The following is a 40,783-nucleotide window of genomic DNA, read 5'->3' on the forward strand; positions in this document are numbered from 1 at the left end:
ACGTCGAACTCTTCCCAGGCCCCGGTCACGGTCCGGTTGGCGATCAGCGACTTGGTGCCGCCGCCGTCGGCGGTCACGACGAGGTTGTTGGCCTTGGCCCGCAGGCGCAGCACCGTGCCGGGGTTGGCGGCGGCGGTACCCACCTGGAGCAGCTTGTTCGGCGAGTGCAGGCCGGCGTTGCTCACCGCGCCGCTGACCGCGCCACCGACGATCTTGTCGCGTACCTGCTGCGGGGTCAGCGCCGGATTGGCGGCCAGCAGCTGGGCGGCGGCGCCGGCGACGTGCGGGGACGCCATCGACGTACCACTCAGAGCGCCCGTGGCCGAGTCGGAACCGCCCAACGCAGAGGCGATCTGCGCGCCCGGCGCGAAGACGTCCACGCACCGGCCGAAGTTGGACCACCAGGGGCGGCTGTCGGTCTGGTCGGTGGCGCCGACGGTGATCGCCGCCGGGGTGCTCCCCGGCGAGTTGGCGCAGGCGTCCCAGCCATCGTTGCCGGCGGCGAGCGCGTACGTCACGCCGGAGTTGATGGAGTTGGTCACCGCGTCGTTGAGTGCGCTGCTCACGCCGGCGCCGCCCAGGCTCATGTTGGCCACCGCCGGCACACCGGCCGGGTGGTTCGCGGTCACCCAGTTGATGCCGTCGATCACGGTGGCGTCGTCGGCGCTGCCGGAGCAGTCCAGGACCCGGACGGCGATCAGCTTGGCACCCTTGGCCACCCCGTACGTGTTGCCACCGACCGTGGCGGCCACGTGGGTCCCGTGCCCGGGCTGCTCCTCGCTGACGCAGTCGCCGGCGTTGTTCGGGTCGATCGGGGCCGACGGGTCGAGGCCGGGGGCGAAGTTGCGACCGTAGCTGGCCCGGTTGGGAGCGAACTCGCTGTGCGTGATCCGGATGCCGGTGTCGATGACGTAGACGTTGACGCCGGCCCCCGCGTTCGGCGCAGCGTAGTTGCTGTCGAGCGGCAGGTACGACTGGTCGATCCGGTCCTGCCCCCACGACGACGGGATGTCGGAGGCCTTGACCTTGCGGTTGGGCTCGACGTAGGCCACCTCGGGCCGCGCGGCGACCTGCTTGGCCTGCGCGGCGCTCATCTTCGCGGCGTAACCCTTCAGCGCCGCCGAGTACGTGCGCGTCACCACGCCGCCGTGCAGTCGCGTCAGCGACGAGGCGGTGTCCTGCACGGTGACGGCGTTGGCGCTCTTGTCCTTGAGGACGACGATGTAGCTGTCCTTCACCACCTCGGCGCCGCGGCTGAGCCCACGGAACTTGCGCGGCCCGGGATCGGCGGATGCGCCGCCACCGGTGGCGACGCCGAATGCCGTTGTCACAACGGCGAAGGTCACCCCCGCCGCTAGCGAGCGGCGGAGCAGATGACGTTTTGTCATGCGGTCTTCTCCCCAGAAAGCCCTCGCGTCCACACCGGACGCGTCAGCACCCGCGCGCGGGAAAGAAATCAGGCACGCGGGTCCCGGGAAGATAATCCACAGTCGTCACTACGCGGGTCATCACCCGTACGGTCACTTGCAGACCACTACGGGTGGACTCGATAAGGTGAGAAACCACTCTGATCCCAATAATGTGGACAGTGATCGCCATCGCCCCGGCGCCCGCCGAGCGGTCCGAACCGCTCGACGGGCGCCGGAATGAGATGGACTACCAGCCGATCACGTCGAACATCTCCCACTGGCCGACCGCGGTGCGGTTGGCGACCAGCGGCGCACCGCCGCCGCTGTCCGCGGTGACAAACTTGCCGTTGGCGTTGGCCTTCAGAGAGCTGCTGCCGTCGGCGTTCGTGACGAGCTGGAAGGTCTCCCACTGGCCGACCGCGGTGCGGTTGGCGATCAGCGGCCGGGCCCCGGCGTTCTCGGCCGTGACGTAGCGACCGTTGGCCCACGACCGCAGGGCGACGTTCCCGTTACCCAGGTCGACGAGGTCGAACGTCTCCCACTCGTAGGGCTCGTCACGGTTCGCGATCAGCGGCCGGCCGCCGGCGCCGTCGGCGCTCACCCATGAGCCGCCGCTGGTCCAGACGTCGCCGACGGAGCCGGGCGCCGCGTGAGCGTACGAGTACATGGCGACCACGGTCGACGGGGCTGCCACGGTGAACTGCTCCCACGGACCCGCCGCGGTGCGGTTGGCGACCAGAGGCCGGCCGCCGGCGCTCTCCGCGGTGACGTACTTATCGTTGACGACCGCCTTCAGCGTGATCACACCGTCGGTGTCGGTGAGGATGAACTTCTCCCACAGGCCGAGCGCGGTACCCCGGGCGACCAGCGGCGCGTTGCCGCCGCTCTCCGCGGTCACGAAGCGGCCATTGGCGCGCGAGCGCAGGCCTACCGAGTTGTCGGGGTCACCGGACGGGACGACCTCGAACTCCTCCCAGGCCCCCGGCACCGTACGGTTGGCGATCAACGGCAGGCTCCCGCCGCTCTCGGCGACCACGACCTGGTTGTTGGCGCTGGCCCGCAGGCGCAGCACGGTGCCCGGCGCGGCGGCCGCGGCACCCACCTGGAGCAGCTTGTTCGGTGAGCCGAGGGCGGTGTTGCTCACCGCTCCGGTGACCGCGCCGCCGACGATGGCGTTCTGTACCTGCGCCGGGGTCAGGCCCGGGGTCGCCCCCAGTAGCAGAGCGGCGGCACCGGCGACGTGCGGGCTCGCCATCGACGTACCGCCGATCGTGTTGGTCTCCGTGTTGGTGTCGCCGATCCAGGCGGAGGTGATGTCCTCACCGGGGGCGAAGACGTCGACGCACTTACCGAAGTTGGAGTACCAGACGCGGCTGTCGTCGAAGAAGGTGGCGCCGACCGTGATGGCCGACGGCGCGCTGGCCGGGGACTTCCGGCAGGCGTCGAAGCCGTTGTTGCCGGCCGAGACCACGAAGGTGACGCCGGCGTCGGTGGCCGCCTGGACCGCGTCGTTGACGGCGGTGGAGGTGAAGCTGCCGAGGCTCATGTTGGCTACCGCCGGGTGGATCGCGTTCGTCTTCACCCAGTCGATGCCGGCGATGATCTGAGCCTCGGTGCCGGTGCCGATGCAGTTGAGGACCCGCACGGCGACCAGCTGGACGTCCTTGGCCACCCCGTACGTCTTGCCACCGACCGTGCCCGCGACGTGCGTACCGTGGCCGCCGCAGTCACTGGCATCGCCCGCGGTGATGGGGTCGGCGCCGTAGCCGGGGTCGTAGGTTTCCTTGTCGTTGTGCGGGGCGAAGTTCTGGCCGTAGGTGGCGCGGCCACCCGCGAACTCCTCATGGTTGATGTTGATGCCGCTGTCGATGACGTACACGTGTACGTTGCTGGCCGTGTTCGGCGCGGTGTACGAGTCGTCGAGCGGCAGGAACGTCTGGTCGATCCGGTCCAGGCCCCACGACGGCGGGCTGGGCTGCGGCGCGACGGCGTCCGCCTTCACCACACGGTTCTGCTCGACGTAGGCCACCTCGGGCTGCGCGGCAACCCGCTTGGCCTGTGCCGCGCTCATCTGCGCGAGGTAACCCTTCAGGGCGCCCGAGTACGTCTGCTTGACCACGCCGCCGTGGACCCGGCTCAGCGACGAAGCGGTGTCCTGTACCGCGTTCGAGCTCACGGCCTTGTCCTTGAGCACCACGATGTAGCTGTCCTTGACGACGCCGGCGTCACCGGTGTTACGGACACTGCCGTGCCGGTGGCCCGGGTCGCGGGGGCCGGCGAGCGCCGTACCACCGGCGACGACGCCGAGAGCCGCCGTGGCGACGGCGAAGGTCACCCCCGCCGCCAACGAGCGGCGGATCAGATATTGACTTGTCATCAATTCTCCTCGCGAGAACGCGTCCACAGCGGACGCGGACGCGCCCGCGAGGAATCAGGCGGTGCGAATGCCGATCCCCGTCGCTGCTAATGGTCGGCATTGTTCACGTATTTATCTGTCAGTAACTTGGACACTACTGACAGCCATTAGGCATCGTCTGAAAACGGAAATAGGTGACAAGTAGTCAGCCGCAGGGAGCGTCTTCCTCCGGCTCGGGCGCCGGGCGCGACGGCCGACCGCGGCGACGCATACGGCCGACGTTCCCGGGTAGACGACCGGCCTGCGACAGGCTCTGGCGTACCAGGAACTCGATCTGAGCGTTGACGCTGCGCAGTTCCTCGGCGGCCCAGCGGACCAACTCGTCGTGAACCGCCGGGTCCAACCGCAGCAGGATCTTCTTCCGGTCGGTCACCACGACATGCTAGCAACTTGATATCTATTTAACTCCCAGGAAGTTATGAGGAAAGCCGGGGTCTCAATTCGGGCGTCTCCGGGCAGCACTGCCGCCATGTCCTTCCTGCGACGCTTACCGCTGATCCTGCGACGGATCCCGCCGCCGCTACCGCGCCGCCCTCCCCTGCTGTCGCGACGCCCGTTCCGGCGCCGACCGGACGCACGGCGGATAAGCCGGCCGGCCCTCCTCGTCAACACGATCCTGATCGCGCTGCTGCTGATCGGGCTCCTGCTGGCGTACCGCACGGTCGCCATCGCGGACGCCGCGATGACGGACTCCGGCGGTACCGGACCGGTGAGTCGGGGCCCGGTCACCGCCAGCATCTCGGCCGGCGGCACGGTGCAGAGCGGTTCGATGGCGAACGTCAGCTTCGCCTCTCCCGGCACGGTGACCGAACTCAACGTGAAGCTCGGCGATGTGGTCAAAAAGGACCAGGTACTCGCCAGAGTCGACCCCACCCAGGCCCAGGTCCAGCTCAGTGCGGCGCAGGCCACCCTCGTGGCCGCCCAGCAGAGCCTGCGCCGGGTCCGGGCGTCGACCTCCGACGCCACCACGATCGGCTTGGCCGAGACACAGGTGACGAGCGCGCAGAACGGCGTGAACGCGGCCCAGCGCGCACTCGCCGGTACGGCGCTGAACGCACCGATGGACGGCACGGTCATCGCGGTCAACGGAACGGTCGGCAGTTGGGCGAACGGTACGACCACGGCAAGCGGACCGACCGCAGGCCCCGCCGCACAGGGCGGCGGGGCCTTCATCCAGATCGCCGACGTCGACAAGCTCCAGATCTCGGCGTCGGTCCCGGAGGTCGACGCCGTCAGACTCAGGACCAACCAACTCGCGACGGTCACCTGGGCCGCCCTGTCGCACGCACGTGCGGCAGGGCGGGTCACCTCGGTCGCACCCGCCGCCACCAGCCAGAACAACGTCAACTCGTACGCCGTCACGATCAGCCTCGGATGGTTACCCGACGGCGCCCGGATCGGCCAGACCGTCACCGTCGCGGTGACCGTGGCACAGGTCGACAGCGCGATCCGGGTACCGCTCGCCGGTGTCCGCGACAACGGGCAGCGGCACACCGCCGAGGTGATCAGACCCGACGGCAAACGCGAGACCCGTGACGTCGAGACCGGCCTGCGGGGCGACCAGTTCGTCGAGATCAGAACGGGCCTCGCCCTGGGTGAACAGGTCGCCCTGAACCGCGACCGGACGCGAGGTGACGGATGAGCGCGCCCGAGTACCCCGTGATCGAGGCCCACGACCTGGTGAAGACGTACGGCAACGGCGAGACCATGGTGCGTGCGCTGTCCGGTGTGAGCCTGAGCGTCCAGCGCGGGGAGTACCTGGCGATCATGGGTGCCTCCGGATCCGGCAAGACGACCCTGATGAACATCCTCGGCTGCCTCGATGTCCAGACGTCGGGGCGCTACCTGCTGGACGGCGTCGACGTCAGCACCCTCGACGACCGCCAGCTCGCCCGGGTCCGCAACCGGCGGATCGGCTTCGTCTTCCAGACGTTCAGCCTCATAGCGCGTACCAGCATTCTGTCGAATGTGGAGCTTCCGCTGGCGTACGCGGGGATGAAGGCCGCGGACCGGCGGCGCCGAGCCCGCCGGGCGCTCGTCTCGGTCGGCCTGGCCGACCGCGCGGACTGCGAGCCGAGCCAGCTCTCCGGAGGCCAGCAGCAGCGGGTCGCGGTCGCGCGCGCCCTGGTCACCGCCCCGGCGCTGGTGCTGGCCGACGAGCCGACCGGCAACCTGGACACCCGGGCGAGCGGCGACGTGCTCGAGGTACTGGACCGGCTGAACCAGCTCGGCCGCACCATCGTGCTGATCACCCACGACCAGCGGGTCGCGCAGCACGCCAAGCGGCTCGTCGAGTTGGTCGACGGGAGGGTGGTCAGCGACGACGCGATCAAGCCGCTCCCTCGTGAGGAGCGCTACTACGGGCGGCACCGGCCGGTCACCCTGCGGGACACCGAGGCGGTGTCCGCGTGACCACCATCGAGGCGATCAGGCTCGCGCTCCGCGCGGTCGTGGCGAACAAGCTCCGGTCCGGATTGACCGTCCTCGGCATCCTGATCGGCGTGGCGGCGGTGATCCTGCTGACCGCGGTGGGCAACGGCTCGGCGAAGGCGATCCAGCAGAGCATCGAGCAGCTGGGCAGCGACACGCTCACCATCGCCGCCGACACCCGCGCCGGTGGCCCGGCCATCCAGAACACTTCCTTGACGATCGATCTCGTCGACGCGTTGAACAACCGCGACGCGGCCCCCGACGTCAAGAGCGTGGCGCCGGTGGTGACCAGCGCGCAGACCGTCAACCACGAGGGCACCGACCACAGCGTGGCGCAGTTCATCGGTACCACCCCGGCCTACCTGTCGGCGACCAACGACTCGATCGCCCGCGGCTCGTCCTTCACCGCCGACGACGTCACGGACCGGCGCCGGGTGGTGGTGCTCGGTGCCACCCCCGCCACCAAGCTCTTCCGCGGCGTGGACCCGGTCGGAAAGCAGGTCACCGTGGGCGGCACCGTCTTCACGGTGGTGGGGCTGCTGTCCCAGAAGGGCGGTACCGGATTCGGGGACCCGAACGACGTCGCGATCGCGCCGATCACCGCCGTGCAGGAGGCGGTCACCGGCTTCGGTCCGCTCAACCAGATCCTGGTAAAGGCGGTCTCCGGCGACCGGGTCACCGCGGCCCAGTCACAGGCGCAGTCGGTCCTCAAGGACAAGCTGCACCTCCCCGGTACCGGCAACCAGCCGTTCCGCGTCCTCAGCCAGTCGCAACTGCTGGCGGCACGTGACGACACCGCGAGGACCTTCACCGTTCTGCTGGCTGCGGTGGCGGCCCTCAGTCTGCTCGTGGGCGGCGTCGGCATCACCAACATCATGATGGTGACGGTCACCGAGCGGACCAGGGAGATCGGCATCCGCAAGGCGCTCGGCGCGCCGAAGCGCACCCTGCTCACCCAGTTCCTGACCGAGGCTACCGTCCTCAGCCTGATCGGTGGCCTGCTCGGGGTGGTCGCGGCCATCGTGGGCAGCCAGTTCACGATCCTCGGGGTCGACCCGCAGATCGCGCCCGGCTCGATCGCGCTCGCCCTCGGCGTGTCCGTCGCGATCGGACTCTTCTTCGGCAGCTACCCCGCCAGCCGCGCGGCGGGGCTGCGACCAATCGATGCACTTCGCTATGAGTGAGGACACAATGGACGTACGCCGGCGACACGCCGAATCCGATACCGCCAAGCTTCAGCCGACCGACGACCGTCCCGTGCGGGCCACCAGAAGCACCAACAAGGTCGACAAAGCCGGAAAGATCAGCAAAATCGATCGGTCCGCCGACCTCGAAAGAGGCGGCAAGATCGAACGGTCCGACAAGGCCGACCGGATCGACCGTGCCAATCGGAACGGCCACGCCGAGGAGGCGGAGCGAAACGGCGACGCGGACCAGGCCGGGCGGGCCGACCGGCCCGCGCAGACCGAGCGAGCCGCGCAGACCGAGCGAGCCGAGCAGACCGAACGAGCCGAGCAGACCGAACGAGCCGAGCAGACCGAACGGACCGGCCGGAACGGCAGAGCCAGCCGGAACGGCAGGAGCGAACGCACCGGCCGCGCCGACCGGATCCAGCGGATCCAGCGGATCCAACGGGCCAGCCGGCTCAGTCATCCGGACCGTGGTGGCGCGGCGGCGGACCGGGCCGAAGCGCGCGAGCGGGCCGAAGCGCGCGAGCGGGCCGAAGCGCGCGAGCGGGCCGACGCCCGCGACCGGGCCGACGCCCGCGACCGGACCGACGCCCGCGACCGGACCGACGCGAGCGAGCGGACCGACCGGGCGTGCCGCGCCGCCGTCGCCGGCCGGGACGACGCTCCCCACCGGGCCGACGCGATCGGCAAGGTCAACGAGGTCGACAAGCCGGGCGGGCCGGAGAAGAACGGCAGGTCCCACACCGCGGGCAGGACGGCCGAACGGGACGAGACGGTCGACCGGGCCGACATCGACGACGACCTCGACGACGTGTACGACCTCGACGAGGCCGATTCCGACGACACCGACGACACCGACGACGTCGACGACCTCGACCAGACCTACGACGAGGAGGACGAGGACGACGAGGACGACGACGCCTACGACTACGACGACGGCTACGACGACGGCTACTCGGACCACGAAGACCCCCAAGACCACGAAGGCCGCGCGGAGGACACCGACGAGGCGGACGAGATCGACGAGCCGGACGAGATCGAGTCGACCGAACCGGTGGCGGAGCCCGCGAAGGCGCGACGGGTCCACCTCGACCAGGAGAGCTTCGACAACGCCCAGACCCAGCAGACGATCAGGCTGAACGCGGTCACCAGACCCGTCGAGGCGCACCGGGCCAACGGGACCGTGCACCGGACCACCGGGGCTTGGGGGACCGAGGAGGCGCCCAGCACCGACCCGGTCGAAGAGGTCGTCGACGAGGTCCCCACGGTGGAGGAGGCGCCCGGGCGCGACATCGCCGCCTTCACCGAGGAGGTACCGCGACCGAGCGATCCGTTCGCGGACTCCCTCAGCGGGGAACTGCCGGCGACCCGGCCGCCCCAGCCCGCGGTCACGCGCGCGACCGTCGTACTGGCCGCCCTGGCCCTGGCGGTCGTCGGGTTCCTGGCCGGTGCGCTGGTACAGAAGCATTTCGGCCGCACCGCCACCGACACCACGAAGTCCACCGGGCTGCGGGACCCGGGCGGCGTGGTCCCCGCCTCGACCCTGACCGCCGGCACCGTCAAGTTCGTCGACGGCAACACCGTGTACGTGCAGACCCCCGATGGGAAGATCGTGACGGTCCGGACCAGCGGCGCCACCGCGGTACAGGTCACCTCGAACGGCGGGCTCGCGGACCTGAGCCCAGGCGCGCAGGTCAACGTCGAGGGCGCGGCGACCGGCGACGGCGTCGTCAACGCCACCAAGGTCACCAAGGGCAAGTGACGACGCGGTACGTCCTCACCTGACGCGGTCTTGGACACCTGTGCCGGTCATGAACGGCACAGGTGTCCAAGATCCGTTATGAGGCCTCGTGTTCGCCGTCGACGAAGAGGTCCACCTTCTCGTTGTAGAAGCAGGCCAGGCCGGCGATCTTCTGGCTCTCCGGCAGCGGCGTCCGGTAGATCCACACCAGGTCCTCGTGCAGCCGGCCGTTGACCTCGACCGACCAGTACCCGGCGGTCCCCTTGTACGGGCAGTGGGTGCGGGTCTCCGACGGGCGCAGCAGGTCGAGCCGCACGTCCGACAGGGGCAGGTAGTACCGCGGCGGCAGGCCGGTCTCGAACAGGATCCGCGGCGAGCGGGACTCCGCGACGGTCACACCGTCGATCTCGACCCGGACGTGCCGGCTGCTCGCCAGGGTGTCGATCCGGGAGTACGGGTCGCGCGGGTGGACGTAGATCGGCTCGTCCTCCTCCAGCCACTCGTCCATCGCGGCGAAGTCCAGGCGTACCGCCTCGCGCAGCTCCGGGTGCGGTGAGTCCGGGTAGCGGCGCGCGGCGCCGGCCGCCTTCGCCCGCTCCACCACCACGTCGAGGACGTCACCGTCCCCGACCAGTGACGCCCGCACATCCTCCACCGGGATGTAGTACGCGGGGTAGTAGGGGTTCTCCCACACCAGCAGCGGCCGTGTCGTGTCGGCGACCAGCTCGCCGGCCAGGTAGGCGCGGACCCGCTTGCGCCCGCGCTCGACCCGACCCCGCTTGTCCAGCCCCTGTCCGGTCTCGCCCATACCGGCCACGCTACAACCCATCGGCTCAGATCAGCATCGGTACGAGGACCGCGGCGAACGCCAGGTAGAACAGTCCCGCCGCGGCCAGCCGCGCCCCGGTGATCCCGAACCGCAGCGTGGTGAACAGGTACCCGATGGTCGCCATGGTCGCCACGCCCGACAGCAGCAGCGGCAGGTCGAACCGCCACGGGGTGAACAGCAGGCCGATGCCGCTCGGGACGGTCGCCTGGACCATCATGGCGCCGCTGATGTTGGCCAGGGCCAGTCGGGTCTTGCCCTGGCGGGTCCAGATCAGCGCGTTGAGCGTCTCCGGCAACTCCGTGGCGACCGGCGACAGCAGCAGCGCGGTGACCGTCGCCGGCAGTCCGAGCATCGGCCCGACCGCCTCGAGCTGGCGCACGAAGACCTGCGACGCGATGAAGACCACAACCAGGGTGACGGTGGTCTGCGCGACGATGGCCCAGGTGGTCGGGTGCTCCCGGTGGCGCTGGACCCGCAGCGGTTCGAGCGCCTCGCCGAGCACGCCGGGGACGTTCTCGGCCCGGATCTCCCGCCAGAAGTACACCCCGTACGCGAGGAAGAAGAGCACCCCGAACCACGGCTTGATGGCGAACGCCACCAGCCCGAGCCCCACCTTGACGACGAAGATCACCATGAACCACAGCTGATCGCGGCGCAGCTTGTCCACGTCGCCGTACTCCTCCGGCCGTGGGCGGCGGCGCCGGGACAGCAGCGCCAGCCCCGCGACGGCGTACGCGATGCAGGCCAGCGCGAGCGGGCCGCCCATGGCGGCACCGACCGCGATCTCCTTCTCCTGCGGGGTGGTTCCGAGGATCGCGGCGACCCCGGTGACGGCGCTCTCCGGCAGCGCCGTACCGAGGGCGGCGAGTACGGTGCCGACCGCGAGCGGGCCCACGTGGAGGCGCAGGCCGAGCCATTCGACGGCGTTGACGAACCACTCGCAGGCCAGGTATATGGCGACCGCGGACGCCAGCAGCAGGATCAGATGGGTCACTAGTGCTCCCCCGCCAGCCTATCCAGCACGGCCGGCAGCTCTCATCTGCTAGCCGACTAGCCGTTCCATTGGGGCAACTGCGAGGCATACAGTGAGCGGCGTGACAGCGTTCCGGATCGGGGAGGCGGCCCAGCTGCTCGGGGTCAGCGCGGACACGGTGCGGCGGCTGATCGACGGCGGACGGCTGACCGCGACCCGGGACGAGCACGGCCACCGGGTGGTCGACGGCGCCGACCTCGCCGCGTACGTGCGGTCCGGCGGCGACCACGGCGGGGTGCGGTCGTCCGCCCGCAACCGGCTGCGGGGGATCGTCACGGCGGTCACCCGCGACACGGTCATGGCCCAGGTGGAGCTTCAGGCCGGGCCGTTCCGGGTGGTGTCCCTGATGAGCCGGGAGGCCGCCGACGAGCTCGGGCTCGAGGTCGGTCAGGTGGCGGTCGCGGTCGTCAAGTCCACCACCGTCGTCGTGGAGGTGCCGTGAAGAGATCGACGGTCCTGGGCGCTCTCGCGCTGGTCCTGGTCGCGTCCGGCTGCGGCGGCCAGAGCCGGCCCTCCTCGGCCGCCCCCGGCGGCACGGTCACCGTGCTGGCCGCCGCCTCCCTCACCGAGTCGTTCACTCAGCTCGGCAAGGACTTCGAGCGGGCCAACCCGGGGACACATGTGACGTTCTCCTTCGGCGGCAGTTCGACGCTCGCCCAGCAGATCACCGCCGGAGCGCCGGCGGACGTGTTCGCCTCCGCCAGCCCGGCGAACATGAAGCAGGTCACCGATGCCGGCCTCGCCGCCGGTGAGCCGTACACCTTCGCCCGCAACCAACTCGTGATCGCGGTGGCCAAGGGCAACCCGAAGCGGATCACCGGCCTGGCCGACCTGACGGGGCCGGACGTCAAGGTGGCGCTGTGCGCCCGGGCCGTGCCGTGCGGCGCGGCCACCACGAAGGCCCTCGACGCGGCGGCCGTCAAGCTCACGCCGGTCACCCTGGAGCAGGACGTCAAGGCCGCGCTGTCCAAGGTCCGCCTCGGCGAGGTCGACGCGGCGCTGGTGTACCGCACGGACGCGCGCGCCGCCGCCGCTGACGTGGACGGGGTGGAGTTCCCCGAGTCGGCCAAGGCGGTCAACGACTACCCGATCGTCGCCCTGACCAAGGGGTCCAACCCGACGGGTGCCACGGCGTTCGTGGCGTACGTCCGATCGCAGCCCGCGGCGGCGGTCCTGGCCGGCGCCGGATTCCAGCGCCCGTGACGAGTCGGCAGCCTGTCCCGGCGGCCGCGACCGGCCGACAGCGTGTCCCAGCGACCGTGACCGGCCGCACGCCGCTGGCGCTGGCCGTACCGGCCGCCGTAGGCCTTGCGTTCCTGGTACTGCCGCTGGTCGGCCTGCTGGCCCGTACCCCCTGGTCGGACCTTCCGGCACGGCTGGCCGCGCCCGGTGTCGTCGAGGCGCTGCGGCTGTCGCTGGGCACCGCCACCGCCGCGACGGTGGTCTCCGTCGTCCTCGGCGTACCGCTGGCGTGGCTGCTGGCCCGCCGCGCGTTTCCCGGCCGGCGGCTGGTCCGGGCCCTGGTCACGCTGCCCCTGGTGCTGCCGCCGGTGGTCGGCGGGGTGGCGCTGCTGCTCGTGTTCGGCCGGCGTGGCCTGCTCGGCGGGTGGCTGGAGAGCGCGTTCGGCATCACCGTGCCGTTCACCACGACCGCCGTCGTGCTCGCCGAGACGTTCGTGGCCATGCCGTTCCTGGTGATCAGCGTCGAGGGCGCGCTACGCGCTGCGAACGCGCGGTACGAGGAGGCCGCGGCGACGCTGGGCGCCACCCCGTGGATGGCGTTCCGCCGGGTCACCCTGCCGCTGGTCGCGCCCGGCGTGGCCGCCGGAGCGGTGCTGTGCTGGGCGCGGGCGCTCGGCGAGTTCGGCGCGACGATCACGTTCGCCGGCAACTTCCCGGGGCGCACCCAGACCATGCCGCTCGCCGTCTACCTCGCGCTGGAGTCGGACCCGGCGGCGGCGATCGTCCTGAGCCTGCTGCTGCTCGCGGTCTCGGTCGCGATCCTCGCCGGCCTGCGGGAACGCTGGATGAGCACGCCGTGACGCTCCTCGACGCCCACCTCGTCGCATCCGCGGGCACGTTCCGGCTTGACGTCGCGCTGAACGCGGCGCCGGGTGAGGTGGTCGCACTGCTCGGCCCCAACGGCGCGGGCAAGACGACGGCGCTGCGCGCGCTCGCCGGGCTGCATCCGCTGGCGGGCGGCCACATCCGGCTGGACGGGACGCCGCTGGACACCGTACCGCCGCACCGGCGGCCCGTCGGCGTGGTCTTCCAGGACTACCTGCTCTTCCCGCACCTCAGCGCGCTCGACAACGTCGCGTTCGGACCGCGCTGCCACGGGGTGGGTCGGGCCGAGGCGCGCCGCCACGCCACCGGTTGGCTCGATCGGATGGGGCTGGCCGACCAGGCCCGGGCCAGGCCCCGACAGCTCTCCGGCGGGCAGGCCCAGCGGGTCGCCCTGGCCCGGGCGCTCGCCGTCGAGCCGGTCCTGCTGCTGCTGGACGAGCCGCTCGCCGCGCTCGACGCGCGTACCCGCCTCGACACCCGCGCGCACCTGCGCCGTCACCTCGCCGAGCATCCGGGCGTCACGATCCTGGTCACCCACGACCCGGTCGACGCGATGATCCTGGCCGACCGCATCGTGATCATCGAGCACGGCCGGGTGGTGCAGAGCGGTGACGCGGCCACCGTCACCCGCCAGCCGCGCACCGACTACGTCGCCCGGCTGGTGGGCCTCAACCTGTACCGGGGTCACGGGACCGGGCACGTCGTGACGGTGCCCGGCGGGTGGGCGTTGACCACGACGGACCTGGTCCACGGGGAGGCGTTCGTGGCGTTCCCGCCCGCCGCCGTGGCGCTGCACCCCGAACGGCCGGCCGGCAGTCCGCGCAACACCTGGCCGGCCACGGTCGACGGGGTGGAGCGCCACGGCGACCACATCCGGGTCCATCTGACCGGGCCGGTGGACACCGCCGCCGACATCACCCCGGCGGCCGCGGCGGACCTCGATCTCGCCCTCGGCCGGCACCTCTGGGCGGCCGTGAAGGCGGCCGAGACCCGTGCCTATCCCGCGGCCGGTTGACGGATGGCCGGCGACCGGTTGACGGGCGTAGTGGCGGGTAGGTGCGACCGAATCTTGACCACGATCCGGAGGTGTGCCCGATGCCCGCCAGGGATGATCCAACCCGCGATGACCCTCGGGTCGGGCACGCCGAGCCGCGGGACCGCGGCACCCGGATCACCAGGGCGATATCGCGGGCGACGGCCACCGCCGGGTCGTTTCCGATGATCATGGTTGCGGCCGCGCTCGTCGTGGTCTGGCTCGTCGGCGGGCTGTTCGTGCCGGGAGGCTACGCCAGCGCCTCGTATCAGCTACCGGTCTCCACCGTCTCGTCGATCGTGACCTTCCTGATGGTCTTCGTGATCCAGTCCAGCCAGAACCGCGACAGCCGCGCCCTGCAGACCAAGGTCGACGCGATCGCCAGCGTCCTGGCCGTCATGGCGAAACAGCAGGGCCTCGAGGATCACGAGTACCTGCTGACCCGGCTGGCCGGGCTGGAGAACGCGCCGGAGCGCGAGATCGACAGCGAGCAGGAACTGGTCCGCAAGAGTGTCGACGAGGTCGCACACAAGAGCGGGTAGCGGTCCTCTCCGGGTGAGTGTTGCCGGCGCAGGTGGGTAGCCGGGGTGAGGGAGCAACCCGGCGCTCCGGGTTGACCAACCTCACAGGAAGGACTCCCGGTATGACCGAGTCCCTTGCCGCTTCCGCCGCCGTACCCAGGCCGATAAGCGACGCGCTGCGCAACGTGGTGCTGTTCATACCGAAATTCGTGGCGTTCCTCGCCATCCTCGTCATCGGCTGGCTGGTCGCCCGCCTCCTGCTGAAGGTCGTGGACACGGTGCTGGAACGGATCGGGTTCGACCGGTGGGTCGAGCGCGGCGGCATCAAGGCCGCGCTGGCCCGCTCCCGCTACGACGCCTCGGACATCGTCGCCAAGCTGGTCTACTACGCAGTGCTGCTGTTCACCCTGCAGCTCGCCTTCGGGGTCTGGGGCCCGAACCCGGTGTCCGCCCTGATCGGTGGCATCGTGGCGTGGCTGCCCAGGGCGTTCGTCGCGGTCATCATCGTGGTCGTCGCGTCCGCGATCGCCGGCGCCGTACGCGACCTCATCACCGGCGCGCTCGGCGGCCTCTCCTACGGCCGGGCGCTGGCCAACGTCGCGTCCTGGTTCATCATCGCGATCGGCGTGATCGCCGCGCTCAACCAGATCGGCGTCGCCACCACGGTGACGACCCCGATCCTGGTAGCGGTGCTCGCCACGATCGCCGGCATCCTGATCGTCGGGGTCGGCGGTGGCCTGGTCCGCCCGATGCAGAACCGTCTGGAGCGGTGGCTCGACCGGGTCAGCGCCGAGTCGGCCACCATCAGTGAGCACGCGCGGGCGTACTCCGCCGGCCAGCGCGCCGCCGCCGAGCGGTACGCGGCGGAGCGGCCCGCCGGCGAGCCGGTGGCCGGCGAGCCGCATCCGGCGGAGCCGGCGCGCGCCGGGGCACGGCCCGCATACCGGCCGGGTACCTCCACTCCCGGTGGGCCGACACCTCCGACACCGGGCACCTCCCGCGCCGGCGGGCCGGCGCCGGGGCCTGGCGGCCTGGGCCGGGAACCGGGCACGGGCGACGACGCGACGCGAAGCGGTCCGGCGACGAACCCGCGCGCCCGGGATGACCGCGCGCCCTAGGCGTCCGCCGGGTACCCCGTCACCGACTCCGCCACCACGCAGACGGCGAGCAGCCGCAGCAGCGGCCACGAGGGCGCCGACCACTCCGGCGCGTCGGTGTCCGGAGGCAGCTGCCACCCGTTGCCGCCGGCGGCGTCCACCACTCCGTCGGCGTACGCGGCCAGCCCCACCGTGCTGATCCGGCCGGCGGCCTCGGTCAGCGTGTCACGTACCGCGGCCGCGTGTTGATCGACCTCGGCGAGCAGCGCCGGCCGGCTCCGGACGGCGTCCATGCCGCTGGTGGCGATCCGCGCTCGCAACTGGTCCAGCGCGATCTCTGCGCCCCAGACAGCGGCATCCCGACGAAGGTTCCCAAAAGCGGCTGACATGGGCGCAGACATTACAAACGGGCTGCGATCATCCGTTCGGTCGGGTGTGCCTCCGCTGAACGTCCGCCTCTTCGGTACGGTTGGTCACCGACAGTCCTGGGTACGAGTACGTACCTCGCAGTCACGACGCCAGGAGGTGACCATGGGCAACGCGTTGGTGACCTCACAACACCTGGCCGACGGCGCGGCGGTTATCGATGTGCGCGGCGAACTCGACGTGACCACCGTCAACGGCTTCCGCACCCTGCTGGTCGACACCATCAAGCGGCAGCAGCCGGCGCACGTGGTGATCGACATGCGTCGGGTGACGTTCATGGACTCGACCGGGATCGGCGCGCTGGTCGTCGGGTACAACACCGCCCACGAGATCGGCGCCGACTTCGTCGTCCGCAACCCGAGCCCGTTCGTGCTGCGGCAGCTTCACATCACCGGCCTCACCGACGTGTTCACGGCGTCGGCCGCCGATCAGGGCACCCACGTCTCATGATCACCGCGAGTGGCCCCGACGCCCTGTGATCACCCAGTGTGCCGCGCCATTACGCTGCACACTCTCGGTGATCAGGGGGAGGGCGGCGTGATCATGGAATGCGGGCGGGGCTCGCTCGGTTGAATACCGTGGTCGAAACCACGAGCAAGAAAGAGCCAGCCCTGCCTATCCTTGAGCGCCGTATGCCTTCCAGCGCCGCGCCGTCCCCGCAAACAGACCTGCAGGCCCGCCTGCCAGGTCTGATGCTGCGTGACCAGCGCCGGCTGCGGCAGCGCCTCGACGGCGTACGCAAGATCCGCAAGCCCGAGGCGCGTGATGCGGTGGCCGCGCAGATCGCGGCCGAGATCGAGACCGCCGAGCAGCGCATCGCGCTGCGGCGCGAGGGCGTACCCGCGATCACCTACCCGGACGCGCTGCCGGTCAGCCAGAAGAAGGACGAGATCCTGGCCGCGATCCGCGACCACCAGGTCGTGATCGTCGCCGGTGAGACCGGCTCGGGCAAGACCACCCAGCTGCCCAAGATCTGTCTGGAGCTGGGGCGCGGGGTCCAGGGCCTGATCGGCCACACCCAGCCTCGCCGGCTGGCCGCGCGTACCGTCGCCGACCGCATCGCCGAGGAGTTGGGGTCGGAGTCCGCCGTCGGCTACAAGATGCGCTTCACCGACCAGGTACGCGACGACACCCTGGTCAAGCTGATGACCGACGGCATCCTGCTGGCTGAGCTGTCCCACGACCGGATGCTCTGGCAGTACGACACGCTGATCATCGACGAGGCGCACGAGCGCAGCCTCAACATCGACTTCATCCTCGGGTACCTCAAGCAGCTCCTCCCGAAGCGCCCGGACCTCAAGGTCATCATCACCTCGGCCACGATCGACCCGCAGCGGTTCTCCAACCACTTCGGGGATGCGCCGATCGTCGAGGTCTCCGGCCGGACGTACCCGGTGGAGGTCCGCTACCGGCCGCTCGTCGAGTCCTCCGAGGATCCCGAGGACACCGACGAGGTCCGCGACCAGATCCAGGCGATCGGGGACGCGGTCTCGGAGCTGGCCGCCGAGGGGCCTGGCGACATCCTGGTCTTCCTCAGCGGCGAGCGGGAGATCCGCGACACCGCCGATGCGCTGAACAAGATGGATCTCCGCAACACCGAGATCGTCCCGCTGTACGCCCGGCTGTCCAGCGCCGAGCAGCACCGGGTCTTCCAGCCGCACACCGGCCGCCGCGTCGTGCTCGCCACCAACGTCGCCGAGACCTCGCTGACCGTGCCGGGGATCAAGTACGTCATCGATCCGGGTACGGCCCGCATCTCCCGGTACAGCCACCGCACCAAGGTGCAGCGGCTGCCGATCGAGCCGGTCAGCCAGGCCTCGGCCAACCAGCGCAAGGGCCGCTGCGGGCGGACCAGCGACGGTATCTGTATCCGGCTCTACTCCGAGGACGACTTCGCGAGCCGTCCCGAGTTCACCGACCCGGAGATCCTGCGTACCAACCTCGCCTCGGTCATCCTGCAGATGACCTCGCTCGGCCTGGGCGACGTCGCCGCGTTCCCGTTCATCGACGGGCCGGACCGGCGCCACATCAAGGACGGCGTCGACCTGCTGCACGAGTTGGGCGCGCTCGACGGCGACAAGCTGACCCCGACCGGGCGCAAGCTCGCCCAGCTTCCGGTCGACCCCCGGCTGGGCCGGATGGTCCTCGAAGCCGAGCGCAACGGCTGCGTACACGAGGTCATGGTCATCGCCGCCGCACTGTCCATCCAGGACCCGCGGGAACGGCCGGTCGACCGGCAGGAGGCGGCGACGCAGGCGCACGCCCGCTTCGTCGACAAGGAATCCGACTTCCTCACGTACCTGAATCTGTGGAACTACCTGCGGGAGCAGCAGAAGGAGCTGTCCAGCAACCAGTTCCGGCGGATGTGCAAGAAGGAGTTCCTGAACTTCCTGCGGGTACGCGAGTGGCAGGACATCTACGGCCAGCTCCGGCAGGTCATGAAGAACCTCGGCGTCACCGCGAACACGCAGACCCCCGCCGAGGGCACGGCCGTTCACCAGTCGCTGCTCGCCGGCCTGCTCAGCCACCTCGGTCTGAAGGACGTCCAGAAGCAGCAGGATTACCTGGGCGCCCGCGGCGCCAAGTTCGGCATCTTCCCCGGTTCGGCGCTGTTCAAGAAGCAGCCCCGGTGGGTGATGTCGGCCGAACTGGTGGAGACGTCGCGGCTGTGGGCGCGGGTCAACGCGAAGATCGAGCCCGAGTGGGCCGAGGCTCTCGCCGGGCACCTGGTCAAGCGCAGCTACAGCGAGCCGCACTGGGAGAAGAAGCAGGGCGCCGTCATGGCGTACGAGAAGGTGACCCTGTACGGCCTCCCGCTCGTCGCCCGGCGCAAGGTCAACTTCGGTCGGGTCGACCCGCCGCTGGCCCGGGAGCTGTTCATCCGGCACGCCCTGGTCGAGGGCGACTGGCAGACCCACCACAATTTCTTCCACGACAACCGGAAGCTGCTGGACGAGGTCGAGGACCTGGAGCACCGGGCCCGTCGCCGCGACATCCTGGTCGACGACGAGACCCTGTTCGAGTTCTACGACAAGCGGATCCCGGCCGACGTCGTCTCCGGTCGCCACTTCGACGCCTGGTGGAAGAAGGCCCGCCGGGCCGATGCCGACCTGCTCAGCTTCGAGAAGTCGATGTTGATCAACGAGGGTGCGGGAGGGATCAGCGAGGGCGACTACCCCGACGTGTGGGTCGTCGGCGACCTGAAGCTGCGGCTGACGTACCAGTTCGAGCCGGGTACCGAGGCCGACGGCGTGACCGCGCACATCCCGCTGCCGGTCCTCGCCCGGGTACCGGCGGAGCCGTTCGAGTGGCAGGTCCCCGGCCTGCGCAAGGACCTCGTGACGGCGCTGATCCGGTCGCTGCCCAAGGCGGTACGGCGCAACTTCGTACCGGTACCCGACTTCGCGGCGGACGCGTTGACGCGCCTGACCCCCGGGACCGGTCCGCTGCTGGAGTCCCTGGAACGCGAACTGCACTACCTGGGCGGAGTCGCGGTGCCACGGTCGGCCTGGGACCTGTCGAAGGTGCCCGACCACCTGCGGATGACGTTCCGGGTGGAGGACGAGAAGGGCAAGCGCCTCGCGGAGGGCAAGGACCTCGCCGCACTGCGGGAGAAGCTCAAGCCGCAGGTACAGGAGACCATCTCCGCCGCGGCGCGGTCGGTCGAGAAGCGCGGCCTGCGCTCCTTCGAGGACGTACCGCGCACGGTCCGGCAGGTCCGGGCCGGCTTCGAGGTGACCGCGTACCCGGCCCTGGTGGACGAGGGCGACAGCGTCGCGATCCGGGTCTTCGACTCGCCGGCCGAGCAGCAGGCGGCGATGTGGCTGGGTACCCGGCGGCTGCTGCAGCTGACCGTCGGATCACCGGTCAAGGTGGTCAACGGCCGCCTGACCAACCAGGCGAAGCTCGCGCTCAGCCGCAACCCGCACCGCAGCGCCGCCGACCTGATCGACGACTGCGTCACCGCCGCGCTGGACAAGCTGATGACCGACGCGGGCGGGCCGGCGTGGGACTCGGCCGGCTTCGACCGGCTGCGCGACTTCGTACGGCCCAACCTTCCCGACACGGTCTTCGCCATCGTCACCGAGGTGCAGCCGATCCTGGCAGGCGCGTACGCCGTGGAGAAGCGTCTGGCCGCCACGTCCAACCTGGCGTTGGTGGCCGCGCTGGCGGACATGCGAGCGCAGCTTTCCCGGCTCATCTACCGCGGGTTCGTCACCGACACCGGCTGGGAGTACCTGGGCGAACTGCCGCGCTACCTGAAGGCGATCGAGCACCGGCTGGACCGGGTCGGCGGTAACCTGCAGCGCGACCGGCAGTCGACGGCGACCGTCGAGCAGGTCTGGCAGGAGTACGAGCAACTGCGCACCGAGGTACCGGACTCGCCCGACCTGCGGCGCATCCGCTGGATGGTCGAGGAGTTGCGGGTCAGCCTGTTCGCGCAGTCGTTGGGGACGCCGTACCCCGTCTCCGAACAGCGCATCTACCGTGCAATGGACGCGCTCTAGCCGCCCGCCCCCACTCCCATGATCACCGAGAGTTATGGGCGCGGTGACGCCCAAAAGTCTCGGTGATCACGGGTCTGGCTTACCGAGAGGTCGGCGCGCGGCCGCACCACGAGGACGAACACCGGCTCGTCTGCGATACCCGAGGACTCGCCGATCCGCAGGATGAGCTTGACCCGCCATCCATCGCTCGGCACAGCCGGCTTCTCGTCCGGCTCGGGTGAGCGGTACTCGTTCCCGTCGCCCAGCCGTTCGCTTGTACCGGAAAACGGCCTCGTTGACGAAACGGAAGCCACCGGCCGGTGCGTGTCATCCCTACCCGGGGCGCGCGTTTGACGACGGGCGCGGGCTACGTGCACCGCTCGGACCAGCACGACGGGTTGAAGGTCGAGCGCGGCAGCGTAGGCCACGAGGAATGTTTGCCCCGGCAGTCTCACGCCGCGCTCGTACCGGGACACCTCGTGCCTGGTGAGTGTGGATCGGCCGGACAGGGCACAGATCCGGTCGGCAAGCTGGTTCTGGCTAAGTCCGAGGTCACGTCTACGTCGGGCGACGAGTTCCCCGAACGAGAGCCGCACAAGCGCATGTGGCCCGCCGTCTGCGCCGGCCTGTCCATCGCGCGGCATCCTGCGGTCTCGAGCGGACTCACCGGTCCCCACCTGGGTCGACCTACGATCGCTCATCGCGCACCCCCCGCTGCCGCCGCTCCACGCCGCGACGCTGATCGGGCCATCAGCGGTTCTGCCGCAACCATTGCTGCGCCTGCTCGGCGAGGGGGCGAAGGACGTCGTTCACCTTCGGGTCATCGCTCAGGCCGTTTTGACTCGTCAGCGCTGCCCGATAGACCTCATATGCAGTGGTGTCGAAGATGGGGAATCCTCGACGTTGTCCCTCGTAGATGTCGCGCACGTACGGCCGGTCGGGAAACTCCGGCATCGGCAGCGCCATGTGATCACCGCCCAACATCAGTGCGTCTCTTTCCGTTCGGCCGTCCGGTACAGGCCGTCCGGCAGTGGGCCCTGAGAATGTCCAACCGGCGGTCGGTCTCGTCGCCGTCGTGGGGCGTGGCGGCTTCACGACGCGTCCGGGGAGCGCGGGCCGGTCACCTACTCGGCTCGGACCACGAACCGGGGCAGGTCGCCAGCCATGCTCGGTGGCAGGTGCGGCGCGACGGTGGTGTGGAACGCGTGCTCCAGCGCCCGCACGGTCGCCGCGACCGAGGATCCGAACCGGGCTGTTAGCAGTGCGTCCAAGTCGATGTTGTTCGGGGCGTACTCCGGGGCGTCGTGCAGCAGCACGGCGGTGACCAGATGCGGCGCCGGGTCGGCCACGTGCCCGTCGAGGGCGAGTGCCACCTTGGGCGTGCGTTGACATACGCCGAGAAAATCGCACTATGGACTACATTGAAAGCTGACGATCGTATACCACGACTGTATGGGCATTCCGATAGGGAGCAGGCATGGACGCGCAGCGACGGCGACGGCCTTACCACCCTGCGGCGCCTCCGGGTCTATGGGAGCGGCCGGAGATGGCCCAAGCGCTTGCGGAGCGCGATATGGGTACGGTACTGCGAGTATTTCGTCGTTGGACAGGGGCGAGCCAAACGGATATTGGAATACTCATAGGGATTCCGCAGCCTCATGTCAGTGAGCTGGAAAGAGGAACCAGGCGAGTTACTTCGCTGGATCTCTTTGAGCGATTCGCTGATGGGTTGAGGATTCCCCATAGGCTTCTCGGCCTTGCCGAGGCGGACGGCCGTGATGACAGCCTAATGCCGGATGGCCCAGTTGCCGAAAGCCAGCAGGAGTGGCTGAGAACACGGCGCTTCTTGACGGCACATCGAACGGATCTGACTCATTTCGTGAGTCGACTGTATGCAAATTCCATTCGACTGGAGGGAACGGGCACTCTCATGCCGCCGAACTGGCGGCTTGCGAAGCCTGTCGACCTCGAATTGGTCGAACTGGAATGGCAGGAAGATGTGTCGAGGCCGGCGGTCGACGGGGGCGAACGTGAAACGCTGCGCGTGCGGCCCCTTATCGAACCAGGCCATGCGTATACGAGATATCACCGTGCTATGCGTGACCTAGCTCGTCCTCGGCTGTTCGAAAATCGACTGTGCTACCGCCTACTTAACGTATGTACTGGCGATGAGTCGGGTAACGATCGCCTTGCACTACGTCTCACGCTGGGCAGTATGTGTTACTTCGACATGATTGATTTTGGCGAGTCACTGGCCCACGAAGTTGCTCTTATTGCCACCGACGAGAACAGGAACCTCGCGCCCGATCATATCGCCTGGGAAGCTCTGAATTTCCGCCGACTGATGCGGGACCCATTCGAACTGGCGCAGTATCCGCTACTGATGTCGATAAGCACGCTCACGATTCGCTACAGTAAGGCTGGGGCGACATTCTTCCTGCTTCGACGGAATCCGGCCAAGGTTGCGATCGCGGGCGGGATGTTAAGCGTGTTCCCGACGGGCGTTTTTCAACCAGCGTCCGTCCTTCCCGCGCCCAACTCACCAGATTTCAACCTCTGGCGGAACGTGATGAGAGAATACAGCGAAGAATACCTTGGAAATCCTGAGCACGACGGCGGAGGGTCGCCAATTGACTACGAGAACGAAGAACCATTCCGTTCGCTGGACGCGGCACGCAAAGATGGCAGAATCCGTGCCTACTGTCTTGGTGTAGGCGTCGACGCGCTGAATTATGTGGGTGACGTGCTTACCGTTGCCGTATTCGAGGCCGAAACGTTCGACTACATCTTCGGCAACATGGTCAAGTACAACGACGAGGGCGAGGTCGATGCTGAAGAGTTCACCTTCGACGGGTCGACCGTTGAGCGTCTCCTGACCACCGAGTCGATGGCACCCAGTGGCGCCGCGTGCCTGCGTCTCGCCTGGCTTCACCATGCGGAAATCGCGCCGACGATCGCATGAACGCTCCCATGCTCAACTCGGGTGCTCCCGACGCGGCTCGGCCTCCTGCCCTCCGTCGCTAGATGCGCAACAGTCGTCCGCCACTGATCGGCGATACAAAGAAATCCTTGATCACTAGCGTGGCCAGTTTGAACGAACGTGAGGATGCTTTGCCGTCACCGATAGCGCCCAAGCCTCGATGATCACGAGTCGGGTGGGTCCGGTTTGCCGACGGCGCGAGCAGGGCAGTAACGGTCCCATGAGTGGATTCCTGGACAAGGCCAAGGAACTCGTCGGCAAGCACGACGACAAGATCGACAAGGCGCTGGACAAGGTCGGCGAGCAGATCGACCGGCGCACCGAGGGCCGGTACAGCGAGCACATCGCCAAGGGCGTGCAGACCGCCAAGGAGCGCACCGGCGAGGGCGACACCACCACGGGTCAGCCCCCGACAGGTCAGCCCCCGACGGCGTAGCGGAGTCCGCCGGCGAGGTGGCGCCGGAAAGCCGGGTCCGCGTACGCCTCGACGGTGTGCCCGAGGGCGGTGTAGAACGCCCGGCCACCGAGGTTCTCGTGGCACCAGGCGATCGGGTGGTCGGCGCCCATCGTCCCGCCGGAGTACGACGACTCGTCCACTGTGGCCAGTACCCGTACCCGCCCGCGCGGGTTGGCGCGGAAGTCGTACCACTCGTCGGTGTGGGCCCATTCCGGATCGAGCCCGGCGGTCGCCGGATGGTCGGCGTCGACCACTCGGACCGTCGCGGGCTGCACCTCCGGGTGCCGGTCGAACCAGGCGCCGACCAGCCGGCCGTAGAAGGGCCAGTCGTACCCGGTGTCCGCGGCGCCGTGCACGCCGACGTAGTTGCCGCCGTCGCGGATGTAGTTCTCGAAGGCGGACCTCCCCGCGTCGTCGAGCACGTCCCCGCTCGTGTTGAGGAAGACCACAGCGTCGTACCCGGCGAACGCGTCGGGCTCCTCCGTGGCGTCCACCTTCATCCCGGCCAGTTCGCGTACGGCCTCGATGCCGGCCGGGATCGACTCGTGCCGGTACCCGAGGGTCCTGGTGAAGACGAGAAGCCGTCCGCTCATGTCAGTACGCCACCCCCACCGCCTGTTTGACCGTGGCCGGGTCGGCCAGCACCGCGAGCATCGCATGCGCCACGTCGGCGCGGGAGATGGTCGCGCCGACGTGGCACGTTCCCGCCCACGGCCCGTACGGTCGCGCGCGGGAGCTGTCAGATCTCGGGCCTGAGAACGATCCGCCGACCGGCGCTGATGACCGAGGCGTACCGCGTCAGGTCCGGGTCGCTGATCGAACCGCCACCGGTACCCTCGGTCCACTCCCTGGCCAGTACCGGTTTGATCTCGTCAACCGGCCGGCCGGCGTACCGCTCGTGGATCCGATCGAGAATCGGTTGGATCCGGCTGCAGGTCGCTTCGATGGCCATCCGGCCGACCTGGCCTTCCCAGCCGTGATCCGTCTCGAAGCTCGACACCCTTACCGCCTCCCCTCGCGTTCACGCCGTCACCTGAGCACCTGCCCCGCAGGAGCGGAGGTTAGTCGCCGCGACGCCAGGGGTAGTGCCGGCGCATGGCTGTGGCACTTCCGGAACTGGCCAAGGAGCTGCTCGACCGCAACACCTTCGTGGTGCTGAGCACGCTCAACCCCGACGGTGGCCCGCAGTCGAGCGTCATCTGGGCGATGCGCGACGGCGACGAGATCGTGTTCTCCACGATCCTGGGGCGGCGCAAGACGAAGAACATGAAGCGGGACCCCCGGATCTCGATCTGCGCCTACGACCCGGCCGACCCGTACCGCTACTTCGAGGCGCGCGGCCAGGTGAGGATGACCCAGGAGGGCGGCCAGGAGCTGATCAACAATCTGGCCCAGCGGTACCTGAACGGGCCGTACCAGGAGTACGCCCCGGACTCGGTACGCGTGGTGTGCCGGCTGGCCCCGACGAGTGTGGTCACCCAACCCCTGTAAGCGGGTTTGGCGCCTCGGGGCGGGGTAGGTCGCGCCCTATGTTCGGAAAGCGTCGCCGCTCCTCAGCGCGCTCCGAGAGCCACGACCCGCCGGTCGGCCCGCTCGATCCAGGTCGGCAGGGCGCGCGGCCGGCCCGGATACCCGAGCCTCGGGAGGCGGTCAAACCACCGCAGTACCGGGACGACCGGGACCTCGAATCCACCGACGAGTGGGAGCTCGCGCGCGAGGGCGTCCGGAAGCCACCGGCCCCGCACCTGCGTACCCATGAGGCCTCCGGCGCGACCCTGGCACCGACCCGCCCCTCGGAGGTGGAGCGCAAGCCCAGGCCACAGCGGATCGAGCCCTATCCCGGCCCGGTGCACCACGGGCATCCGGGGCAGGTACTGCTCGACTGGATCAGGACCACGGACGCCAAGAAGATCGGCATCATGTACCTGATCGGGTCGTACGTGTTCTTCCTGGCGGCCGGCCTGATGTCCCTGGTCATGCGCGCCGAGCTGGCCCGGCCCGGGCTGCAGTTCCTGTCGACCGAGCAGTACAACCAGCTCTTCACCATGCACGGCACGCTCATGCTGCTGCTGTTCGCGACCCCGGTCGCGTTCGGCTTCGCCAACTACATCGTGCCGTTGCAGATCGGCGCGCCCGACGTGGCGTTCCCCCGGCTCAACAACCTCTCGCTCTGGCTGTTCATCTTCGGTGGCGCCGTCGTGATGGGCGGCTTCATCGTGCCCAACGGGCCGCCGGACTTCGGGTGGACCGCGTACGCCAACCTCAGCCACGCGGACAACACGCCGGGCGTCGGCGCGAACATGTGGATCGTCGGCCTGGTCCTGTCCGGCGTGGGCACGATCCTCGCCGGGGTCAACATCCTCACCACGATCGTCACGCTGCGGGCGCCCGGCATGACGATGTTCCGGATGCCGATCTTCACCTGGACCATGCTGGCCACGGTGATCATGGTGCTGCTCGCGTTCCCGGTCCTCGCCGCCGCGCTGCTGGTCCTGCTCTCCGACCGGATCCTCGGCTCGCACGTCTACGACCCCGGCTACAACGGCCCGATGCTGTGGCAGCACCTGTTCTGGTTCTTCGGCCATCCCGAGGTGTACATCGTCGCGCTGCCGTTCTTCGGCATCATCAGCGAGGTCGTCCCGGTGTTCAGCCGCAAACCCCTGTTCGGGTACAAGGGGATGGTCGCCGCCACGCTCGCGATCGCGGCCTACTCGATGACGGTCTGGGCGCACCACATGTTCGCCACCGGCCAGGTGCTGCTGCCGTTCTTCTCGTTCATGACGTTCCTGATCGCGGTGCCGACCGGGATCAAGTTCTTCAACTGGATCGGCACCATGTGGAAGGGGCAGCTCACCTTCGAGTCGCCGATGCTGTTCGCCCTCGGCTTCCTGACCACGTTCCTGCTCGGTGGGCTGACCGGGGTGCTGCTCGGCTCGCCGCCGATCGACTGGCACGTGCACGACACGTACTTCGTGGTGGCGCACTTCCACTACGTGCTGTTCGGCACGATCGTGTTCTCGGTGTACGCGGGGATCTACTTCTGGTTCCCCAAGATCACCGGGCGGATGCTGGACGAGCGCCTTGGCAAGATCCATTTCTGGCTGACGTTCATCGGCTTCCACACCACCTTCCTGGTGATGCACTGGCTCGGCGCCCGGGGCATGCCCCGGCGGTACGCCGACTACCTGCCCCAGGACGGGTTCGCCACCTGGCACACCATCTCGACCATCGGCTCGTTCATCCTCGGCGCCTCCGTACTGCCGTTCCTGTGGAACGTGTGGAAGTCGTTCAAGTACGGGCCGAAGGTCACGGTCAACGACCCCTGGGGGTATGGGAACTCGTTGGAGTGGGCGACGAGCTGCCCGCCGCCGCCACACAACTTCGAGTACATCCCGCGCATCCGGTCGGAGCGTCCCGCGTTCGACGTGAAGTACGGCCAACTCATCGCCGACTACGGCCGGGACATCCCGATGCGGGGGGTCCGCCCGCCCCAGGACATCCGGTGATCCTCAGAACTTCCCCGACGTCGTGGTCTCCCGCAGGGTCTGAGGCAGCACCCTCCGGGAAATTGCGTCGAGCGTGCGGACGGGCGCCCGGTTGGGTCGGATGAAGTGGACCGTCGCGGTCAGCCAGCCGGCGGCGAGGATCATGCTGCCGAGCACGTCGGTCGGGTGGTGCATGCCGCGGTACATCCGCGACCACGCCACCCACAGCGGCATCAGGACCGCGATCGCCACGAACAGCCACCGCCACCCGCGCCCTACGCGCGGCACGGCGAGGACCGCGATCGCGGCGTACAGCAGGATCGTCGCCGCGACGTGGCCCGACGGGAAGCTCGACGTGGGCAGCGGCCCGTCCATGTGCGGCACGTCCGGCCGCGCCCGCTGGACGAACGCGGCGCTGGCCAGGAACAGGGTCAGTTCGCCGAACATCGTCACGAGCAGGAACACCACCGGTCGCCAACCCCGGGTGACGAGCAGTGCGACGGCGCCCGCGACCAGGCCGACGGCGAGGATCATGTGCGTGTTGCCGGCCCGGCCGCCGAGATCGCTGACCTGGTCGAAGAAGGGCGTACGGTGGGCCGCCAGCCAGTGCGGGACGGTGTGGTCGCCGAGGATGTTGCCGTTGCCGCCGTGATACCGGGCCAGCGGCGTGCCGACCGCGCACAGCGCGCCGAAGACGAGGATCCAGGCGACCGCGGTGCCGGCGACGGCGTGGCGGACGTCCGCGAGGTCCGGCACGCCGGCCGGCTTCAGGTCGTCGCCGGCCTCCGGCTCCAGGCCCTCGGCCAGTGGTCGGGTCGCCCGGCGGCCTGTCTGCTGCCGATGTAGCTGGAAGGCGAACGTGGTGACGCCGAGCCACGCCACACCCAGGCACCAGCCCCCGATCACGTCGGAGAGGAAGTGCACGCCGAGGCCCAACCGACTGAATCCGACCGCCACGACCAGCACGCCAACGGCGACCGTGAGGGCCCGACGGGCGCGACCGGACAGCGCCGGGGCGAAGATCAACAGCAGCGCCCCGTACACGATCATCGCCCCGAGGGAGTGCCCGCTGGGGAAGCTGTTGCCGCCGCCGACCGCCACCGGGTGCTCCACCACCGGCCGCAGCCGCCCGATCGCGCGCTTGAGCGCCGGGTCCAGGATCAACGCACCCGCGCCGGTGACCAGCAGGTACGTCATGAGCCGGAACCGGTGGCGCACCGCCAGCAGTACGGCGACGACGGCGACCAGGCACGCGAGGAAAGTGGGGCCGCCGAGCTGGGTGACGAACCGCAGCGCCGACACCGCCGACGGGTTGGCGGCGACCGTCCGGTTCAGGTCGGCGGCCAGACCCTGGTCCACCGACTCCAGCGGCAGCCAGCGGGCGCGTACCGCGAGCGTGAGCGCGGCGAACACCAGCGCGGCGACGGGAACGGCCGCGACGCGGGCGAGGTTGCGACCGGAACGATCAGGGTTGTCGATCACGCGGCCGTGGTACCCATCGCCTTCAGGTTTGAATCGACCTCTGTCGCGGGGATACCGGGGCCATGACTGTCGTCCATTCCGCACGCAGAACCGCCCATCGGGCTGCGCGCAGCGACATCCTCGAGGTGCTGACCCGGATCGGTTTCGTCGGGTACGGGCTGCTGCACCTGACCGTCGCCTGGATCGCCGCGCAGATCGCGCTCGGCCACCCGACGGGTGAGGGCGACCAGGCCGGGGCGTTCCGGTACCTCGCCGAGCAGCCGTTCGGTCGGTTCTCGCTGATGGTGAGCGTGGTCGGCCTCGCCGCCATGGCGGTCTGGCAACTGCTGCTGGCGTTCGTCGGGCACCGCCAGGAGCGCGGCTTCTCCCGTACCGCCGAGCGGGTCGCCTCCGCGGTGCGCGCGGTCGTCTACGCGGGGCTGGCCTGGACGGCGTACAAGGTGGTGGTGGGCTCGCCCACCTCACAGGCCAGGCAGGCGCAGGAGGCGACGGCCGGGGTCATGGCCCATCCGGCCGGGCGGTGGCTGGTCGGGCTCGCCGGCGTCGTCGTCGTGGCCATCGGCATCGGTCTGATGGCCTACGGCGCGCGGCGGGCGTTCTGCAAGCGCCTGATGCTGGGCCGGATGAGCCGGTCGGCCCGCCGGACGGCGACCGTTCTGGGCGAGGCCGGCTACATCGCCAAGGGCATCGCCTTCGGGATCGTCGGCGTGCTGCTCTGCCAGGCCGCGTCCAAGCACAACGCCGCCCGTGCGCGCGGGCTGGACGGGGCGCTGCGCCTGCTGGTCGACCAGCCGGCCGGGCCGCTCGCACTCCTCGGAGTCGCGACCGGGTTCGCGGCGTTCGGCGCGTACTGCTTCTTCCAGGCCAGGTACCGGAAGGTCGGCGCGTGACGGACTCCTCCCCCGCGCCGGCCTCGTCTGCGGCGGCGCCGCCGGAGACGGTACCCGCCACCCGCTCGGCCGTCGTGGTGAACCCGTCGAAGGTCCTCGACCTCGACGAACGCCGGCGGGAGATCTGCGGGGCGCTCGCGGAGGCCGGCTGGCCCGAGCCGCTGTGGCTGGAGACCACCCCGTCCGATCCCGGCTGCGGACAGACCCGGCACGCGATCGCCAGCGGCGTCTCGGTGGTGTTCGCCTTCGGCGGCGACGGCACCGTCATGGCCTGCGCGACCGAACTCGCCGGCACCGACGTGGCCCTGGCGGTCCTGCCCTCGGGTACCGGCAACCTGCTGGCCGCCAACCTCGGCCTGTCGTCCGACGTGGCGGAGGGCGTCGCGATCGCCGTCGGCGGGCGGCGTCGCCGCATCGACGTGGGGGTCGTGGGCGACCGCTGCTTCACCGTCATGGCCGGGATGGGCTTCGACGCCGAGATGCTCCAGGCCACCCCCGAGCCACTCAAGCGGCGCGTCGGCTGGCTCGCGTACCTGTTCGCCGGCCTCGGGCGACTGCGCAGCCGGCCGATGCGGGTACGGATCCGGCTCGACTCCCGGCCTCCCATGCGCCGGCGGGCCCGTACCGTGCTGGTCGGCAACGTCGGGCGGCTCCAGGGCGGCATCCCACTGCTGCCGGACGCCGAGCCCGACGACGGCTACCTCGACGTGGCCGTGCTGTACCCGCGCACGCTGGGCCACTGGCTGTCGCTGGCGTGGGGAGTCCTGCGCCGGCAGCGCGACATCGCGCGGTTCGAGACGTTCCGGGCCCGGTCGGTCGAGGTCACCAGCGACCGCGCGCAGCCCCGCGAACTCGATGGCGACGTCATCGAGCCCGGCCGGACACTCGCGGTGACGGTACGGGACCGCGCGCTGTGCCTCTGCGTACCCGGGGAATGAACGTTCCGTCGGTCTTCCCGCCCAACCGCACCATGCGACGGGCTCAAACACGACATGATGCGCGATAGTGCGTACAGACACCGCTAGCCACAAGGGGCCGGTGGGTGACCATACTTAGCGGAGTCCACCGATCCAGGAGGTCGTGTGTGAGCGAGCGAAGCGAGCGGACCACGAGGCTCAGCGCGGTTGAGCCCCACCATGCCGTCGGAGGTCGTACCGTCGGCAGCGGTGAGGTGACGTCGTGAGCTTCGTTCTGCGCTATGGCGCCCGCAGCGACCGGGGCACGGTGCGCCCGGCCAATCAGGATTCGGCGTACGCCGGTCCGTACCTGACGGTCATCGCCGACGGCATGGGTGGGATGGCCGCCGGCGACCTGGCCAGCCGGCTCACCATCGCCGCGATCGGCCCGCTGGACCGGCTCGCGGCGGCCCGGGCCGTCGAGGACCCGGCGGACATGCTCGTCGAACACCTGCAGGCCGCGGCGGAGGACGCCAACCGCCGCATCCGCGACGAGGTGGCGGCCAACCCGGCGTTGGAGGGCATGGGTACCACCCTGACCGCCATCCTGCTGGCCGGCGGCCGGATCAGCATGGTGCACGTCGGCGACTCCCGGGCGTACCGGCTGCGCGACGGCGACCTGCAGCAGGTGACCAAGGACGACACGTACGTGCAGATGCTCCTCGACGAGGGCGCCATCGGGCCCGAGGAGGCGGCGACCCACCCGCACCGCTCGGTGGTGACGCGCGCGTTGCAGGGCCGGCAGGTCGAGGCGCGGTACTCGGTACGCCCCGCGGTCGTGGGCGACCGGTACATGCTGTGCAGCGACGGGTTGTCCGAGGCGGTCTCCGCGGACGCGATCGCCGCGACGCTGCTGGCTTACCCCGACCCCCAGATGTGCGCCAACCAGCTCGTCTCGCTGGCGCTGTACGAGGGCGCGACCGACAACGTCACCGTCATCGTCGCGGACGTCGCCGAGGGCGACGCCGGCGGCGTGCAGCCGGTCGTGCTCGGCGCGGCCGTCGGGGATCCCGAGCCGGCGTCTCCCTGATCGCCGCCTGATCGTCGTTTGTTCGTCAGCGACAGGCGCCGGCGATTGCGGCCAGCTCGGCCGCGGAGGCGTTCCCGCCGCTGCACATAACGCCGACCCGCCGTCCGGCGAACCGCTCCGGACGGGTCAGCACGGCGGCGAGCGACGCCGCGCCCGAGCCCTCGGCGAGGGTGTGCGCGTGGCTGGCCAGTACCGCCTGCGCGGCCGCGATCTCGGCGTCGTCGACGAGGACGAAGTCGGCCAGCCGCCCGGCCATCAGCCGCTGCGGCAGGCCGTACCCGCGGCCGGTCGCCAGCCCCTCCACAACGGTACGGCTCGGCCGGCTGACCAGGTCACCCACGCGCCACGACTCGTACGCGGCGGGCGCCGCCGAGGACTGCACGCCGATCACCTCGCACGCCGGGGCCAGCGCGGCGGCCACCACGCAGGCCGCGGCCGCGCCGGTACCGCTGCCGATCGGTACGACCAGCACGTCCAGGTTCGGCACGGCGGTGAGCATCTCCAGGTACGCGGTACCGACGCCGGCCAGCAGCGCGGGCTCGTCGCCCGGGCTGACCAGCCGCAGGCCCTCGGCGCGGGCCAGGTGCTCGGCGTGCGCCTGGGCCTCGCCCATGTCCGCCCCGTGGAGCACGGCCTCGCCGCCGAGCGCCCGCACCGCCCGTACCTTGCACTCGTTCGCGGCGGCCGGCATCACGATCACGGTACGCACGCCGAACAGCCGACCGGCGTACGCCAGCGACTGCGCGTGGTTGCCGGTCGACCACGTGACCAGCCCGCGCTCCCGCTCCGCCGCCGGCATCCCGGCGAGCAGGGCCACCCCGCCGCGCACCTTGAACGCCCCGACTGGCTGTACGTTCTCGTGCTTGACGTGGAGCGTCGCGCCGGCGAGATCGTCCAGCGCGGGGTAGGTCCACATCGGCGTGGGCGGCAGGTACCGGGTGATCACCCGGCCGGCCTCGAGCACGTCAGCCATGGTCAACGCGTCGGTCGTCGGCTCAACGGCCCTGGTGAGCACACTGGTCATGGCAATCATGGTGCGGCCCGGACGACCTATAGGTCTAATGCCACTCTTCTCGTGAACCCATCGGCCATATTGATATGTTGGTCGGATGCTCGACGTGACCCGCCTCCGGGTGCTTGCCGCGGTCGCCCGGCACGGCTCGGTGACCGCCGCGGCAGAGGCGCTGCGGTACGCCCAGCCGTCGGTCAGTCACCACCTCGCCCGCCTGGAGGCCGAGACCGGAGCGCGACTGGTGCAGCGGGTCGGCCGAGGGGTCCGGCTGACCGCCGCGGGCCGACTGCTCGCCGAGCGGGCCGAGGAGATCCTCGGGCGGCTGTCCGCCGCCGAGTCCGAGTTGGCCGAGGTCACCGGCGTACGGGCCGGGCGGGTCCGGCTGGCCGCGTTCCCGTCCGCGCTGGGCACGTTCGTCCCTCGCGGTGCGAAGGCGTTCGCCGCCGCGCACCCGGGGGTCCGGCTGGAGTTCGTCGAGGCCGAGCCGCCGGACGCGCTGCGCATGCTGCGGGCAGGTGAGGTGGACGTGGCGGTGGCGTTCGAGTACGCCGGGGCGGCCGTACCGGCCGGTGACGGCGTGCGCCGGCTGCCCCTGCTCACCGAGCCGATCTTCCTGGTGACCGCCGCGGACGCAGTGGTCGCCGCGGACGCAGTGGTCGCCGCGGACGCGCCGGCCGCTTCGAGTGGCCTGACCGGGTACGCCGACGCCGCCTGGATCGGCGGCTGCGAGCGCTGCCGGGCGCACCTGCTGTCCGCCTGCGCCGAGGCCGGCTTCGCGCCGAACATCGCGTTCACCACCGACGACTTCGTGGCGGTACAGGCGCTGGTCGCCGCCGGGCTGGGCGTGACCACGCTGCCTGAGCTGGCCCTGACGGCCCACCGCCACCCGGCGGTACGGGCGGAGGCGCTGCCCGGGATGAGCCGGGAGGTCTTCGCCGCCGTGTACGGCGAGCCGCCCGACCCGCCGGCCACGACCGCGCTGGTACGCCAGCTCACCGCCGCCGCCCGGCCGTGATCGTTACGGGCGCAGCGCGGTGAGCAGCGGGATCGCGGCGATCTTCTCCTCGGTCAGCTCCGACCACCGGATCCCGCCCTCGGGCCGCGGGCCCCGCGCCGCGCGGCAGTCGATCACCCGCTCCGGCGTCACAACGAGATCGACGGGTACGTCGTGAGCCGTCACCGGTACCGCGCCGGCCGGGCGTACCTGCAGTTCGTGGACCGTGGTGACGACCAGCGTGCGCGGGCCGATCAGACCGGCCGCCGAAGCCAGCGCGTACTCCAGGTCCGCGAAGCCCCCGCCCTTGCCCAGCCGCGCCCCGTCCTCGCCGACCGCGACGCAGCCGGTGACGACGAGGTCGACCGCCGACAGGTCCGTCACCGCGATCCGCCGGGCCGATCGGGTCGCGCCACTGATCGAGGCCGCCTTGCGCGGCGGGTCGGTGAGGTGGTCGGGGTCGAGCAGGAAGAACGGGTCGGGCTCGGCGAGGCGCGGCACCGCCATGTACACCGTCTTGCCGTCCTGCAGCGCCCGCTGGCGTACCGGAAGCTGCGCCGAGTCGGGGTTGGCCTTGACGGTCTCGGCGCCGCCCCACTCCGGCCTGGCGCGAAGCAGCTCGGCGGCCGCCTCCGCGCCGACGAAGTTCGAGATGCGGCCGGGCGCACCGGGGAAACGGGCGACCCGTGCGGCGGTCAGCGCGGCCCATACCTCTTCGCGCAGCGCCGCCTTCGCCGCGAGCAGGTCGGGATCGCCCCCGGCGTCGTGGCCGTGGCGAGGAGCGCGTCGTGGCATGCGGCGTACCCTACCGTCGCGGATGACCTGACCGGCTTGGCGGCGGCCCGGAGGCACGGTGCAAGGCTGATCGGGGCCCCACCCTGTCAGCGCTTGTCACAATCGCGAGCTAGCGTCGATGCGTGACAGAAACGGTTGTGCCCACCCCACCGTCCGATCTGCCGCGCACGCTCGGCGAACTGCGTGCCAGCGGCCACCGGTACCGCACCGTCAAGCAGGAGCTACGCGAGAACCTCATCGCTCGGCTCCGCGACGGCGCCCCGCGCTTTCCCGGCGTCGTCGGGTACGGGGATACGGTCCTGCCCGAGCTCGAGCGCGCCCTGCTCGCCGGTCACGACGTGGTCCTGCTCGGCGAGCGCGGGCAGGGCAAGACGCGGGTGATGCGGTCGCTGATCGCGCTGCTCGACGAGTGGACGCCGGTGATCGCCGGCTCGGAGCTGAACGAGCACCCGTTCCACCCGATCACTCCGGGGTCACTGCGCCAGACCGTCGAGTACGGCGACGACCTGCCGGTCCGGTGGCTGCACCGGTCGATGCGCTACGGCGAGAAGCTCGCCACGCCCGACACCAGCGTCGGTGACCTGATCGGCGACGTCGACCCGATCCGGGTGGCCCAGGGTCGTACCCTCGGTGACCCGGAGACCATCCACTTCGGACTCGTACCCCGTACCAACCGGGGCATCTTCGCCGTCAACGAGCTGCCCGACCTGGCCGAGCGGATTCAGGTCTCGCTGCTCAACGTGCTGGAGGAGCGCGACATCCAGATCCGCGGGTACCAGCTCCGCCTGCCGCTGGACCTGCTGCTGGTGGCGAGCGCCAACCCGGAGGACTACACCAACCGCGGCCGGATCATCACGCCGCTCAAGGACCGGTTCGGCGCCGAGATCCGTACCCACTACCCGCTCGACCTCGACCTGGAGACCGAGCTGATCCAGCAGGAGGCCGAGGTCGTCGCGGCCGTACCCGAGCACCTGCTGGAGGTGCTGGCCCGGTTCACCCGCGCGGTCCGCGAGGCGCCGTCGGTCGACGCCCGGTCCGGTGTGTCGGCCCGGTTCGCCATCGCCGCGGCGGAGACCGTCGCCGCCTCGGCGCTGCGCCGCGCCGGCCTGCTGGGCGAGGACGAGCCGGTCGCCCGGGTCTGCGACACCGTCTCGGTCACCAGCACGCTGCGGGGCAAGGTGGAGTTCGAGAGCGGCGAGGAGGGCCGGGAGGTCGAGATCCTCGCCCACCTGCTGCGGATCGCGACCGCCGAGACGTTCCACTCCCGCCTGGCCGGGATCGACCTGTCCGGCTTCACCAACCTGGTCGCCGAGGGCAGCGTCATCGAGACCGGTGAACTGGTCAGCGCCGACGAACTGCTGCGCCAGGTCGGCACCGTGCCGGGGCTGGCGAAGGTGCTCGACCGGCTCGGGCTCGGCGACGCGCCCAGTCGCGGCGAGGCCGCGGCCGGAATCGAGTTCGTCCTGGAGGGACTGCACCTGACACGCCGGCTGTCCAAGGACCTCACCGACAACGGCCGGACCGTGTACGGAGTCTGAGTGATGGCGACCAACCGGTACCGGTACGGGGAGTGGCGCGGCGGGCCCGACCCGCTCGCGCCGCCGTACGACGTGCGCGCCGCCGTGGACGCGGTCGGCAACGACGTGCTGGCCGGCGGCAGCCTGCGGGACGCGCTGCGCAACCTGCTGCGCCGAGGCCCGCAGGGCGACCGTGGCCTGGACGACCTGGCCGCCCGGGCCCGCCGGATGCGCCGCGAGGCGCTGCGGCGCGGCAACCTGGACGGCGCGGTCACCAGGGCGCAGGCGCTGCTCGACCAGGCGCTCGCCGCCGAGCGGGACGAGCTGGGCCGCCGCGACGACTCCGATGCCCGGTTCGCCGAGGCAATGCTCGACAACCTGCCCCGGTCCACCGCCCGGGCGGTGGAGGAGCTGTCGGAGTACGACTGGTCCAGCGACGAGGCGCGCCAGATGTACCAGCAGATCCTCGACGGGCTGCGCCGCGACGTCCTCGAACAGCGGTTCGCGGGGATGCGCGACGCGCTGCGGGGGATGTCCGACCCGCAGGCGAACCAGCGGCTCAAGGACATGATGGGCGACCTCAACGACCTGCTGGCCCGGCACGCCCGCGGTGAGGACACCACCGACGCGTTCCGCGAGTTCATGGCCGAGCACGGCGAGTTCTTCCCGGAGAACCCGCAGTCGGTCGACGAACTGGTCGACGCGCTCGCCCGGCGCGCCGCCGCCGGCGAGCGACTGATGCGGTCGCTGTCGCCGCAGCAGCGCGAAGAGCTGTCACAGCTCATGGCGCAGGCGTTCGGCGACGCCGGCCTGGCCACCGAGATGGCCGCGCTCACCGACAACCTCCGCGCGCTGCGCCCCGACCTGCCGTGGGGGCGCCGTGAGCAGATGCGCGGCCAGCAGGAGCTCGGGTACGGCGAGGCCGCCGGGGCCCTGGAGGAGATCGCCGACCTCGACGACCTGTTGGACCAGCTCGGCCAGGAGCACCCCGGCGCGACCCTCGACGACATCGACGTCGAGGCCGTGGAGCGCAACCTCGGCCGGGGCTCGGGCGACGACGTACGGCGGCTGCGGGAACTGGAGCGCGAGCTGCGCCGCCAGGGCTGGGTGACGCGCGGCCCGGACGGGCTGACGCTCAGCCCGAAGGCGCTGCGCCGGCTCGGCGGCACCGCCCTGCGTACGGTCTTCTCCCAGCTCGACGGCGGCCGGCGCGGCCAGCACGACCTGCGCTCCGCCGGCGCCGCGGGCGAGATCACCGGGGCGTCCCGGCGCTGGGAGTACGGCGACGAGCAGCCGCTCGACGTGGTCCGTACGGTCGGCAACGCGGTCCGGCGGGCGGGACCGGCCACCCCGGTGGCCCTGGCCGTCGAGGACTTCGAGGTCGTCGAGACCGAACGCCGGGCGTCGGCGGCGGTGGCGCTCTGCGTCGACCTGTCGTTCTCGATGATCTCGGAGGGGCGCTGGGGGCCGATGAAGCAGACCGCGCTCGCGCTGTCCCACCTCGTCGCCACCCGCTTCCCACAGGACGCGCTGCAGATCGTCGGCTTCGGCCGGTACGCGATGACGCTGTCGCAGACCGAACTCGCCGCCATCGAGCCGGACATGGTGCAGGGCACCAACCTCCAGCACGCGCTGAGGCTCGCCGGCCGGCACCTGCGCAGCCACCCCGAGTCGGAGCCGGTCGTCCTGGTCGTCACCGACGGCGAGCCGACCGCGCACCTGTCCGACGACGGGGAGGCGGTGTTCTGCTGGCCGCCCCTGCACGAGACCATCCGCGCCACCGTGTCCGAAGTGGACAACCTGACCCGGTACGGTGCGACGCTCAACCTGTTCATGCTCGGCGCGGAGCCGGGTCTGCGCCGGTTCGTCGACGCGGTGGCCAGGCGAAGCGGCGGGCGGGTGTTCACCCCGGACGCCGAGGACCTGGGCCGGTACGTGGTCGACGACTACCTCCGGGCGAGGCGCGGACGCCGGGGCCGGTGATCGCGCGGCTCATCGCCAGTACCGCGGCCACCCACTGATGTCACCCCGGGGTTGACAGCGCGCCTTGTGGACGGCCATCCTGAGGCGATGAAGCGTCAACCCAGGGGTGACAACTCGGCCTGGGACGAGGTCCTCGCCCACCGACCCACCGACGTACGAGACGACGTCCGCGCCCGGCTCGTGGAGAGCGGTCTCACCCCCGAGCGTGTACGGGAGGTGCTGGCCGACGGCGGCGACGTCCTGTACGCCACCGCGAAGAGCGGCGAGGAGGACTGGGCGAACCGCTTCGGTGGGCCGCTGGCCGTGGCGCTGCTCGCGGCGGAGGTGAGCGCGTTCGCCGCCCACCTCAATTCACGGGCATCGGCGGTACGGGCCCTCGCCGTGGATTCCCTGCTCGACGATTTCAGCGCCGTGACCGTGGCCGCACGCCTCGGCGTGTCGCGACAGAAGGTCTACGACATCAGCCGGGGAAACCTCAGCGCCTCCTTCATCGATCGCGTCCCCTGGAGCAGCCATGAATGACGTCACCGAACTCGTCGATCTCCCCGACCCCGCCGTACAACCACTCGTACACCCGCTGGACCTGCCCGAAGCCCGGCGGCCGTTCCGGATCTCCTGGCTGATCGCGGCGTTGACCGGCCCGCCCGTCGGCCTGTGCGTAGCGGCGCTGGTCTGGTTCGCCAGCCACAGCTACGTCGGGCCGCTGCTCGCCGGCGCCACGCTCATCGGCTTCGGCCACCTCGCCAGCCGCTACTTCCGGGCACAGGCGTGGGAGTACATCCCCCGCAAGCGGCAGGACCGGCAGCGGCCACTGCCCGCGGCCTGGGAACTCGCGTCGGGCCTCGTGTTCGCCGCCGCGCTCGCCGCGGCCCTGCTGCTGCTGGCGTACCGGCTCGACCGGCCCGACGTCGCGGTCGAGGTACGCGAGTTCACCATCGGCATGGGCGCCGCCGCCGCCGCGCTGGTCGTCATCGACTTCCTCGGTACGCTGCTGCGCCGGCCCAGGTCGGCACTGTTCACGCTGCCCGCGGTCGTCGCCGTCGTCGTGAGCATCGCCGTCGCCTACGCCATCCTGCTGGACTCAGCCAGAGGTCCGTCGGCCACCCTGTGGTGGGGCGTCGGGACGATGCTCGTCGCGGGTGCCGGCATCGGGGCCTGGAAGCTGGCTTCTTCGCGCTCAGCCAGGGGATAGCGCGTCGAGGGTGGCGGGGGTTCGCGGCCGAGCCTCGGGATCACGGCGTTACCCATTTGTTGGGATTTACTCAGCGTCTCGCCCGACCGCCCGATGTGGGAACGGAATGCGGTGGTGCGGACGGTGTGCCCCATGCCGGTGATCAAGAGCTGCTTGCGTGAGTGGGAGAGATGATGGCTGTGCCGGACAAGGTTGGCGCGTCGGCGTTGGGTGGGTTCGGCCGCTGGGTGGCCAACCGGCGCATGAACACGAAAATCCTGATCGTGATCGGGCTTCTCGCTGTCACAGCGGGTGGTGTGGGCACCCTGTCGCTGACGAAGATGTCGGCGCTCAACAGCACGGCGACGTCGCTGTACGTGGGCGGCCTGCTACCCCTGCAACACATCGAGGAGGTGGTGATCGACATGCGCGACACCCGCATGGATGTGTTGAACCAAGCGCTCTCGACGACCGACGCGAACATGACCAAGTACGAGCAGGCGGTCAAGGACGACGACGCGAGATTCGCGGCCAGGCTGGCCATGTACGAGAAGGAGTCGGTGGCGCCGGAGTTGGTCACCCAGCTCCGCGCCGCCTGGGCGGACTACCAGCGTGACCGGCAGCAGATGATGGACGCCAGCCGGCGCAACGACTTCGCCACCATCGAGAAGGTGCGCGACACGGTCACCGCACCGCAGATCGCCAAGGCCTCGGCGATCGCCGATCAGATCGTCTCCCGGGAGACGGCCGACGCCAAGCGCCGCAGCGACTTGGCCACCGCGACGTACAACAGCGCCCGCACCACGACGATCACCTTCCTGACCGTCGGCCTGCTGCTGGCCGTGGCGTTCGGCCTGTTCGTGGCCCGCAACATCATCGGCTCCCTGCGCCGGGTGTCGGACGTGGTCGACGGGCTCGCCGCCGGTGACCTGACCCGGACGGCGGGCGTGTCCAGCCGTGACGAGATCGGCCAGATGGCCAGCGGCCTCGACACCGCCACCGCACGCCTGCGCGAGACCGTCACCACCATCGGGTCCAGTAGCGAGACGCTGGCCGGCGCCGCCCAGGAACTGTCGGCGGTCAGCCAGCAGATCGCCGGTAGCGCCGAGGAGGCCAGCGCCCAGGCCGACAACGTGTCGGCCGCCGCCGAGCAGGTCTCACGCAACGTGGAGACGGTGTCGGCGGGTGCCGAGGAGATGAGCGCCTCGATCAGGGAGATCGCCAGCAACGCCACCGACGCCGCGCACGTGGCGCAGGGCGCGGTGAAGGCGGCCGAGCAGGCCAACGACACCATCTCCAAGCTGGGCCAGTCCAGCGCCGAGATCGGCGACGTGGTCAGGCTGATCACCTCG

Annotated in this window: 39 protein-coding genes; 25 read left to right on the forward strand and 14 right to left on the reverse strand. The window is 70.4% G+C overall.

Going from position 1 to position 40,783, the window contains the following annotated elements:
• The 3 genes from Pme01_RS28700 to Pme01_RS28710 all read right to left on the reverse strand — a co-directional run.
• Nucleotides 1–1,331 (reverse strand): S8 family peptidase (locus Pme01_RS28700; RefSeq protein WP_203935942.1); only part of this gene is annotated, 1,331 nt, incomplete at its 3' end.
• Between the two features lie 325 nt (nt 1,332–1,656).
• The gene (locus tag Pme01_RS28705) at nt 1,657–3,786 is read right to left on the reverse strand and encodes a S8 family serine peptidase (RefSeq protein ID WP_203935943.1); all 2,130 of its coding nucleotides are present in this window, start codon (nt 3,784–3,786) and stop codon (nt 1,657–1,659) included.
• A gap of 184 nt (nt 3,787–3,970) precedes the next feature.
• Nucleotides 3,971–4,198 carry a type II toxin-antitoxin system antitoxin gene (locus tag Pme01_RS28710; protein ID WP_168113855.1) on the reverse strand — a complete coding sequence of 76 codons (228 nt, stop codon included), beginning with the start codon at nt 4,196–4,198 and terminating at the stop codon, nt 3,971–3,973.
• A gap of 96 nt (nt 4,199–4,294) precedes the next feature.
• Between Pme01_RS28710 and Pme01_RS28715 the strand changes: the two genes are divergently transcribed.
• From Pme01_RS28715 to Pme01_RS28730, 4 genes are read left to right on the forward strand one after another with little or no spacing between them, the layout of a single operon-like run.
• The gene (locus tag Pme01_RS28715; protein WP_168113854.1) at nt 4,295–5,467 is read left to right on the forward strand and encodes an efflux RND transporter periplasmic adaptor subunit; all 1,173 of its coding nucleotides are present in this window, start codon (nt 4,295–4,297) and stop codon (nt 5,465–5,467) included.
• Nucleotides 5,464–6,237 (forward strand): ABC transporter ATP-binding protein, encoded by a 774-nt coding sequence (locus Pme01_RS28720; RefSeq protein ID WP_168113853.1) that lies wholly within the window; start codon nt 5,464–5,466, stop codon nt 6,235–6,237. Before Pme01_RS28715 ends, Pme01_RS28720 begins: the two co-directional genes overlap by 4 nt.
• Nucleotides 6,234–7,439: an ABC transporter permease gene (locus Pme01_RS28725; RefSeq protein ID WP_168113852.1), complete on the forward strand. Its 1,206-nt coding sequence runs from the start codon at nt 6,234–6,236 to the stop codon at nt 7,437–7,439. The genes Pme01_RS28720 and Pme01_RS28725 overlap by 4 nt, the downstream gene beginning before the upstream one ends.
• Entirely contained in the window at nt 7,432–9,207 is a 1,776-nt protein-coding gene (locus tag Pme01_RS28730) for a hypothetical protein (RefSeq protein WP_168113851.1), read from the forward strand. The genes Pme01_RS28725 and Pme01_RS28730 overlap by 8 nt, the downstream gene beginning before the upstream one ends.
• Before the next feature lie 76 nt (nt 9,208–9,283).
• On the opposite strand, the gene Pme01_RS28735 is transcribed toward Pme01_RS28730, so the two are convergent.
• Nucleotides 9,284–9,994, reverse strand: a complete 711-nt coding sequence (locus tag Pme01_RS28735) for a DUF427 domain-containing protein (RefSeq protein ID WP_168113850.1) — start codon at nt 9,992–9,994, stop codon at nt 9,284–9,286.
• A 25-nt stretch (nt 9,995–10,019) separates the two neighbouring features.
• A complete protein-coding gene (locus tag Pme01_RS28740) occupies nt 10,020–11,009 on the reverse strand; it encodes a sodium:calcium antiporter (RefSeq protein WP_168113849.1) in 990 nt (329 codons plus the stop codon).
• Between the two features lie 100 nt (nt 11,010–11,109).
• On the opposite strand from Pme01_RS28740, the gene Pme01_RS28745 reads away from it, so the two are divergent.
• The 6 genes from Pme01_RS28745 (at nt 11,110) to Pme01_RS28770 (ending at nt 15,787) form a co-directional block, all read left to right on the forward strand.
• Nucleotides 11,110–11,490: a TOBE domain-containing protein gene (locus Pme01_RS28745; protein WP_168113848.1), complete on the forward strand. Its 381-nt coding sequence runs from the start codon at nt 11,110–11,112 to the stop codon at nt 11,488–11,490.
• Complete coding sequence (modA, locus tag Pme01_RS28750) at nt 11,487–12,251, forward strand: molybdate ABC transporter substrate-binding protein (RefSeq protein WP_168113847.1); 765 nt, start codon at nt 11,487–11,489, stop codon at nt 12,249–12,251. Before Pme01_RS28745 ends, modA begins: the two co-directional genes overlap by 4 nt.
• 56 nt (nt 12,252–12,307) lie before the next feature.
• Nucleotides 12,308–13,090, forward strand: a complete 783-nt coding sequence (locus Pme01_RS28755; protein ID WP_239088522.1) for an ABC transporter permease — start codon at nt 12,308–12,310, stop codon at nt 13,088–13,090.
• Nucleotides 13,087–14,130 (forward strand): ABC transporter ATP-binding protein, encoded by a 1,044-nt coding sequence (locus Pme01_RS28760; RefSeq protein WP_168113845.1) that lies wholly within the window; start codon nt 13,087–13,089, stop codon nt 14,128–14,130. The genes Pme01_RS28755 and Pme01_RS28760 overlap by 4 nt, the downstream gene beginning before the upstream one ends.
• Before the next feature lie 80 nt (nt 14,131–14,210).
• Nucleotides 14,211–14,690, forward strand: coding sequence for a low affinity iron permease family protein (locus Pme01_RS28765; RefSeq protein WP_168113844.1), 480 nt, complete (start codon nt 14,211–14,213; stop codon nt 14,688–14,690).
• A 101-nt stretch (nt 14,691–14,791) separates the two neighbouring features.
• Complete coding sequence (locus Pme01_RS28770) at nt 14,792–15,787, forward strand: mechanosensitive ion channel family protein (RefSeq protein WP_168113843.1); 996 nt, start codon at nt 14,792–14,794, stop codon at nt 15,785–15,787.
• Here the strand turns inward: Pme01_RS28770 and Pme01_RS28775 are convergent.
• Nucleotides 15,784–16,155 carry a DUF6401 family natural product biosynthesis protein gene (locus tag Pme01_RS28775; RefSeq protein WP_168113842.1) on the reverse strand — a complete coding sequence of 124 codons (372 nt, stop codon included), beginning with the start codon at nt 16,153–16,155 and terminating at the stop codon, nt 15,784–15,786. The genes Pme01_RS28770 and Pme01_RS28775 overlap by 4 nt on opposite strands.
• A 142-nt stretch (nt 16,156–16,297) precedes the next feature.
• Here Pme01_RS28775 and Pme01_RS28780 point away from each other — a divergent pair, with 142 nt between their 5' ends.
• The gene (locus Pme01_RS28780) at nt 16,298–16,642 is read left to right on the forward strand and encodes an STAS domain-containing protein (RefSeq protein ID WP_168113841.1); all 345 of its coding nucleotides are present in this window, start codon (nt 16,298–16,300) and stop codon (nt 16,640–16,642) included.
• A gap of 182 nt (nt 16,643–16,824) precedes the next feature.
• The gene (hrpA, locus tag Pme01_RS28785) at nt 16,825–20,700 is read left to right on the forward strand and encodes an ATP-dependent RNA helicase HrpA (protein ID WP_168113840.1); all 3,876 of its coding nucleotides are present in this window, start codon (nt 16,825–16,827) and stop codon (nt 20,698–20,700) included.
• Nucleotides 20,701–20,732: 32 nt separating this feature from the next.
• Here the strand turns inward: hrpA and Pme01_RS28790 are convergent, their stop codons facing one another.
• The 3 genes from Pme01_RS28790 to Pme01_RS28800 form a co-directional block, all read right to left on the reverse strand.
• Nucleotides 20,733–21,380, reverse strand: coding sequence for a helix-turn-helix domain-containing protein (locus Pme01_RS28790; protein WP_308441120.1), 648 nt, complete (start codon nt 21,378–21,380; stop codon nt 20,733–20,735).
• Nucleotides 21,381–21,429: 49 nt separating this feature from the next.
• Nucleotides 21,430–21,645, reverse strand: a complete 216-nt coding sequence (locus tag Pme01_RS28795) for a hypothetical protein (RefSeq protein WP_168113838.1) — start codon at nt 21,643–21,645, stop codon at nt 21,430–21,432.
• A 158-nt stretch (nt 21,646–21,803) separates the two neighbouring features.
• A complete protein-coding gene (locus Pme01_RS28800; protein WP_168113837.1) occupies nt 21,804–22,052 on the reverse strand; it encodes a hypothetical protein in 249 nt (82 codons plus the stop codon).
• A gap of 173 nt (nt 22,053–22,225) precedes the next feature.
• Between Pme01_RS28800 and Pme01_RS28805 the strand changes: the two genes are divergently transcribed.
• On the forward strand, nt 22,226–23,641 hold the full coding sequence (locus tag Pme01_RS28805; protein ID WP_203935945.1) for a helix-turn-helix domain-containing protein: 1,416 nt from the start codon (nt 22,226–22,228) through the stop codon (nt 23,639–23,641).
• A gap of 238 nt (nt 23,642–23,879) precedes the next feature.
• Nucleotides 23,880–24,095 (forward strand): antitoxin, encoded by a 216-nt coding sequence (locus Pme01_RS28810; protein ID WP_168113835.1) that lies wholly within the window; start codon nt 23,880–23,882, stop codon nt 24,093–24,095.
• On the opposite strand, the gene Pme01_RS28815 is transcribed toward Pme01_RS28810, so the two are convergent.
• Nucleotides 24,077–24,709: a ThuA domain-containing protein gene (locus Pme01_RS28815; protein WP_239088523.1), complete on the reverse strand. Its 633-nt coding sequence runs from the start codon at nt 24,707–24,709 to the stop codon at nt 24,077–24,079. The two genes, Pme01_RS28810 and Pme01_RS28815, sit on opposite strands and share 19 nt — an antisense overlap.
• A gap of 146 nt (nt 24,710–24,855) precedes the next feature.
• Nucleotides 24,856–25,116 (reverse strand): hypothetical protein, encoded by a 261-nt coding sequence (locus tag Pme01_RS28820; RefSeq protein WP_168113833.1) that lies wholly within the window; start codon nt 25,114–25,116, stop codon nt 24,856–24,858.
• 95 nt (nt 25,117–25,211) lie between these two features.
• Between Pme01_RS28820 and Pme01_RS28825 the strand changes: the two genes are divergently transcribed.
• Both Pme01_RS28825 and ctaD read left to right on the forward strand, forming a co-directional pair.
• On the forward strand, nt 25,212–25,607 hold the full coding sequence (locus Pme01_RS28825) for a PPOX class F420-dependent oxidoreductase (RefSeq protein ID WP_168113832.1): 396 nt from the start codon (nt 25,212–25,214) through the stop codon (nt 25,605–25,607).
• A gap of 38 nt (nt 25,608–25,645) precedes the next feature.
• Nucleotides 25,646–27,622: an aa3-type cytochrome oxidase subunit I gene (gene ctaD, locus Pme01_RS28830; RefSeq protein WP_168113831.1), complete on the forward strand. Its 1,977-nt coding sequence runs from the start codon at nt 25,646–25,648 to the stop codon at nt 27,620–27,622.
• 3 nt (nt 27,623–27,625) lie between these two features.
• Here ctaD and Pme01_RS28835 read toward each other — a convergent pair whose 3' ends face one another.
• Nucleotides 27,626–29,083: a phosphatase PAP2 family protein gene (locus Pme01_RS28835; protein WP_168113830.1), complete on the reverse strand. Its 1,458-nt coding sequence runs from the start codon at nt 29,081–29,083 to the stop codon at nt 27,626–27,628.
• Between the two features lie 62 nt (nt 29,084–29,145).
• Between Pme01_RS28835 and Pme01_RS28840 the strand changes: the two genes are divergently transcribed.
• From Pme01_RS28840 to Pme01_RS28850, 3 genes are all read left to right on the forward strand, one after another.
• Nucleotides 29,146–29,973 (forward strand): DUF1206 domain-containing protein, encoded by an 828-nt coding sequence (locus tag Pme01_RS28840; RefSeq protein WP_168113829.1) that lies wholly within the window; start codon nt 29,146–29,148, stop codon nt 29,971–29,973.
• A 74-nt stretch (nt 29,974–30,047) separates the two neighbouring features.
• A complete protein-coding gene (locus Pme01_RS28845; protein ID WP_168114090.1) occupies nt 30,048–30,911 on the forward strand; it encodes a diacylglycerol/lipid kinase family protein in 864 nt (287 codons plus the stop codon).
• A gap of 241 nt (nt 30,912–31,152) precedes the next feature.
• On the forward strand, nt 31,153–31,959 hold the full coding sequence (locus Pme01_RS28850) for a PP2C family protein-serine/threonine phosphatase (RefSeq protein WP_168113828.1): 807 nt from the start codon (nt 31,153–31,155) through the stop codon (nt 31,957–31,959).
• A gap of 25 nt (nt 31,960–31,984) precedes the next feature.
• On the opposite strand, the gene Pme01_RS28855 is transcribed toward Pme01_RS28850, so the two are convergent.
• Nucleotides 31,985–32,983, reverse strand: coding sequence for a threonine ammonia-lyase (locus tag Pme01_RS28855; protein ID WP_203935946.1), 999 nt, complete (start codon nt 32,981–32,983; stop codon nt 31,985–31,987).
• A gap of 85 nt (nt 32,984–33,068) precedes the next feature.
• On the opposite strand from Pme01_RS28855, the gene Pme01_RS28860 reads away from it, so the two are divergent.
• Nucleotides 33,069–33,986, forward strand: coding sequence for a LysR family transcriptional regulator (locus tag Pme01_RS28860; protein ID WP_168113827.1), 918 nt, complete (start codon nt 33,069–33,071; stop codon nt 33,984–33,986).
• A gap of 3 nt (nt 33,987–33,989) precedes the next feature.
• Here Pme01_RS28860 and Pme01_RS28865 read toward each other — a convergent pair whose 3' ends face one another.
• Nucleotides 33,990–34,760: a 5-formyltetrahydrofolate cyclo-ligase gene (locus tag Pme01_RS28865; RefSeq protein ID WP_168113826.1), complete on the reverse strand. Its 771-nt coding sequence runs from the start codon at nt 34,758–34,760 to the stop codon at nt 33,990–33,992.
• 122 nt (nt 34,761–34,882) lie between these two features.
• Here Pme01_RS28865 and Pme01_RS28870 point away from each other — a divergent pair, with 122 nt between their 5' ends.
• The 5 genes from Pme01_RS28870 to Pme01_RS28890 all read left to right on the forward strand — a co-directional run.
• The gene (locus Pme01_RS28870; protein ID WP_168113825.1) at nt 34,883–36,298 is read left to right on the forward strand and encodes an AAA family ATPase; all 1,416 of its coding nucleotides are present in this window, start codon (nt 34,883–34,885) and stop codon (nt 36,296–36,298) included.
• A 3-nt stretch (nt 36,299–36,301) separates the two neighbouring features.
• Complete coding sequence (locus Pme01_RS28875; RefSeq protein WP_203935947.1) at nt 36,302–38,260, forward strand: vWA domain-containing protein; 1,959 nt, start codon at nt 36,302–36,304, stop codon at nt 38,258–38,260.
• A gap of 87 nt (nt 38,261–38,347) precedes the next feature.
• The gene (locus Pme01_RS28880) at nt 38,348–38,782 is read left to right on the forward strand and encodes a hypothetical protein (RefSeq protein ID WP_168113823.1); all 435 of its coding nucleotides are present in this window, start codon (nt 38,348–38,350) and stop codon (nt 38,780–38,782) included.
• Complete coding sequence (locus Pme01_RS28885; RefSeq protein WP_168113822.1) at nt 38,775–39,452, forward strand: hypothetical protein; 678 nt, start codon at nt 38,775–38,777, stop codon at nt 39,450–39,452. The genes Pme01_RS28880 and Pme01_RS28885 overlap by 8 nt, the downstream gene beginning before the upstream one ends.
• A gap of 173 nt (nt 39,453–39,625) precedes the next feature.
• The coding region (locus Pme01_RS28890) for a methyl-accepting chemotaxis protein (RefSeq protein WP_203935948.1) at nt 39,626–40,783 on the forward strand (1,158 nt) is incomplete at its 3' end.

Origin of the sequence: Planosporangium mesophilum (genome assembly GCF_016863255.1) — a bacterium.
In the GTDB taxonomy this organism is placed as follows: Bacteria; Actinomycetota; Actinomycetes; order Mycobacteriales; family Micromonosporaceae; genus Planosporangium; species Planosporangium mesophilum.

Bases quoted from the DNA above. Each gene is read 5' to 3' on its own strand.
- Pme01_RS28705 (WP_203935943.1), bottom strand. From the start codon at position 3,786: ATGACAAGTCAATATCTGATCCGCCGCTCGTTGGCGGCGGGGGTGACC.
- Pme01_RS28715 (WP_168113854.1), top strand. From the start codon at position 4,295: ATGTCCTTCCTGCGACGCTTACCGCTGATCCTGCGACGGATCCCGCCG.
- Pme01_RS28720 (WP_168113853.1), top strand. From the start codon at position 5,464: ATGAGCGCGCCCGAGTACCCCGTGATCGAGGCCCACGACCTGGTGAAG.
- Pme01_RS28730 (WP_168113851.1), top strand. From the start codon at position 7,432: ATGAGTGAGGACACAATGGACGTACGCCGGCGACACGCCGAATCCGAT.
- Pme01_RS28735 (WP_168113850.1), bottom strand. From the start codon at position 9,994: ATGGGCGAGACCGGACAGGGGCTGGACAAGCGGGGTCGGGTCGAGCGC.
- Pme01_RS28765 (WP_168113844.1), top strand. From the start codon at position 14,211: ATGCCCGCCAGGGATGATCCAACCCGCGATGACCCTCGGGTCGGGCAC.
- Pme01_RS28770 (WP_168113843.1), top strand. From the start codon at position 14,792: ATGACCGAGTCCCTTGCCGCTTCCGCCGCCGTACCCAGGCCGATAAGC.
- Pme01_RS28775 (WP_168113842.1), bottom strand. From the start codon at position 16,155: ATGTCAGCCGCTTTTGGGAACCTTCGTCGGGATGCCGCTGTCTGGGGC.
- Pme01_RS28780 (WP_168113841.1), top strand. From the start codon at position 16,298: ATGGGCAACGCGTTGGTGACCTCACAACACCTGGCCGACGGCGCGGCG.
- hrpA (WP_168113840.1), top strand. From the start codon at position 16,825: ATGCCTTCCAGCGCCGCGCCGTCCCCGCAAACAGACCTGCAGGCCCGC.
- Pme01_RS28790 (WP_308441120.1), bottom strand. From the start codon at position 21,380: ATGAGCGATCGTAGGTCGACCCAGGTGGGGACCGGTGAGTCCGCTCGA.
- Pme01_RS28795 (WP_168113838.1), bottom strand. From the start codon at position 21,645: ATGGCGCTGCCGATGCCGGAGTTTCCCGACCGGCCGTACGTGCGCGAC.
- Pme01_RS28805 (WP_203935945.1), top strand. From the start codon at position 22,226: ATGGCCCAAGCGCTTGCGGAGCGCGATATGGGTACGGTACTGCGAGTA.
- Pme01_RS28810 (WP_168113835.1), top strand. From the start codon at position 23,880: ATGAGTGGATTCCTGGACAAGGCCAAGGAACTCGTCGGCAAGCACGAC.
- Pme01_RS28815 (WP_239088523.1), bottom strand. From the start codon at position 24,709: ATGAGCGGACGGCTTCTCGTCTTCACCAGGACCCTCGGGTACCGGCAC.
- Pme01_RS28825 (WP_168113832.1), top strand. From the start codon at position 25,212: ATGGCTGTGGCACTTCCGGAACTGGCCAAGGAGCTGCTCGACCGCAAC.
- ctaD (WP_168113831.1), top strand. From the start codon at position 25,646: ATGTTCGGAAAGCGTCGCCGCTCCTCAGCGCGCTCCGAGAGCCACGAC.
- Pme01_RS28840 (WP_168113829.1), top strand. From the start codon at position 29,146: ATGACTGTCGTCCATTCCGCACGCAGAACCGCCCATCGGGCTGCGCGC.
- Pme01_RS28855 (WP_203935946.1), bottom strand. From the start codon at position 32,983: ATGACCAGTGTGCTCACCAGGGCCGTTGAGCCGACGACCGACGCGTTG.
- Pme01_RS28860 (WP_168113827.1), top strand. From the start codon at position 33,069: ATGCTCGACGTGACCCGCCTCCGGGTGCTTGCCGCGGTCGCCCGGCAC.
- Pme01_RS28865 (WP_168113826.1), bottom strand. From the start codon at position 34,760: ATGCCACGACGCGCTCCTCGCCACGGCCACGACGCCGGGGGCGATCCC.
- Pme01_RS28875 (WP_203935947.1), top strand. From the start codon at position 36,302: ATGGCGACCAACCGGTACCGGTACGGGGAGTGGCGCGGCGGGCCCGAC.
- Pme01_RS28880 (WP_168113823.1), top strand. From the start codon at position 38,348: ATGAAGCGTCAACCCAGGGGTGACAACTCGGCCTGGGACGAGGTCCTC.
- Pme01_RS28885 (WP_168113822.1), top strand. From the start codon at position 38,775: ATGAATGACGTCACCGAACTCGTCGATCTCCCCGACCCCGCCGTACAA.